The following is a 55,440-nucleotide window of genomic DNA, read 5'->3' as shown; positions in this document are numbered from 1 at the left end:
CCGGCGAGCTCCTTGTGCAGGTTGACGACCCAGTTACGGAGAGCCGCCGCCGCGGCGTTGACGTTGCCGACCTGGGGCACAGGGTCGATCGAGCCCGCGCCGGTGGTGTAGAGGAGGGTACCGGCGCCGTTCTCTCGCATGGCGGGCAGGACGGCGCGCGTGGCGGTCATGGCCCCGTACAGCTGCAAGTCGATCTGATGCTGGACGTCGGCCGGGGTGGTGTCCGCGGGGTTGGTGAGGGTGGTGTCGCTCGCGGTGCCGACAGGGGAGAACTCCAGGACGTCGATGCCGCCGAAGTGACTCGCGGCGTCCTCGATCGCCCGGGTGAGGGCGTCACGGTCGAGGACGTCTGCGGGGAAGGCGGCGGCGTCGACGAACTCGGTGGCGAGCTCGGCGACGAGACGGTCGAGCTTGTCCCGGTCGCGGGAGATGAGGGCGACTTTGAAGCCCTTACGGCCGAAGGTGCGGGCGATGGCGAGACCGAGCTGAGGGCCGGCTCCGACGACGGCGATGGTGCTCATGGTGGGTCCTTCTCTGGGCGGGGAACTTGAAGCCGAACATTCGGATACCCCTTTCCGTTTCAAGATTCGGATAGGGCTTTCCGTTTCGACGCGACCACCGTAACATACAAACGGATAGGGCACTCCGGATGCCCTCGGGCGCCCGGCCCGCACCGCCGGACCCGTACCGTCTCCACGGAAGGAACAGCATGTCGTTCACAGAAGCAGTACGTATGTCCCTCGTCGCCAAGTACGCCACGTTCTCCGGCCGCGCCCGACGCGCCGAGTACTGGTGGTACTCCGTGCTCTACCTGATGGCCACCATCGCCTCCGTCGGGGCCGGCTGGGCCGCCGGCATCCCTCTCCTGAGCGCTCTCGTCCTGCCGTTCGTCGTGCCCATGCTCGCGGTTTCGGTCCGCCGGCTGCACGACACCGGCAGGTCGGGCCGACGGATGTTCATCGCGCTGATCCCGGTCGCCGGGCCGATCCTCTATCTCGCGGGCATGACGGTGAACAGCGATCCGGGCGACAACCGGTACGGCCCCTCCCCCAAGGCTGTTGCCCGCCCCGCCGGGTGAGCGGTCACGAACCACCGTGCGGGCGCAGCACCGTGCCGGACCGCGCCGCCCGCCGGTGGCCGGCGAATGACCTGACAGAGGCCGGCGAGGTGTTCTTCGGCTCCGAGCCTCCAGCGCAGTCCGACCGAGTCGACCGCCAGACAGGAGGCACCCCGGGCACCGGCCGACACCACGAACCGGAAGGCCCCCTGAAGCCCGGCGCCGGGGATACCCCACGTCTCGGCCGAGACCCCGGACGGGAACACGGGGGTCTGCGGACGTGCCCCGTACGTCGTAGTCGCGGGCGAGTCCCACGACGTACAGACGATCTTCAGACCGGCCCGATGACCTCGAAAGCACAGAGCCGGGCAGGCGCTCCGCATCCCTCGTACGGGCCCTCGACCAAGGTCAGGTCCCGCGCATGGGCTCAGCCCAGGAAGCTGAGCCGGACCTGACGGTCCGGGTTGTCCTTGTTGGTGTCCACGAGGCACACCGACTGCCAAGTGCCCAGTTCCAGGCGGCCCGCCAGGACCGGCAGGGTCGCATGGGGTGGGACCAGGGCCGGGAGCACGTGGTCGCGGCCGTGGCCGGGGGTGCCGTGGCGGTGGGTCCAGCGGTCGTCCGCGGGGAGGAGGGTGTGGAGGGCGGCGAGGAGGTCGTCGTCGCTGCCGGCGCCGGTTTCGATGACGGCGATGCCCGCGGTGGCGTGGGGGACGAAGATGTTGAGGAGGCCGTCGCGGTTTCCGGCGGTCTCGCGGAGGAAGGACTCGCAGTCGTGGGTGAGGTCGATGACGCGCTCGCGGGAGCCGGAGGTGATGTGCAGGACGCGGGTGGTGAAGGCATCGGACATGGGGGCATTGTCCTCGTCCTCGCCGTGGGGCGACGTCGGTGAGCGGGGGTGCGCCGGCCAGGAGGGGTGGTCGTCGCGACGAGGATGCGGGCGGACCGGTCCATGAGGCGCGGTCCGTTCCGTGAGGCACGACCACCCCGCAAGAACCGGGAGCGCGGCCGCCCCACAAGCACCAGCCCGCGGCAGGAGCCGCCACCCCGCCGGGGACGCCCGCGGCCCAGCCCCGTCGGGAAAGCCACAGTCCACTTCTCAAGACACCCGTTGACCACCCCTCCCCAACTGGCTACGTTCAGCCCCATGTTGCGTTCAGCCCTGCTCACCACGCGCGGTCACATCGACCTGCTGCGGGTGGCTTCCGCCGCGTGTCGTCGCGGCTGCTGACGCCCTTCTCCCCTCGGTAGGCCCTTCCCCGGGCAGACGTCTGCGCGCGGTCCGACGCGGCGCGGCCGAGGCGTGTTCCCCCCACCGCATCGTGGAGCCCTCGTGAGCATCAGCCATGCCCCGCCCCCACCCGACGCGGCCGAGTCCGACATTCCGGATAGCCGCGGCCTCGACCTCCAGCCCCTCCTCCCCCGCACGGCCCGCCGCGCCCGGGTGCCGCGCTGGCTGCGGCGGACGACCGGCCCCGTACTCCTGCTGGCCCTGTGGCAACTCCTTTCCACGACCGGCGTGTTGACGTCGGACGTGCTCGCCTCCCCCGGCCGGATCGCGGAGGTGGGCAGGGAGTTGATCGCCGACGGTTCCCTCACCTCGGCGATGGGTACGTCGCTCCAGCGCGTCGCGCTGGGGCTGTTGTTCGGCACCCTCATCGGCACCGGACTCGCCCTGTTCTCAGGGCTGTTCAGGGTCGGCGAGGACCTGGTGGACGCCCCGGTACAGATGCTGCGGACGGTGCCGTTCGTCGGTCTGATCCCGCTGTTCATCATCTGGTTCGGGATCGGCGAGACCCCGAAGGTCGCGATCATCACGCTCGGGGTGACGTTCCCGCTGTATCTGAACGTGTACGCCGGGATCCGCGGCGTGGATGCCCAACTCGTCGAGGCGGGCGAGTCGTTGGGGCTGTCCCGGTGGGGTCTGGTCCGGCATGTCGTGCTGCCGGGCGCGCTGCCCGGCGCACTGACGGGGCTGCGTTACTCCCTCGGCATCGCCTGGCTCGCGCTGGTCTTCGCCGAACAGGTCAACGCGGACTCGGGGATCGGGTTCCTGATGGTGCAGGCGCGGGACTTCCTCCGTACGGACGTGATCGTGGTCTGTCTGATCGTGTACGCGTTCCTCGGCCTGTTCGCCGACTTCGTGGTCCGTTCTCTGGAAAGGGTGTTGCTGCAATGGCGACCGACGTTCACCGGCCGGTGACCGGGCAGGCGGTACGGGTCGAGGGGCTGACGCGGTCCTTCGACGGGCGTGCCGTCATCGACGATCTCCAACTCGACATCGGGCCGGGCGAGTTCGTCGCCCTGCTCGGGCGCAGCGGGTGCGGGAAGTCGACGCTGCTGCGGATCCTCGCGGGGCTCGACCGGGAGATCGAGGGGACGGTGCTGGTGCCGCGCCGCAAGGCGGTCGCGTTCCAGGCGCCGCGGCTGATGCCGTGGAAGAGGGTGTGGCGCAACGTCCTGCTCGGACTGCCGGGACATCCGTCAAGGGACGTGGCCGACAAGGCACTTGAGGAGGTCGGGCTCGGTGGCCGGGCCGACGCCTGGCCCAGGACGCTCTCCGGCGGTGAGGCCCAACGCGCCTCGCTGGCAAGGGCGTTGGTGCGCGAGCCCGATCTCCTGCTGCTGGACGAGCCGTTCGGGGCGCTGGACGCGCTGACGCGGATCAACGCCCAGCGGCTGGTGGGCGAGTTGTGGCGGCGGCGCGGGTGTGCGGTGCTGCTGGTGACGCACGACGTCGAGGAGGCCGTCCTGCTCGCGGACCGGGTCCTGGTCATGGACGGCGGGGTCATCGCGTACGAGCGGAAGGTCGGGCTGGAGCGTCCGCGCGAGCTGTCCGACCCGCGGTTCGCGGAGTTGCGTACGGAGCTGCTGGTGCGGCTCGGTGTCGACGCGGCTGCCTGAACTCCCGTAGGAATCCCCCCACTTCGAGCTGAACGGATCCCCATGCGACGCCGTTTTCTTCCTGCTGCCCTCCTCCCCCTCGCCCTTCTCCTCGCCGCCTGTGGTGGCGCCTCCTCCGCGAGCACCGCCACCGACGGCAGTGGCTCTCTGACGCTCAACGTCGGTGACCAGAAAGGGGGTTCGGAAGCGGTGCTGCGGGCGGCGGGCGAACTCAAGGGTCTCGGCTACCGGATCAAGTGGTCCACGTTCACCTCCGGTCCGCCGCTGCTGGAGGCCGTCAACGCGGGGGCCGTCGACGTCGGCGCCGTCGGCAACACGCCGCCGGTCTTCGCGGCGGGCGCGGGCTCGAAGATCACGGTGGTGGCCGCGTCCCACGGCTCCGCCGAGGGCGAGGCGATCCTCGTGCCGAACGGCTCGCCGCTGACCGGGCCGGCCCAGCTGAAGGGCCGTTCGATCGCCGTCGCGCAGGGTTCCTCCGCGCATTACCAGCTCATCGCCTCGCTCCGGGCAGCCGGGCTCGGCCTCTCCGACGTACAGGTCAAATATCTCCAACCGGCCGACGCGCTCGCCGCGTTCACCTCCGGGAAGGTCGACGCGTGGGCGGTCTGGGACCCGTACACCTCACAGATCCTCGAAGCGAGGAAGGGGCGCGCGCTGACCACCGGGCAGGGTCTCGTGAACGGGCTCAGCTTCCAGGTCGCCGCGCCCGCCGCCCTGAAGGACCCGAAGAAGGCCGCCGCGATCGAGGACTACCTCGCACGGCTGCGGCGCGCGCAGGACTGGGTGTACGGCCATCAGACGGAGTGGGCGAAGGTGTGGGCGAAGGACACGGGGCTGCCGTACGGCGTCGCGCTCGCCTCGGTGAGGCGTACGCACTCGACCCGCGTCCCCGTCGCCGTCGACCGGGCGGCGATCGACTCCGAGCAGAAGATCGCCGACACGTTCACGGAACTGAAGCTGATCCCGCGCAAGGTCGACTTCTCGGCCTTCACCGACGCCCGCTTCAACGGCGACCTGCCCGCCTCCACGACCCCGGCGCGCTGAGCCCCACGTACGACCCTCCGGTCAGCTCGCCTTCGGTTTCCGGGCCTGGTTCTTGTTGAACTCCGCCACGTTGCGCTGGTGTTCGGCGTAGTTCGCCGTGAAGCGGGTGTCGCCCGGCTTGACCGTGACGAAGTAGAGCCAGTCGCCGGGGGTGGGGGTGATCGCGGCGCGCATGGCCTCTTCGCCGGGGTTGTCGATGGGGGTCGGGGGGAGGCCCATGCGCTGGTACGAGTTGTAGGGGCTGTCGATCTTCGTGTCGGCGACCGCCGTGTTCAGGGTCGAGCGGTTGAGGGCGTAGTTGATCGTCGAGTCCATCTGGAGGGGCATGCCGCGCTCCAGGCGGTTGAAGACGACGCGGGCCACCTTGCCCATGTCGGCCTTCGCGGCGGCCTCGGCCTGGATGATGCTGGCGATGGTGACGGCCTGGTAGACGTTCATCGCGTTGCGCTGGGCACCGGCGGCCATGGGGGCGCCGTTGAACTTCCTGTTCGCGGTGTCGACCATGTACGTGAGGAGGGACTGGGGGGTCGACTTCTCGGTGAGGGGGTACGTCGCGGGGAAGAGGTAGCCCTCGGGGTTGCCCTCGGCGTCGGCCGGGAGCTTGAGGCCGGTCCTCGGCAGTGTCTTGCGGGTCGTGCCGACCGGCAGGGCAAGCGCCTTGTCGACCGCCTCGTAGACCTGGCCGGAGCGCCAGCCCTCGGGGATGGTCAGGACTTTCGGCTTGGCGGCCTCGGGAGCCGGGCGCTCCACGTTCAGCAGGGGTACCGCCACCGCGGCAGCGGCCACGACGGCCCCGGTGACGACGAGGACGGTTCGGCCGCGGCGCGTCAGACGGATCGCGCTCCGGGGCGGAGTGTTCATCTGCATGCGGGCACGTTAACTCGCACACCGTCAAAAACCGGGCATATCGTCGCTTTGTCGGATGATCAGCCTCCGGAAGCCGGAGTGTCCGGGAGGTCGGGGCTTCGGGAACACCGGGGCTGTGGAACAGCGAGGGGCCGTGGGATGCCGAGCGGCTTCGGGACGCCGAAGGGCCATGGGAGGCCGAGGGGCCGTGGGACGCCAAGTGACTTCGGGACTCCGAGTCGCTTCGGGACCGCCGAGCGGCTTCGCGACACCAGCGGTCCGCGGTACGTCTGGGTCTCGGGGCGCCGGCCCCTTCGGACACCCGGGTCTCAAGACGCCGGACCTCAAGGCGCCGGACCTTTCGGGCACCGGCACCCTCATGGCATCGGAGCCCGCAAAGCACCGGAACCCTCGGAGCGCCGGGATCCCCGCAGCGCCAGGACCCCACCCCGCCGGAGTTCCTACGACGCCGTCACCCGCTCGTCCTTCCTCACCAGCCCCGCATACCTCCCCTCCCGCGCCACCAGCTCCTCGTGCGTCCCCCGCTCCACGACCCGTCCGCCTTCGAGGACGGCGATCTGGTCGGCGTCCCGGATCGTCGACAGCCGGTGCGCGATCGTCAGGGTCGTCCGGTTCGCCGACAGCGCGTCGATCGCGCGCTGCACGGCGTACTCGGTCCGCGTGTCCAGCGCGCTGGTCGCCTCGTCGAGGATCAGGACCGGCGGGTCGCGCAGGATGGTCCGCGCGATGGCGAGGCGCTGCTTCTCGCCGCCGGAGAAGCGGTGACCGCGCTCCCCGACGACCGTGTCGTACCCGTCGGGCAGCGACACGATGTGGTCGTGGATCTGCGCCGCGCGGGCCGCCTCGTACAACTCCTCGTCGCTCGCGTCCGGTTTCGCGAAGCGGAGGTTCTCCGCGACCGTCGCGTGGAAGAGGTACGTCTCCTGGGAGACGACGCCGACCGCGCGCGCGAGGGTGTCGAAGTCGAGGTCGCGGACATCGACCCCGTCGAGGGTGACCCGGCCGCCGGTCACGTCGTACAGGCGCGGTACGAGGTGGCCCAGCGTGGACTTGCCCGCGCCGGTCGGGCCGACGACCGCGAGGCTGTGGCCGGCGGGGACGGTGAGGTCGATGCCGTCGAGGATGGCCCGGCCGGCGCCCTCGCCCCCGTACCGGAACGACACATCCTCGAAGCGGATCTCCCCCTTGACCCGGTCCAGATGGACGGGGTGGTCCCGCTCGGTGATGTCGATCGGCAGGTCCAGGTACTCGAAGATGCGCTGGAAGAGCGCCAGGGAGGTCTGGATCTGGACGCCGGTCGCCAGGAGGCTGACGGCGGGGCGGAAGAGGCCCTGCTGGAGGGAGACGAACGCGACGATCGTGCCCAGCGAGATGGCCGGGCCGCCGACCTGGAGGGCGACACCCGCCGCCCAGTAGATGAACGCCGGCATCGCGGACATGACGATCCCGATGACGGACATCCGCCAGCGGCCCGCCATGTTGGAGCGGACCTCCAGGTCGACGAGGCGCTCGGACTCGTCGGCGAAGGCCCTGGTCAGGGAGTCGGAGCGGCCCATCGTACGGCCGAGGAGGATGCCGCTGACGGACAGCGACTCGGTGACCGTCGCGGACATCGCGGCCATCTGCTTCTGCCGCTCGGTGGTGATCCGCTTGCGCTCCGAGCCGACCCGGCGGCTGATCCAGACGAAGACCGGCAGGAGCAGCAGGGAGACGGCGGTCAGCCGCCAGTCGAGGGCGAGCATCGCGACGATCGTGGCGACGACGCTGGTGAAGTTGGAGACCAGGGAGGTCGCGGTGGAGGTGACGGTCGCCTGCATGCCGCCGATGTCGTTGGCTATGCGGGACTGGACCTCGCCGGTGCGCGTGCGCGTGAAGAACGCGAGGGACATGCGCTGGAGGCGGCCGTAGACGGCGGTGCGCAGGTCGTGCATGACGCGCTGGCCGACCGTCGTCGAGATCAGCGTCTGGAGGACGCCGAGGACGCCGGAGAGGACGGCACTGAGGATCATGCCGAGGGCGAGCAGGCTCAGCAGGCCCGTACGCCCCTGGGGGATCGCGACGTCCAGCGTCTCCTTCAGCAGGAACGGTGTCGCGACGCCGACCAGCGAGGACGCGGCGACCAGGAGGCCCACGAGGGCGAGGCGGGCGCGGTAGGGACGGAACAGCTTCAGGATGCGGCGGACCTGGCGGGGCTGTGGTTGTCCGGGGTCGGCCGATGGGTTCCAGGCGGGTTGTTTCTCTCGGTCGGGGTGCATGGGCTCCTTCGGGAGGCTCTTCGGGATCCTCTCGGATCAGGACTGCGCTCATTGTTACCTATACTCACAATGAATGGCATCCTGTTATTGTTCCCGCATGGCCACACCAGATTCCGACAGCGTGCTCGCCGAGCAGTTGCTGCGGTTCACCCGCCGCGTGCACCGCATCCAGAAGCGGCACATCGAGGAGTGCGGTCTCGGGGTCACCCCGGCCCAGTCCCGGCTGTTGCGCACGCTCGCGCAGTACTCCTCCCCGCCGCGCATGGCCGACCTCGCCGAGCGCCTCGAAGTGGTCCCGCGCGCGGTGACGACCCTGGTGGACGGCCTGGAGGCGAACGGCAAGGTGCGCCGGGTCCCCGATCCGACGAACCGGCGGGTGATCCGCATCGAGCTCACGGAGGACGGCCGTACGGCGCTGAGCCGGCTGCGCGGGGCGCGGCGTACGGCGGCCTCGGAGATTCTCGCGCCGCTGTCGCGGGACGAGCGGGAGGAGCTGGGGGAGCTGCTGGGGACGCTGCTGGGCGGGATGCCGGTGCACGGCTGAGGTGGTCTCCGCGCAACGAGAACAGCGACCGCCGCACCCGAGGGTCCGGGTGCGGCGGTCGTTGTGCGATGTCGGTCAGCTCACTTCGGGTGCGGGCTCCTTCTTGGTGAGCTGGGCCGGCACGGCCGCCTGCCCCTCGCCCTTCCCCTCGTCCGTCTCGTCCTCCGCCGTCACGTCGATCTCCCCGTCCAGCACCTTCCGTGCCCGTTCGAGGTCCAGCGCCCCTTCCCAGCGCGACACCGCGAACACGGCGACGCAGTTGCCGAGGAGGTTCGTGACGACGCGCATCGAGTCCATGATCCGGTCGACGCCGAGCAGCAGGGCGACCGCGCCGGCCGGGATCGCGCCCAGGGAGGACGCGGTCGCGGAGAGCGCGAGGAAGGCGGAGCCAGGAATGCCGGCCATGCCCTTGCTGGTCAGCATCAAAACCAGGACGACGGTGATCTGCTGGCTGAGGCTGAGGTCGACGCCGACGGCCTGCGCGATGAACAGGGTGCCGATGGAGAGGTAGAGGGAGGCGCCGTCGAGGTTGAAGGAGTAGCCGGTGGGCAGGACGAGGCCGACCGCGTCGTCCCGCGCGCCCGCCTTGCGCAGCTTCTGCATGACGCGCGGCATGACCGACTCGGTGGACGCGGTGCCGAGCGCGAGGAGCATCTCCTCGCGGATGTAGCGCAGGAACTTCCACAGGCTGAGGCCGGTCACGATCCGCAGGGCGACGGCGAGCAGCGCGATGAACACGGCGGCTGCGGCGTAGCACAGGGCGATCAGCTTGCCGTAGGTCTCGATCACGCCGAGGCCGTAGTTGCCGATCAGGACGGCCATCGCGCCGAACACGGCGATCGGCGCGAGGCGCATCACGAAGCCGACGATCGCGAAGATGATCTCCTGCGCCTGCTCGATCGCGGGCAGCACCTGCGGGACCTTCGTGTGCCCGAGGTGCAGCAGCGCCGCGCCGACGAGGCAGGCCAGGATCAGCACCTGGAGCAGGGAGTTCTCGGCGAAGGCGCCGACGAACGAGGTCGGCAGCGAGTGGAGCACGAACTCGGTCGTGGACGGCAGCGAGCCGCCGTTCGTCTTCGCGTCGACGGCCGCCGTGTTCAGCGTGGCCGGGTCGACGTTCATCCCCGAGCCCGGCTGGACCAGGTTCGCGGCGAGCAGCCCGACGATCAGGGCGAACGTGCTCGCGACCTCGAACCAGATCAGCGCCTTGAGCCCGATCCGGCCGAACGCCTTGAGGTCACCGGCCTTGGCGATGCCGACGACGACCACACAGAACACCAGCGGCGAGATGATCGTCTTGATCAGCCGGATGAACCCGTCGCCGAGCGGCTGCAGGTCGGAGGCGAAGCCCGGCCACAGCTTGCCGACGGCGATTCCGAGCACGAGCGCGATCGCGACCTGGGTGAACAGCGAGGTACGCAGCGTTCGTGCGGCGCGTCGCGGCAGGGACGGTACGGACTGCGGCACGGGCACTCCTGGGAGGGACGGTGAACTCACAGAAACCGGACAGGACTTCTGCGATACGGAAAGCGTCTTCCGTGTCGATCACTTTGGAGTGCCCGTGGCTCGTAGGGAAGACCTCCGTGTTGCCGATTTGTAAATCACGTCATGAGTGATGCATCACACATCGGAAGGTTTCAGCAGGCGCTACTGTCCTCGGTCAGTACGCCCTGAACCGCTGTCACCGTGCGGTCGTAGCAGCCCCGGGAGCCCGTCAGCCGGTAGCGCTCGCTCGTCGTGGCGACGCCGTGGCGCTGGTCGCGCGGCACTCCGGTCGTGTACGTCGCGTCGCCCGTGTACGTGTCGTCGAGCCGCGACCAGCGCCCGCGCGTGTCGCTGACGGCGGCCCGGTCGGCGAGCGTCATGACCGTACGCAGCCGGTCGTCCGCGCCGATCGTCGTCGCGCCGTCCATCGTGTACGTCCGGTGCGCGCGCGTGGTGTGCCTGCCGACGGTGACCGTCTCGTCGTCCGTCCACACCCCGTCCAGGGCGTCGAGCCTCTCGCCCTCGGTCCAGCGGTGCGTGGAGGTGTGGGCCAGGGCCCGGGTGACCGTGGTGGTGACCCGGCCGTGCGAGGTGTCGGCGTACCCGGCGACCGTGAGGCGGTGCGCGGCCTTCGTGTCGACGCGGTGTTCCGTACCGGGCGCGTGTGTCGAGGAGCCCTCCGGGGCGCCCTCCCGGTGGACGGTCACTTTGCCGGTGACCTGCTTCTTTCCGGCGTCCTGCCAGACCAGGACGTTGACCGGCGCGCTCCAGCCGGTCTGGCCCTCGGGGACGCCGACGACCGAGACCTCGACGCGGTGCGGGCGGCCGTCGTTGAGGACGCCGGCGAACGGGGTCAGGTCGTACTCGATCGGTTTGATGTCGAAGGCGCGGGGGCCCGGGACGACGTACCAGAGGAACGGGTTGGACCAGCCGCCGGTCCACACGGTCGGGAACGGGGTGGCTATCCCGGCGAGCCGGCCGTCCACCCTGATCTGGACCTCGCGGTAGGGGCCGTCGGGGGTCTGGCAGGAGTACGGGGCCGGGGCGGGCACGGAGAGGTACCAGTACTCCTCGCAGCCGCCGCCGGAGCCGGTGGCGTAGACCTCGGCGAGGATGCGTTCGCTGTTGCGGGGGGTGGTGAGGGTGTTGTCGGGAGTGAGGGTGAGGACCTTGTCGGGGGCTGAAGCGCCTTTCTTTCCGGGGGACTTGTAGAACGTCAGCGTCACTTTGACGTCCAGCACGCCCGTGTACGTGTCGTCGACCACGTTCCCGATCAGCATCTCGACGTCCTGCGCGCGGCGCAGCGTGTCCGTGTAGCGCGTGACGTCCTTCTCGACCGACCACTCGATGCCGTCCGGGGACGGCTGCGGGGTCGATGTACGGAAGATCTCGACGCCGCCGATGTGGAGGTAGCCGAGGCGGTCGTACTGGCGGCCCTTGACCTTGCCGTCCATGCGCAGGACGACCTTGCTCCAGGTGTCGCCGCAGGCCGGGGGCGGGGTGTAGGTACCCCGGTAGGGGGTGAAGTCGCGGAACTGGGCCTGGGCGACGGTGACTTCGCAGGACGGGGTGGCGGGTTTCGGGATGGGCGGGGTGGCGGTCAGGGGGTCGTGCCAGTCGGAGCCGAACTCGGGTGGGACCGGGGTCGCGGCCGTCGCCAGGGTCGCCGTCAGCGGGAGGATCGCCGCCGTCAGCGCGGCGAGCATGGACATGATGAGCCGTCTGGTCATGGCCGGTGTTCTAAGGGGAGTCTCCCCCGTCCCGCAACCGTGCGGTTCAGGACGCCAGATCGGCCCGGTCCCCCATCACCACGACCGGGTGCGCGGCCGGGTCCAGGGTCCGCAGCAGGTGCTCCATGCCCGCCTTCGAGAGGCTGACGCAGGCCGAGGTGCCGCTGCCGTGGTCCATGTGGAGCCAGATGCTCCCTCCCTTCCTCTCCCCCTCCGGGCGGGTCGGGTCGCTCGGGGAGGTGCCCTTGATCCGGTTGTAGTCGATGGCGATGACGTAGTCGAAGTCGTGCCGGTACGGCTTCTGCCACCAGCTCGGCGTCTCGAAGGCGCTGGAGCGGGTGTACGGCAGTTTCGTGCCGGGGTTCTTCAGGACGCCGCCCGCGTCGGTGAGCGTGAACACCCCCACGGGGCTGCGGCCGTCGTTCTCGTGGTGATCCGTCGTCCAGCCCTTGCGCGCGTTGTGGGCCGGCCAACTGCTCTCCTTCTGCCAGGTTCTGCCCTGCTTGATGTAGAGAACGACCGTCGCGTCCGGAGAGTTCCCGCCGTTCCCGTACACCACGACGACCTGTCGTGAGGCGGCTGGGATGCGCTTCCGAAAGCCCGGGCCGACGTCCGGAAGGGTGGTCAGGGCTCGGGCGGCGGCGGGTTTCTTCGTCCCGGCGCCCGCGCCGCCGTGCGCCTGTGTGCTCCCGCAGCCGGTCAGGGCGACGAGCAGCGCTCCGGCCGCGGCCAGGGATCGCGTCGCAGTTCCTCGCATGCGTTCCATAGTCGCAATCCCGACGGCCGGGAGGAAAACCGGTTGTGATCGGCGCCCCGGCACGGCGAGGCTGACACGGTTTGCGCCTCTCTTCTGACACGAGCCGCTTGGGACGTCATGCAGATCCAAGACCTTCCGTACCGAGATCCCGGTGTGCCGGACACGCGCTCCGGGCCCCGCTTCCTGTGGTGGCTCGGCCGCAGCCAGGCGGGTGGTCAGCTCAAGTCCCTGGCGTGGGGGCTGCTGCACTTCCCGGCCGTGTCCGCGCAGCCGTTCATCGTCGGGTACGCCGTCCAGGCCGTCGTCGACCGGTCGGGCACCCGGCTCGCGCTGGCCGGCGCGCTGATGCTGGTGTGCGGGATCGCCGTCGCCGTCGGGGACACGTTCCTGCACCGCGCCGCCGTCACCAACTGGATCACCGCCGCGGCCCGCGTCCAGCAGCTCCTGGCGCGCAAGGCGTCGGTGCTCGGGGCGGCGCTCACGCGGCGGGTCGCGGCCGGTGAGGTGGTGGCCGTGTCGACCGGTGACGTGGAGAAGATCGGGTGGTTCGTCGAGGCCGTGTCGCGGTTCACGGCCGCCGCGCTCACCGTCGTCCTCGTCTGCGTCGGGCTGCTCTTCTACCAGCCCGCGCTGGGGGTCGTCGTCGCCGTCGGGCTGCCCGTCGTGGCGGTCGCGGCGCTGCCGCTGCTGCCCCGGGCGACCCGGCGGGCCGACGTCCAGCGCGAGAAGGCGGGGCGGGCGACCGAGCTGGCGTCCGACACGGTCGCCGGGCTGCGGGTGCTGCGCGGGATCGGCGGTGAGGACCTGTTCCTCGACCGGTACCGCGCCGCGTCCCAGGACGTGCGGCACGCGGCCGTCCGCAGCGCCGGGATGTGGGCGCTGATCAGCGCCCTCCAGGGGCTGCTGCCGGGGCTGCTGCTCGTGGGAGTGGTCTGGTACGGGGTGGGTCTCGCACAGGAGGGGCGGGTCTCGGTGGGGGAACTCGTCACCGTGTACAGCTCCGTCGCGATCCTTTCGTACCCCTTGCGGCACTTCGAGGAGATCGCGATGGCGTACTCGTTCTCGCGGCCGTCGGCGGAGCGGGCGGCCCGGGTGCTGTCGTTGGAGCGCGGGGGCGGTTCCGGTACGGAGTCGGCCGCTGCGGGGAGCCTCGCCGGCGGTGACCTGTACGACCCCGGCTCCGGGCTGCTCGCTCCCGCCGGGACGCTCACCGCCGTGGTCTGCGGCGATCCCGACGTGGCCGGGCGGCTCGCCGAGCGGCTCGGCGGGCACAGCGTCGAGGAGGGGCCGTCCGTGGAACTCGGCGGGGTGGCGCTGGACGCGCTGCCGCTGGACGTCGCGCGCGCCGCCGTACTCGTCCAGGACAAGGATCCCGTGCTGCTGTCCGGCTCCCTGCGCGAGCTGCTCGACGTGCCGTCGTCCGGCGCCGTCGAGGCGGACGCCGCGCTCGCCGCCGCGCGCTGCGAGGACGTCCTCGACGCGCTCACCCAGGGCGTGCCGGGCGACCCCATGAACGCGCACATCACCGAACGCGGGCGCTCCCTCTCCGGCGGCCAGCGCCAGCGCCTCGCGCTCGCCCGCTCCCTGGTCACCGACCCGGAGGTACTGGTCCTCGACGAACCGACGTCCGCCGTCGACTCCCACACCGAGGCACGGATCTCGGAGGGCGTCCGGGGCCTGCGCAAGGGGCGTACGACGGTGGTGTTCACCTCGTCGCCGCTGCTGCTGGATGTCGCGGAGCGGGTCGTCCTGGTGGACGGCGGTGCGGTGGCGGCCGTGGGCACGCACCGGGAGCTGCTGCGGGACGAGCCCCGGTACCGGGCCGTGGTGACGCGGGAGGCGGAGGAAGACGAACCCGACGAGGGTGCGCCGGGCGGCGCCGTACCCGCGATCGGCATGCGCGAAACCGGCGTACTCGGCACCGTCAGGCCCGAGTCGGAGAAGATCGAGGAGTCGGCATGATCGGCGTGCAGCCGCCCGGGTACGACCCGGCCGCGCCCACGACGGCGAGCACCCTGCCCGTCGGTGCGCCCGCCACCGTCCGCGCGTACGTCGGCGAACTGGTGCGCCGGCACCGGCGTGCCTTCCTGGTCCTGGTGGTCGTCAACACCGTCGCGACCATCGCCTCGATGGTGGGGCCGTGGCTGCTGGGCGACCTCGTCGAGCGGGTGGCGGACGGGGAGCGGGAGCTGCGGCTCGGGCTGACCGTCACCCTGTTCGCTCTCTCGCTCGGCGTGCAGGCCGTCTTCGTGCACCAGATGCGGCTGCGCGGGGCGATGCTCGGCGAACAGATGCTGGCCGACCTGCGCGAGGACTTCCTCGTCCGGTCGGTGCGGCTGCCTCCGGGTGTGCTGGAGCGGGCCGGGACCGGTGACCTGCTCTCGCGTATCACCACCGACATCGACCGGCTCGCGAACGCCATGCGTGAGGCCGTGCCGCAGCTGATCATCGGCGTGCTGTGGTCGGCGCTGCTGCTCGGCGGCCTCGTCGTGACGGCGCCGCCGCTCGCCGCCGCCGTCCTGCTGGCCGTGCCGCTGCTGGTGGTCGGCTGGCGCTGGTACTTCAAGCGGGCGCCCGCCGGGTACCGCTCGGAGGCCGCCGGGTACGCGGCCGTCGCCGCCGCGCTCGCGGAGACCGTGGACGCCGGCCGGACCGTCGAGGCGCACCGGCTCGGGGAGCGGCGCGTCGCGCTGTCCGAGCTGCGGATCAGACAGTGGACCAGTTGGGAGCGGTACACCCTCTGGCTGCGGTCGGTGCTGTTCCCCGTCATCAACGCCGTACACATCACGGTCCTCGCGTCCGTGCTGCTGCTCGGCGGGGTGTTCGTCCTGCAGGGGTGGATCGGTGTCGGGCAGCTCACCACCGGGGCGCTGCTCGCGCAGATGCTGGTCGATCCGGTCAACCTGATCCTGCGCTGGTACGACGAGCTGCAGGTCGCGCAGGTGTCGCTGGCCCGGCTGGTGGGGGTGCGGGAGATCGAGCCGGACGCCGGGGACGCCGGGCTCGTGCCCGAGGGGCGGGAGCTGGCCGCGGACTCGGTGCGCTTCGGGTACCGGGAGGGGGTCGACGTCCTGCGTGAGGTGTCGCTGTCGGTGGCGCCGGGTACGCGGCTGGCGCTGGTCGGTCCTTCGGGGGCGGGGAAGTCGACGCTGGGGCGGCTGCTCGCCGGGATCTACGCGCCCCGGACCGGGCAGGTCGCCCTCGGTGGCGCCGAGCTGTCGCGGATGACCGCCGAGCAGGTCCGCTCGCACGTCGCCCTCGTCAACCAGGAGCACCACGTCTTCGTCGGCTCCCTGCGCGACAACCTCCTGCTCGCGCGCACCGACGCGCAGGACGCCGAGCTGTGGGCGGCGCTGGGCGCGGTCGACGCGTCCGGGTGGGCGCGGGCCCTGGACGGCGGGCTCGACACCGAGGTCGGCTCCGGCTCTCTCGCCGTCACGCCCGCGCAGGCCCAGCAGATCGCGCTGGCCCGGCTCGTCCTGGCCGACCCCCACACCCTCGTCCTCGACGAGGCGACCTCCCTCCTCGACCCGCGCGCGGCCCGCCATCTGGAACGCTCCCTGGCCCGTGTCCTCGACGGCCGCACGGTCATCGCCATCGCCCACCGGCTGCACACCGCGCACGACGCGGACGTCATCGCGGTCGTGGAGGACGGGCGGATCACCGAGCTGGGCAGTCATGCGGAGCTGGTCGCGGCGGGCGGGGCGTACGCGGCGCTGTGGAGGTCGTGGCACGGGTGAGGCGGGTGGGCGGGGGCCTGCCGGCGATGCCGGGCGAGTGGGCGCGGGAGGTGGACCGGCGGGGCTCGACGTGCAGGTGAGCGAGGCTCGCGCCGGGCAGCCGAACGGTGTCCCGCGGCGTGCGCCTCCGCCCCCGTACCCCCTGCCGTCGCCCCTCGCCCCCGGCGTTGCCGTTGCGCGGGCGCGGGGGCGGGTGGAACGTTGGAGGGCAGTACCCGCGCGCGGTGTGGTCCGCCGCGCGGCGGGTGTCGGTGGACGGGATGTCGTCCCCACCCTCTGGAGGTGTGTGTGACCAGCGGCGACGGATGGGGAGACGACGTCTACCAGCCCGACGGGTCCGAGGTGCAGGACGACGCGGGGCTGCTGGACGCCGAGGACACCCTCGACCAGGACGGCGTCGGCGACCCCCTGGACCGCGGCTGGTCCCCGCCGGAGCGCCCGTGGGGCGTGGAGCACACCGGCGTGACGGCGGCGGAGGCCCGGCGCGGGGAGACCCTGGACGAGCGGCTCGCCGAGGAGGTCCCGGACGTCTCCGCCTACGACGGCGACGGCCTCGGCGACTACGACGGCGGTGACGGCGAACTCCTCGACAACGAGGTCGGCGCCGTCCGCTCCGGCCGTCTCGTCGCTCCCGACGAGGGCGCGCACGAGGACGAGGAGAGCGGCCTGATCGCCACCGACGTCGGCATCGACGGCGCGGCGTCCTCCGCCGAGGAGGCGGCGATGCACATCGTCGACGAGGACGCGCTGTCGGGGTGAAGGCCCCCGATCACCTTTCCCGAAGGAGACCCGATGCAGCAGGACCAGCACCCCGACTACCACGAGGTCGTCTTCCGCGACCGCTCCGCCGGCTACGCCTTCCTGACCCGCTCCACCGCGACGAGCGCGGAGACGATCGAGTGGGACGACGGCGAGACGTACCCGGTGGTGGACGTGGAGATCTCCTCGCAGAGCCACCCCTTCTACACCGGCAAGGCCCGCACCCTCGACACCGAGGGCCGCGTCGCCCGCTTCGAGCGGCGCTACGGCGAGGGCTGAGCCCGGCGTCAGATGAAGTTGAGGGCCGCCGCCCCGCCGACGCCGCCCAGCAGCATGAACACCGGCATGAGCACCTTCAGCTCGACCCAGCTCCCGGCGCGGAACCGCATCGCCTTCGGCGGCCCGATCGGGTACCAGCGCTTGCGGCCGATCGGGATGGGCCACAGGACCGGGCAGCCGGAGACGGTCAGCGCGTCCCCGAGGTCGTGGACCAGCGCGCCCAGCACGATCGGCAGCCCCAGCCACAGGTACTCCTGGCCCGGGTCGGTGAACAGCCAGTCCGCGCCGTTGCCGGGTTTGTCCAGCACCCCGGCGATGATCCACGCGCTGCTCGCCGCCAGCAGCCACACCAGGATGTCGCTGCTGGAGCCTCGGGCGGCCCGCCACAGCAGACCTTCGATCGCCAGCACCATGTGCACGAAGAGGAGCGCGAGCACCGCCCAGCGGCCGCCCATGATCGCCAGCGCCGAGGCGCCCGCGCCGATCATCACCGCCCACAGCCAGGTGTGCGTCAGCGTGCGGTGCCCTCCCGAGCGGCGCGGGTCGCCGGGCTTGCGGGTCGCCTTGTAGACGGCGTACGACAGCTTGTCGACGATCTCGCAGAGCCAGCGCGAGACGGGCCCGAAGGCGCGCGAGATGGTGGCGGCCTTGTGGTCGAGGTCGGGGGCGAGGGCGGCGCCCGCGCAGATCAGCGCGCCGGCCAGGACGACCGGCCAGGGCATCGGCCGGCCCGCCGCGGCGGCGGCCGCTCCGACGCCGAGCCAGGCGGCGGCGCCCGACAGTGAGTGTGCTGGTCCCATCATGGCGCTCGCCCGCCCCGTTCCTCTTGTGCCGCTGTCCAGTTGACCGGGTGCCCTGACACTCCGTCGGCGCCACAGCGTAGCGGTCGTGATCATCGCACCGGCAGCCGATTCCCCTCAGAAGGGTCCGGACAGGCAAGATGGGTGTGTGACCCTCATCGATCTGCTGCCGCCGACCGCCGACCCCGACGCCCTGTACGAGGCTTTCGAGTCCTGGGCGCAGGAGCGCGGTCTCACCCTCTATCCGCACCAGGAGGAGGCGCTGATCGAGGTGGTCTCCGGGGCGAACGTGATCGTGTCGACGCCGACCGGGTCCGGCAAGAGCATGATCGCGGCGGCCGCCCATTTCGCGGCGCTGGCCCGTGACGAGGTCACGTTCTACACGGCCCCCATCAAGGCGCTGGTGTCGGAGAAGTTCTTCGAGCTGTGCAAGATCTTCGGCACGGAGAACGTCGGCATGCTGACCGGCGACGCCTCCGTCAACTCCGACGCCCCGGTGATCTGCTGCACCGCCGAGGTCCTCGCGTCGATCGCGCTGCGCGACGGCAAGGACGCGGACGTCGGCCAGGTCGTCATGGACGAGTTCCACTTCTACGCGGAGGGCGACCGGGGCTGGGCCTGGCAGATCCCGATCCTGGAGCTGCCGCAGGCGCAGTTCGTGCTGATGTCGGCGACGCTGGGCGACGTCTCCTTCTTCGAGAAGGACCTCGCGCGCCGCACCGGCCGGCCGACCTCGGTGGTCCGCTCGGCGACCCGGCCGGTGCCGCTGTCCTACGAGTACCGCTACACGCCGCTCACGGAGACCCTCACCGATCTGCTGGACACCCGTCAGGCGCCGGTCTACATCGTGCACTTCACGCAGGCGCAGGCGGTGGAGCGGGCGCAGGCCCTGATGAGCATCAACATGTGCTCGAAGGAGGAGAAGGAGCAGATCGCCGATCTGATCGGCAACTTCCGCTTCACCACCAAGTTCGGCCGCAACCTCTCGCGGTACGTCCGGCACGGCATCGGGGTGCACCACGCGGGCATGCTGCCCAAGTACCGCCGTCTGGTGGAGAAGCTGGCGCAGGCCGGCCTGCTGAAGGTGATCTGCGGGACGGACACGCTGGGTGTCGGGGTCAACGTCCCGATCCGTACGGTGCTGTTCACGGCCCTCACCAAGTACGACGGGAACCGGGTGCGGACGCTGCGCGCGCGGGAGTTCCACCAGATCGCCGGGCGCGCGGGGCGGGCCGGGTTCGACACGGCGGGGTTCGTCGTCGCGCAGGCGCCGGAGCACGTCATCGAGAACGAGAAGGCGCTCGCGAAGGCCGGTGACGATCCGAAGAAGCGGCGCAAGGTGGTCCGCAAGAAGGCGCCGGAGGGCTTCGTGGCCTGGACGGAGAACACCTTCGACAAGCTGATCGAGTCGGAGCCGGAGCCGCTGGCGTCGCGTTTCCGGGTGACGCACACGATGCTGCTGTCGGTGATCGCCCGTCCCGGCAACGCGTTCGACGCGATGCGCCATCTCCTGGAGGACAACCACGAGCCGCGCCGGCAGCAGTTGCGGCACATCCGCCGGGCGATCGCGATCTACCGCTCGCTGCTGGACGGCGGCATCGTCGAGAAGCTCGACGAGCCGGACGCCACGGGCCGCGTCGTGCGCCTGACGGTCGACCTCCAGCAGGACTTCGCGCTCAACCAGCCGCTGTCCACGTTCGCGCTCGCCGCGTTCGAGCTCCTCGACCCCGAGTCGCCGTCGTACGCGCTCGACATGGTCTCCGTCGTGGAGTCCACGCTCGACGACCCGCGCCAGATCCTCGCCGCCCAGCAGAACAAGGCGCGCGGCGAGGCGGTCGCCCTGATGAAGGCGGACGGCGTCGAGTACGAGGAGCGCATGGAGCGTCTCCAGGACGTCACGTACCCGAAGCCGCTGGAGGAGCTGCTCTTCCACGCGTACGACACGTACCGCAAGAGCCACCCGTGGGTCGGCGACCACCCGCTGTCGCCGAAGTCGGTGATCCGGGACATGTTCGAGCGGGCCATGTCGTTCACCGAGCTGGTGTCGCACTACGAGCTGGCGCGTACCGAGGGCATCGTCCTGCGCTATCTGGCGAGCGCGTACAAGGCCCTCGACCACACCGTCCCCGACGACCTGAAGTCCGAGGACCTCCAGGATCTGATCGAGTGGCTGGGCGAGATGGTCCGGCAGGTCGACTCCAGCCTCCTCGACGAGTGGGAGCAGCTCGCCAACCCGGAGGAGATGACCGCCGAGCAGGCCCAGGAGAGGGCCGACGAGGTCAAGCCGGTCACCCTGAACGCGCGCGCCTTCCGGGTCCTGGTCCGCAATGCGATGTTCCGCCGGGTGGAGCTGGCCGCGCTCGACCACGTCGCCGAACTCGGCGAGCTGGACGGCGAGTCCGGCTGGGACGCGGACGCGTGGGGCGAGGCGATGGACAAGTACTGGGACGAGTACGAGGACCTGAGCACCGGTCCGAACGCGCGCGGGCCGAAGCTGCTCGTCATCCAGGAGGAGCCGGCGAACCGGCTGTGGCGGGTGCGGCAGATCTTCGACGATCCGAACGGCGACCACGACTGGGGCATCAGTGCGGAGGTCGACCTTGAGGCGTCCGACGCCGAGGGCCGCGCGGTCGTCCGGGTCACGTCCGTCGGACAGCTCTGAGCGCAGCCACCAGCACAGGAGAAGCACACTCATGACGAACCCCGCCGAGAGACTCGTCGACCTGCTCGACCTGGAGCAGATCGAGGTCAACATCTTCCGCGGCCGCAGCCCCCAGGAGTCCTTGCAGCGGGTCTTCGGCGGGCAGGTGGCCGGGCAGGCGCTGGTCGCCGCGGGCCGGACCACGGAGGGGGACCGGCCGGTGCACTCGCTGCACGCGTACTTCCTGCGTCCCGGCCGGCCCGGGGTGCCGATCGTGTACCAGGTCGAGCGGGTGCGGGACGGCCGGTCGTTCACGACCCGGCGGGTCACCGCCGTGCAGCAGGGCCGCACGATCTTCAATCTCACCGCCTCCTTTCACAAGCCTGAGCAAGGTCCCTTCGAGCAGCAGCTGCCGCCGGCCCGGGAGGTCCCGGACCCGGAGTCGCTGCCGACCGTCGCGGACGAACTCCGGGAGCATCTCGGGGCGCTGCCCGAGCAGTTGGAGCGGATGGCCCGGCGTCAGCCGTTCGACATCCGGTACGTCGACCGGCTGCGCTGGACCCCGCAGGAGCTGAAGGAGGCCGAGCCGCGCAGCGCGGTGTGGATGCGGGCGGTGGGGCCGCTGGGTGACGATCCGCTGGTCCACACCTGCGCGCTCACCTACGCCAGTGACATGACCCTCCTGGACGCCGTCCGTATCCCTGTCGAGCCCCTGTGGGGGCCGCGGAACTTCGACATGGCCTCCCTGGACCACGCGATGTGGTTCCACCGGCCGTTCCGGGCGGACGAGTGGTTCCTGTACGACCAGGAGTCGCCGATCACCACGGGTGGGCGGGGGCTGGCGCGGGGCCGTATCTACGACCTGCACGGGCGGTTGCTGGTGTCGGTCGTCCAGGAGGGGTTGTTCCGGGCGCTGTAGGGGTGTGCGGGGTGCCGCGCCCGGTCGTTCGGCGGGGGCGGCACCGTCGCGTGGTTCCTCGTGGTCTGTCAGGTGCGCTGGCGTGTCCGGCCCTTGCGGCGCAGCCACTTCGAGAGCCGGCGGCGTGGGTGGGGGATGTGGGGGCGGGGTGGGGGCTCGGTCCGGAGTTTGCGTCCGGACAGGGGTTCAGGTGTGGGGGCGGGTTCGGGAGCAGGCTCGGGTTCGGGGGCCGGTGCGGGTTCGGGAGCGGGCTCGGGTTCAAGGGCTAGTGCGGGTTCGGCCCGGGGCTGTGGTTCGGGGCCGGGTGCCGGGGTGGGGGCCGTGAGGCTCGCGCGGGCTTCCTGGAGTGCCTCGGCGAGGTCCGTGCGCAGCCAGATGATCTCGTCCAGGCAGTTCGCGGTCATGAGGGTCGCGGCGAGCCGGGCGGAGGGGGAGCCGGGGGCTCCGTGGGTCGGGAGGGCGGGCCGGGAGCGGTTGAGGTAGGCCCGCTCGTACGGGTCAGTGACGAGGTCGGTGATGTGGGCGGGGTCGAGGAAGGCGACCACGGCGCCGGCCCGCTGCCAGGGGGTCTCGGCCTGGCGGAGCAGGAAGCCGAGGTGGCGGCCCCGCCAGTTGCGGGCCCTGCGGTCGAGGCCGTCGGCGAGCCGGGCGCGCAGTTTTTCGGGTGTCCGGCCGTGGAGCATGGGCGTGTTGGCCGGGTCGTCGGCGAACTGCCGGAGTTCTTCGGCGAGGTAGAGCCAGACGACGGCCCGGTACCGGTTGAGGTAGAACCGCACCGGTACGACGAGTCCGAGGCGGGCGAGGCGGGAGAAGCGGGCGGGTGAGATCTGCAGGAGCTCCGCCGCCTCGGCGGTGCCGACGGTGCGCACCTCGTCGAGGAAGGACTCCGGGAAGCCCGGCTGGGCGCGCAGCCGTTCGACTTCGGTGTACGGGATCCGGCGGCCGCCGCCTCCCTCGTCCGGCACGCTCCGGATCCGTCCGAGGTGGACGGCGAAGTCGAACTCGCCGCGCTTGATGCCCAGTTCCTTGGCCGCGCGGCCGGGTGTGCAGGTGAGCGGGCGTGGTCGGGCTGTTGTGTGCTGAGACATGGTCGGTCTCCCCCGTGGTCGGTCGGGCTCCGCTCCGTTCGCGGTGTCCTCGGGAAAAACCGTAGCCGTTTTGCCGGATCTGCGGCCAAGCCTGTGGATAACTTCGTATACACCGGGAAATGGGCAGGTCAGCGCTCTGTGAGGGGAGTTCGCTCGGGTTGGCGCACATCCATCGTGAGGTGTTCGCCGACGCGGCTGACGAGGAGGGTCATCTCGTAGGCGACCTGGCCCATGTCGGCCTCGGCGCCGGTCAGGACGCACAGGCAGCTGCCGGTGCCGGCGGCGGTCACGAAGAGCAGGGCGTCGTCGAACTCGACCATGGTCTGGCGGACTTGGCCGGCGCCGAAGTGGCGTCCCGATCCCTTGGCGAGGCTGTGCAGGCCGGAGGAGACGGCGGCGAGGTGTTCGGCGTCCTCGCGGCGCAGTCCGGTGCTGGCGCCGGCCACCAGTCCGTCGGTCGTGAGGACGAGTGCGTGGCGTACGTGTTCGACGCGTTCGGTCAGGTCGTCCAGCAGCCAGTCGAGTCCCTGGTTCTGCCCCATGCTTCGCTCTCCCCGCGTACATCTCCCCGTTGGGTCCCGCCCGTGCGAGGACTTGTCCGCCACCCTTCCGCAGTTTCGGGGGCCCGAGCAAGGAGGATGGCGGCATGGCGAAGAAGATGACCGACGAGGAATGGCGGGCGTTCGTCTCGGACGGCACCCGTACCGCGAAGCTGTCCACGGTCCGGGCCGACGGGAGTCCGCACGTGGCCCCGATCTGGTTCGTGCTGGACGGTGACGACCTGGTGTTCAACACCGGCAAGGAGACCGTGAAGGGCCGCAACCTGGCACGGGACGGCCGGGTCGCGCTGTGCGTGGACGACGACCGCCCGCCTTTTGACTACGTGGTCCTCCAGGGCCGCGCGACGATCTCCGAGGACCTCGCCGAGGTCCGGCACTGGGCGGCCCGGATCGGCGCCCGCTACATGGGCGAGGACCGCGCCGAGGAGTTCGGCGCCCGCAACGGCGTACCGGGCGAACTCCTGGTGCGGGTCTGTGTGGAGAAGGTGCTGGCGCAGAAGGCGGTGGCCGACTAGCGGTTCAGCTCACGGAGTCGAGGAGGCGGGCCGTGTGCATGCGGCCCGCGTACTCGACGAGGCGGATGAGGACCTCCTTGCCGGAGTCGCGGTCGCGGGCGTCGCACAGGACGACGGGGGTGCCCTGGTCGAGGTCGAGGGCGCGGGAGACGTCGGGCGCGGCGTACGCGCGTGCGCCGGTGAAGCAGTTGACGGCGACGACGAACGGGATGTGCCGGTGCTCGAAGTAGTCGACGGCCGGGAAGCAGTCCTCCAGGCGCCGGGTGTCGGCGAGGACGACGGCGCCGAGGGCCCCTTGGGAGAGTTCGTCCCACAGGAACCAGAAGCGGTCCTGGCCGGGTGTGCCGAAGAGGTAGAGGGACAGTCCGGAGCGGATGGTGATCCGGCCGAAGTCCATGGCGACGGTGGTGGTGACCTTCTGGTCGACTCCGTCGGTGTCGTCGACGGCCTGTCCGGCTTCGCTGAGGAGTTCCTCGGTGCGCAGCGGTTTGATCTCGCTGACGGCGCCCACGAGGGTCGTCTTGCCCACGCCGAACCCGCCGGCGACCAGAATCTTCAGCGCCAGCGGGGCCGTCTCGCCGGTGGCGTCGGGGTGCTCGGAGGCCATGGATCACTTCTCTCGGGGATGCCGGCGTGCGGAGGTGTCGTCCGGGGGCAGCAGGATGGCGACCGGGGTCCTTCGGCGGGCGGTTCGACCGCCATCCGTCTTTTGTGACCGTTCTTGTTCTTTTCGAGGTCCTGAGGGGCGCGAGATGCGTACGTATACGCGCGCCCGGTGACAGGTGTTCATCTACAGGGCCCGCAGCCCTTCGATGACCTCCCGCAGGATCCTTTCGTCGGGCAGGTGCGCGGGCGGCACGGGGCGGCTGACGGTGACGCGGCCCGTCTCCAGCAGGTCCCCGAGGAGCACCCGGACCACTCCGACGGGCAGGTCGGTCCCGGCGGACAGTTCCGCGACGGACTGCGTCTCGATGCGGCACAGGTCGATCAGGGCGCGGTGTTCGGGGCCGAGCGCGTGGTCGTCCTCGGCGCCGGACGCGCCCGGGTCGAGGGTGACGAGGGCGATGAGGTCGAAGCGGACTCCGGTGGGCCCCGGCCGGGTGCGTCCGCCGGTCATGGCGTACGGCCGCACCAGGGGTCCGGCGTCGTTGTCGTACCACTGGGCGCTGGTCGGCTGGTCGGTCATCGGGGGTCTCATCCGGCGGCGGGCGGGCGCGCGGTGACGCGGGGCGGGGTGTGGAGGTGTTCGCCGACGCGTTTGACCAGGCGGGCCATCTCGTAGGCGACGAGGCCGATGTCGGCGGTGGCGGCGGTCAGGACGGCGAGGCAGGAGCCGTCCCCGGCGGCGGCGACGAAGAGGAAGCCGTCGTCCATCTCGACCATGGTCTGGCGCACCGTGCCGGCCCCGAAGTGCCGTCCCGCGCCCTTGGCGAGGCTGTGGAAGCCGGAGGAGACGGCGGCGAGGTGTTCGGCGTCCTCACGGCCGAGGTCCGTGGAGGCGCCCACGGCGAGGCCGTCGTTGGACAGCACGACCGCGTGCCGTACCTCGCCGACGCGCATCACCAGGTCGTCCAGCAGCCAGTCGAGTTCCCCCGACCGCTGGGACGGCCTCGTGCCGGGGTCCTGGATCATGCGGGGTCTCCTTCGCTGCCGGTTCGCGGCCCGGCCGCTCGGCCGGGCTGTCTGCCGCCGCCGCGGGCCCAGCCCGCGCGGTAGGCGGCCATGCGGTCGCGGACGACCTCGGGGGTGCGTCCGTCGTCGCGCGGGGTGTGCGGGCGCTGCGGTTCCTCCGCGCGCGGGCCGCGCAGTTGGGGGACGAGGCTCGCCTGCCGCACCCGGCGCGGGAGGTCGTCGTCGGCTTCCGCCGGGGGCTCCTCGGGCTCCGGGGGGCGGTGCAGGCGCAGGGGGGTGACGCCGGGGGGCGGGGGCCCGGAGGCGTGCGCCTGGGCGGGGACGGGTGCCGGGGCGATCAGGGCGGGGCGGTCGGCGGGCGCGGTCACGGCTTCGTGTTCCCGCTCGCCGGGCACGCGCGCGTACGCGGGTTCACCGGCGTGTTCCGGTACGGCGGCCCGCGCCGCTTCCTGGGCGGAACGTTCCGGCTTGCCGGTGTCCAGGAGGGCGGTGGGCAGCAGGACGACGGCTGTGGTGCCGCCGTAGGGGGAGGTGCGCAGGTGGACCTTGATGCCGTGGCGGGCGGCGAGCCTGCTGACGACGAACAGGCCCAGGCGGTCACTGTCGAACAGGTCGAGCGCCTCCGACTGGGTGATGCGCCGGTTGGCGCGCGCGAGGGCCTCGTCGCCCATGCCGAGGCCCCGGTCCTCGACCTCGACGGCGTACCCGTTGCCGACGGGTTCGCCGGTGACCCGTACGCGCGTGTGCGGGGGCGAGAACTGGGCGGCGTTCTCGACGAGTTCGGCGAGGAGGTGGGTGAGGTCGGCGACGGCGGCGCCCGCGACGGACGCGGCGGGGAGCTGGCGCACCTCCACGCGCGCGTAGTCCTCGACCTCGGAGACGGCGGCGCGCACCACGTCGGTGAGCGGGACGGGCATCCGCCAGGCCCGGCCGGGCGCGGCGCCGGAGAGGATGATCAGGCTTTCCGCGTGGCGCCGCATGCGGGTGGTGAGGTGGTCGAGGCGGAAGAGGTCGCTGAGTTCGTTCGGGTCGTCGGAGCGGCGCTCCATGCTGTCCAGGAGGCTCAGCTGACGGTGCACCAGGACCTGGCTGCGGCGTGCGAGGTTGACGAAGACGCCGGAGATGCCGCTGGCGAGTTCGGCGCGCTCCACGGCGGCCCTGAGGGCGGCGCGGTGGACGGTGGTGAGGGCCTCGGCGACCTGCCCGGTCTCGTCCTCGGTGCGGGGTCCTGACGGGGCCTCCGCGCGGACGTCGATCTCCTCGCCCGCGCGCAGCCTGCGCATGGCCTCGGGGAGTTTGCGGCGGGCGATCTCCAGGGCGCCGTTGCGCAGGCTGACGAGTTCGACGACGAGGCCGCGCCCGATGCGTACGGAGATGACGAGCGAGGCGACGACGGCGGCGAGGCCGAGCAGGACGGCGGCGCCGGCCGGGGTGAGCAGCCCGCGTGTGAAGGGGTCGGCGCGGCGGACGACCTCGTGTCCGGCGTCCGTCTCGATGGCGCGCATCCCGCTCTGCACGCGCGCGTGGGCGGCGTTCCAGGCGGCCTCCGGCGCGGCGGCGAGGGCCCGTTCGCCGGGGGCGTTCGCGAGGACGCGGTTCTCGGCGGCGGTCAGGGCGGTGTAGGCGTCGTCCTGGGCCAGTGCGCGCCAGGCGGCGCGTTCGGGGCCGCGCAGGTCGGTGACGGCGGCCTCGGTGAGGGTGCGGCGGGTCTCGGCGGCGCCGCCGAACATACGCATCCGCTCGGTGTCGAGGCGGCCCACCCGGCGCGCGCCCGCGAGGACGGCGTCCTCCTGGGCGAGGGCTTCGGCGGCGCGGGAGAACTCGAGCAGCACGCGCGCGTCGGAGCCGAGTTCGGCGTCCTGGATGCCGGTGAGGGCGCCGCCCACGGCGAACGCGTCGGAGACGGTCCGGGTGTAGCGCGCGTACGCCTGTGACCAGTCGGCCTTCCCGCCGAGGACCGCGCCGCGCAGGGTCCGCAGCTGTTCGGCGCCGGTGACGAACGCGTCGAGGCGCTGGGCGACTCCGGCGGGCAGTTCCTGGGCGTCGGCGACGGTGCTGTCGTCGCCGAGCCGCAGCCGGGCGACCGCGCGGTCCGTGGCCGAGGCGAGCCGGCGCAGGGTGTCGCCCTGTGCGGCGCGGGGCTGGGTCGCGTACCGGACGGCGGCCGCGCGTTCGGCCTGGAGGGCGGCGACGGCGTCGGCGACGGGGGCGCGGACCTGGGAGTCGACGTGCTGGATCTGGCGCAGCCGGGAGACGTCCTGGGCGGTGGTGACGGTGGCGTACGCCCAGAGGGCCAGCAGGGAGACGACGGGGACCATCAGCAGGCAGACGATCTTGGCGCGGACGGTGCGGGGGCGTATTCGCCAGCGTTCCGCGCGCGGGGGCACGCCGTCCGTCGTGGCCTCGGGGCCCTGCCGGTACTCGTCGGCGGGCGGTCCGGCGTGGGCGCGGCGGCCGCGCACCGGGGGCGGCGGCTCGGTGCCGGCCGCGGTGGCCTTCCTGGGGGTACGCATGGACTCCTCGCTGGGCGGTGGGTCGGGGGGCTCGGTCCCGGTCAGGCGCGGTGGCCGACGGGTTCCACGGCCCGCTGGGCGGATGCGGACGCCTCGCGTTCCCGGGTGGTGGGCGACAGGGCGACGAAGGCCGAGGTCAGGAAGAGGTAGGACCCGAGGCCGACGGCGAGGGGGAAGATGAACTGCATCGCCGTGGCCCCGGACAGGGGTGCCCCGGAGGGGTCGACGTGCACGCTCACCGCGAGCATCCCGGTGTAGTGCATGCTGCTGACGGCGGCTCCCATGACGAGGGAGGCGACGGTGACCGCGACGGGCGACTCGATGTTGAGCGCGGCCCACAGGGCGGCGGTGGCCGCGACGACGGCGATGGCCACGGAGACGGCGACGGTCATCGGGTCGTAGTGGACGTCGCCGTGCAGCCGGACGGCGGCCATGCCCAGGTAGTGCATGCTCGCGACGCCGACCCCGGTGGTGAGTCCGCCGGTCAGCAGTGCGCGCGTGCGGTCGCGTCCGTAGCCGACGGCGAACACGCCCGCGCAGACGACGACCATGGCGACGAGCAGGCTGAGGACGGTCAGCGGCACGTCGTAGCGGATGTCGGTGCCGCTGACGGCGAAGCCGAGCATCGCCACGAAGTGCATGGTCCAGATGCCGGTGCCGATGGCGGAGGCGGCGGTGATGAGCCAGTTGCGGCGCGACCGTCCGGTGGCGGCGAGCGCGCGGACGGTGCAGCGCAGCCCGAGGGCGGCGCCGGTGCAGGCCATCACGTACGACAGCACGGGGGTCAGCCATCCGAAGGCTGCGTGGTCCAGGTGTCCCATGGCTCAGGGACGCTAGTCGGGGCAGGGGCACACAAAGGGAGCAGGTTTCGGAAAGTGCCGCAATCTGGCGGAGATGTGCGCACAGCTGATCAGGTGGCGTCCGGACATGCGCGCTGCGGGTGTCTCCGTGTCGGTGCGCCATCATGCGTCCCATGAGCGACGACCGCACACACGTCCAGGAGTTCTTCACGTCCCGCGCGGCGACGTGGGACGCCAGGTTCCCGCACGACGGTCCCGCGTACGCCGCCGCGGTGGCCGCCCTGGGGCTGCGTCCGGGCGACCGGGTGCTGGATGCCGGCTGCGGCACCGGACGGGCCCTGCCGCCCCTCAGGGCCGCCGTGGGGGCCTCGGGAGCGGTCCTGGGGGTCGATGTGACCCCGGCGATGCTCCGGGCCGCCGCGGAGGCCGGACGCGGCCGTGACGGGCTGCTGCTGCTCACCGACGTCTCGGCGCTGCCGTTGCGGGACGCGGCGCTGGACGCGGTGTTCGCGGCGGGCCTGGTCTCACACCTCGGCGATCCCGCCCGCGGCCTGCGGGAGTTGGCGCGCGTCGTGCGTCCCGGCGGCACGCTGGCCCTGTTCCACCCCGTCGGCCGCGCGGCGCTGGCGGCCCGTCAGGGGCGGCGGCTCGCCCCGGACGACCTGCGCGCCGAGCCCAGCCTCCGGCCGCTGCTGGCCGGTTCGGGCTGGCGGATGACGTCGTACGTCGACGAGGACGACCGTTTCCTCGCGCTGGCGACGCGCGGGCGCTGAGACCGTCCCGGCCCCTTCTGCCGGAAAAGTTCCGTCCCTAGGTTGGGCGGCGGGAGTTCGCGCGGTCGGCAGGAGGAGGGTGGTCCGTGTGACAGGCGGGTTCCGCAGGGCCTGGGAGAAACTGACCCGGACGGAGGTCCGGCGCGACAGGGCGCCGAACCTGTTCGAGGCGGCGGCCGTGTACGTCGCGGCGTGCGCCGAGGACGATCAGGAGCGGATCGACGAGGCGGGCGCGTGGGTGTCGCCGGAGGCGCTCTCGTTCGGGGTCCGTGAGCTGGCCTGCCGCGCGGTGGTCGCGCTCGCGCGCGAGCGCGGCGAGTCTCCGCAGACCGTCGCCCGCGCGCTCCTCGGACTGCCCGCCGCCTGAGACGGGCCGATTCGTCCCCCCTCTTCCCCGTCTTCACGAAAACTGCAGCTCCGGGTCCGTCTGGGAGTCGTGACAAGCGCCTCACAGGCGCACTAGGGTGCGCGCCGTTGGACGAACCCGCGGGGAGGCTGGGATGGCCGGGACGGACGAGGACATCGTCGCCGCCGATGATGCGCTCTATGTGCTCACGGCGGTGCTGCTGACACCCGCTCAGTTCCCGAGCGCGCTGGGCGACGACTACCCGGAGGCGTGCGCGGCGCTCGGACTCCCGCCGCTCGCGGACGGGTACGGGCTGGTGTTCGGCCAGGACGGCGTGGGCGCGCGGTGGACCGTGGTCGTCGACGACGTGTCGCTGGTGGCGGTCGCGATCGCCTCCTGGGACTGCGGGATGGAGTACGACCTGTCGCCGGACGACCGGACGGTCGTCGCCGGTCTGCCCGGCTGGCCCCTCGCGGTGGCCGTCTCGGCGCCCGGCGTGCCCGCGCCGCACGACCCCGCCCCGAACGCCGCCGACGGGCCCGCGCTGGTCCCGCCGGACACGAGCGTGTGGGGGTCGGCGCAGCGGCGGCTGGGGGCCGACGAGATAGCCCTCCAGTGGGCGACGTGGCGCGAGCAGATCGACGACGCGAAGTTCGAGCCCCGGCGCGAGCCGGACGCCGCCGAGCGGCCCAGCGACGTCCGGCGGGTTCTCGCGGAGGCCCGCGCATACGTCGAGACGCCGCCTCCGCTGGGCCGGGTGCGGTCGTCCTTCGCGCCGGGCGAGGCGCGCACACTGCGCGCCGACGGGCCCGGCTGGTCGCTGGTGGCCCGCACCGACGACATCGCGTTCGTGCTCCTCGACGACAAGCCCGGTGAGGTGCTGCCCGTCGGGCGCGGGCCGGAGCTTCCGGGGCTGCTGGAGGCGCTGGACCGGATGGCGGTCAGGCCGAGCTGAGCCGGGCGCGCTCCCGCGCGGGCGGGTGGGCGCCCGGCCCCGCGCTCAGCGGCCGAGTTCCTTGCGGCTGATGCGGCGCAGCCTGCGCCGCTGGGACGGATCCAGCGTGAGGTACGCGGCCGCCGGGACTCCTATCACGATCAACAGCGCCGCCCACCAGGGCAGCCAGATCAGCAGGAGGATCCCGGCCGCCACCCCTCCTGCGGCGATCTTCGCGTTCTTCGACATGTGCGTCGCCTCCTTCGCGGCCACTGCCGCTCTCTGGTGTGAGAACGGCTCCACGCGGCCCGTGGTTCCGGCCGCGGACCCTGAGACGTCCCTGAGACCGGACCCCGACACGCCCCTGAGGGACCGTTGCCGTCGGCCCCTTCCCATGCTGTACCCTCGGCGGCCCCGGTCTAGCTAGTCAAATTTGAGGAGCAGGGTCATCTCCACGCAGAGGGTTCCCGCCGAAGCACCGCCCGACGTCCCCGGACCGTCCCGCTGCCACGCCGTGTTCGTGCCCGGCGACCCGGCCCGCGCCGGCCGCGTCGCCCTCTGGCACCCCGACGCCACCACACTGCCCGCGATCGGCTCCGCCGGACGTCTGCGCGTCGTCCGGCGCGCGGGTGCGGGCGTGGAGGTCGCCGAGGTGCCGGCCGCCCTCGTGCCCGTGCGGGAGGCGCTGCCGCTGCTCACGCGGGCGCGGGTCGCGCCGGACGCGCATCCGTCGGCCGCCTTCTGGGGCGCCGCCGCGCTCCTGGCCCTGCAGTGCGTGGCGCGCGGGCTGCTGCTGCCCGGTCTGTCCCCCGGCGACCACGACGCGTGGCGGGTCGGACCGCTCGGCGAGGACGACGTCGAGCGGATCCGGCGGCTCGCCGACGCGATGCCGCCCGAGGCGCACGCCGTACCCGTGGACGACGGTCCCGAACCCCGGCTGCCCGTCCCGGAGCGGCTGTTGCGGGCCTTCCTGGACGCGGTCGCCGACGCCCTGCCGCGCTCCCCTGCCGCGCCGCTCGTGACGGGCGGCCCCGCCTATGCGTCACCGCTCCCCCGGCGTCTGCCGCAGGCGCGCGCGTGGGCCGCCGACGTCGCGGCGGGGCACGACGCCGGGGTGCGGATCTCGCTGCGCGTCGAGGTGTCGGGGCTCGACGGGCCCGAGGAGGCGCCGAGGTTCCGCGTGGTGCCGCAGGTGCGGTCCGTCGCCGAGCCCGGGGTGGTCGCGGACGCGGCGGAGGTGTGGGCCGGGACGGACGCGGACGCGCCCGTGCACCGGTCCCCGGTTCTGGGCCCCGGCGCGCGCATGGACGTCCTGCTGGCGCTGCGCCGCGCGGCGCGTGCCTGGCCCGTGCTGACGCCCCTGTTGTCGGCCGCCGTCCCGGACGCCGTGGACCTCCTGGACGACGACGTCGAGGACCTTCTCGGGAACGGCGCGCGGGCGCTGTCCGCCGCCGGGGTCGAGGTGCACTGGCCGAGGGAGCTGTCCCGGACGCTCACCACGCGCGCGGTGGTGGGCCCGCCGGACGGGCAGGCCGGGGCGCCGTCCTTCCTGTCGGCCGACGCGCTGGTGGGCGTCGGCTGGTGGTTCGCGCTCGGCGGGCAGCAGCTGACCCGCGAGGAGCTGGACCGGCTCGCCGAGGCGAACCGTCCGCTCGTGCGGCTGCGCGGGCAGTGGGTCCTGGTCGACCCTCAGGAGGTCCGGCTCGCGCGCTCCCGGCAGGACCGCAAACTCGACCCCATGGAGGCCCTGGGCGCCGCTCTGACGGGCTCGGCGGAGCTCGACGGCCGCCTCGTCGAGGTGCACTCCACACGCTGGCTGGAGGGCCTGCGGGAGCGTCTGGCGCCGTCCGGCGGGCAGGAGCCGCTGGAGGCGCCCGCCACGCTCGCCGCGACCCTGCGGGACTACCAGCGGCGCGGCCTCGACTGGCTGGCCCGGATGACGTCGCTGGGCCTCGGCTGCTGTCTGGCCGACGACATGGGCCTCGGCAAGACCGTCACCCTGATCGCGCTGCATCTGCACCGCCAGACCGACCCGGCGTCGGCGGGACCCACCCTCGTGGTCTGCCCGACGTCGCTGATGGGCAACTGGCAGCGGGAGATCGAACGGTTCGCGCCCGGCGCGCGCGTACGCCGCTTCCACGGCCCGCGCCGGGACCTGGAGTCCCTCACGGACGGCGAGTTCGTCCTCACCACGTACGGCACGCTGCGACTGGACGCGGCCCGGCTCGCCGAGGTGCCCTGGGGGCTGCTGGTCGCCGACGAGGCACAGCACGTGAAGAACCCGTACGCGGCGACCGCCCGCGCGCTGCGCACCGTCGGAGCACGCGCGCGGGTGGCGCTCACCGGCACCCCGGTGGAGAACAACCTCTCCGAGCTGTGGGCGATCCTCGACTGGACGACGCCCGGTCTGCTGGGCCGGCTCACCGCGTTCCGCGCGCGGTACGCGCGGGCCGTCGAGGGCGGCGCGGACCCGGCCGCCGCCGAACGGCTCGCCCGGCTCGTGAGCCCGTTCCTGCTGCGCCGCCGCAAGTCCGACCCGGGCATCGCCCCGGAGCTGCCGCCCAAGACGGAGAGCGACCGCCCGGTGTCGCTCACACCGGAACAGGCGGGCCTGTACGAGGCGTTGGTGCGCGAGACGCTCGCGGAGATCGCGGGCGCGGACGCCATGGCGCGGCGCGGTCTCGTCGTGAAGCTGCTGACCGGCCTCAAGCAGATCTGCAACCACCCCGCCCAGTACCTCAAGGAGGCGCGGCCGCGGATCGCCGGGCGGTCCGGGAAGCTGGAGCTGCTCGACGACCTGCTCGACGGCGCCCTCGCCGAAGGGGCCGGCGTCCTGGTGTTCACGCAGTACGTGGCGATGGCCCGGATCGTCGAGAGGCACCTGCGCGCGCGGGGCGTGTCCACGCAGTTCCTGCACGGCGGGACGCCGGTCGCGCAGCGCGAGGCGATGGTCGGCCGGTTCCAGGACGGGGAGGTGCCGGTGTTCCTGCTGTCGCTGAAGGCGGCCGGGACGGGACTCAACCTCACCCGGGCCGAGCACGTCATCCACTACGACCGCTGGTGGAACCCCGCCGTCGAGGCGCAGGCCACCGACCGCGCGTACCGGATCGGGCAGACCCGGCCGGTGCAGGTGCACCGGCTGATCGCCGAGGGGACGGTCGAGGACCGTATCGCGCGGATGCTGGAGCGCAAGCGGGAGCTGGCCGACGCGGTGCTCGGCTCCGGCGAGAGGGCGTTCACGGAGCTGACGGACGCGGAACTGGCCGAACTGGTGGAGCTGCGAGGGGGGACGCGATGAGCGGGCACGACGGGTACGGGGAGTCGACGTACGAGGTGGCGGCGCCCGCGCGCGGGCAGGCGTTCGCCCGCACCTGGTGGGGGCGGGGGTGGGTCGCGGCGCTGGAGGACGGGGTGCTGGACGGTGCCCAGATCCGTGCCGGGCGCCGCCTCGCGCGCGGGGGCGCGGTCGGTGCCGTGTCGGTGCGTCCGGGCCGCGCGACAGCGGTCGTCCGGGACCGGGACGGTACGGCGCACCGCGCGGACGTGCTGCTGCCCGAGCTGTCCGCGGCGCAGTGGGACCGGCTGCTGGCGCTCGCCGTCGAGCGGGCGGGGTACGTGGCCGCACTGCTCGACCGCGAGATGCCGCCGCACCTGGTGGAGGACGCGGCGACCGCGGGCGTCGACCTCCTGCCGGGGCTGGGCGAGCTGGAGGCGTCCTGCGACTGCGGCGCCTGGGACCACTGCGGGCACACGACGGCCCTGTGCTACCTGGTGGCCCGCCTGCTGGACGAGGACCCCTTCGTCCTCCTGCTGCTGCGCGGGCGCCCCGAACGGCCCCTCCTCGACGATCTCCAGGCCCGCACCGCAGCCCCCGTGCCCACGCGCCCGGAGGGTGTGGACGCCGCCGACGCGTACGCGTCCGTCCCCGCCTCGCTGCCCGCCCCGCCGGACCTTCCCGACGGCCCCGGTGCACCGCCCTCCCTGGACGCCGAGACCGCGCCGCCGGAGGGCGTCGTCCCGGCCGCCCTGGAGTTCCTGGCCGCGCAGACGGCCCGTGAGGCGCACCGGCTCCTGCGGGACGCCCTGTACCGGACGCCCCAGGACGCCGAGCTGACGCTCTCTCAGGACGTGGTCCGCCTCGCCGCCGCGGACCCGTCCGACCCCGGCGTACGCGCGCGGCTCGTCGAAGGGCGCGCGGACCTCGGCCTCGCCGTACGCGCGTGGCGCGAGGGCGGTGTGGCCGCGCTGTCCGTCCTCGACGAGGAGTGGACCCCCGACGGCGACACGTCGGCCCGCGCGCGGGCGGCGCTGGAGGCGGCCTGGGACGCGGACGAACGTCCCGCTCTGCGGGCGCGCGCCAACCGCTGGACCGTCGTCGGGGATCCCGCGCAGATACGCCTGGACCGCGACGGCCGCTGGTGGCCCTACCGCCGGCAGAACGGCCGGTGGACGCCCGCGGGAGGCCCGGCCCTGGATCCGGCGACCGCACTGGCGGCGGCCGTCCGGAGCGAGGAGGAGGGCCCGGGGTGAGTCACGGCAGCAGGGAGGCCAGGTCGCTGGGGATCAGACCGCTGGGGATCAGGTCGCTCGGGATCGCGGTCGGCAGGGCCGTGGGCAGCCGCGTCGGCAGGAGGCTGGCGAGTCCGCTCGGCAGCTCGCGGGCGGAGGAGGAGGCGGAGGTGGCGGAGGTCGAGGGCTTGTCGCCCTCCCCGTCGTCGCCTCCCGAGGCCGTCAGGACGACGATCACGACGACCGCCACGCCCACCAGCGCGGCCAGGGCCGCGAACAGGGACGTACGGCGCTTGCGGGGCCCCGGAGGGCGTCGGCCGTCGTCGTACGGCGGAGGTGCGCCGAAGCCGCCGCCGGAGGGCGGATGCGGAGGTACGGGCGGAGTGGCCATGGTGTCCACCATGGGCCCGTCCCGGCCCGGGTGGCGTCCCCCGCGCGGGAGTTGGTACCGGGTCAGGTCAGGGAGGACATGATTCCGGCGTATTCGACCCACCGGCTACGCGCGCGGGAGCCTGTCGCCCACGCGCGCGTGCCCGTTCGGCCGGGACGGTGACCCGTCTCGGCCGCCCTGGACGCCAACCGGCACGCGCGCGTGGAGTCTCGGTCAGCCGCGGGCACCCAGGAGGTGGTCCATGGCGAGCTGGTCGAGGCGCTCGAAGGCCATCCCGCGCGCGGCGGCGGACTCGACGTCGAAGTCCTCGAAGGCGGCGCGGTCGGCGAGCAGCGCGCCCAGGCCGTCGGCGGCGGTCGGCTGGGCCAGCTCGTCGAGACGGGCCGCACGCAGCGCCTCCTGGACCTGCGGGTCGGCGCGGAAGGCGAGCGCACGCTCCTTGAGGATCAGGTAGTTGCGCATGCAGCCGGCCGCCGACGCCCAGACACCGTCGAAGTCCTCGGTGCGCGGGGGCTTGAAGTCGAAGTGCTTCGGGCCCGCGTACCCGGCGCTCTCCAGCAGGTCGACCAGCCAGAACGCGGAGCGCAGGTCGCCCGCGCCGAAGCGCAGGTCCTGGTCGTACTTGATGCCGCTCTGGCCGTTGAGGTCGATGTGGAACAGCTTGCCCGCCCACAGCGCCTGCGCGATGCCGTGCGGGAAGTTGAGGCCGGCCATCTGCTCGTGGCCCACCTCGGGGTTCACGCCGTACAGCTCGGGCCGCTCCAGGCGCTCGATGAACGCGAGCGCGTGGCCGACGGTCGGCAGGAGGATGTCGCCGCGCGGCTCGTTCGGCTTGGGCTCGATCGCGAACTTCAGGTCGTAGCCCTGCCCGGTGACGTACTCGCCGAGGAGGTCGAACGCCTCCTTCATGCGGTCGAGGGCGTCGCGCACGTCCTTGGCGGCGCCGGACTCGGCGCCCTCGCGGCCGCCCCAGGCGACGTACGTCTCGGCGCCCAGCTCGACGGCCAGGTCGATGTTGCGGATCGTCTTGCGCAGCGCGTAACGGCGCACGTCGCGGTCGTTCGCGGTGAACGCGCCGTCCTTGAAGACGGGGTGGGTGAAGAGGTTGGTGGTGGCCATCGGCACCTTCATGCCGGTCGCGTCGAGGGCCTCACGGAAGCGCTTGATGTGGCCCTCGCGCTCGCTGTCCGAGGACCCGAAGGGGATCAGGTCGTCGTCGTGGAAGGTGACGCCGTGGGCGCCCAGTTCCGACAGGCGCTGCACGGTCTCGACCGGATCGAGGGCCCCGCGCGTGGCGTCGCCGAAGGGGTCCCGTCCCTGCCAGCCGACGGTCCACAGGCCGAAGGTGAACCTGTCCTCAGGGGTGGGCTGGTAGCTCATACCGCGGCTCCTTGGTGCGTACGACTATTTCGTCATGGCCGTTTACAAATTAGTATGCGGACGCATCTGAGGGAAGACCGATCTCGCCGAGCCGTGAAAATTGAGGGAGAGCCCGATGTCAGCAGCCGAAGGTCCGCTCGTCGTCGGCGTGGACTCGTCCACCCAGTCGACCAAGGCGCTCGTCGTCGACGTGGCGACCGGCGAGGTCGTCGCGAGCGGCCAGGCCCCGCACACGGTCTCCGCGGGCGCCGGGCGGGAGAGCGACCCGCGCCAGTGGTGGGAGGCGCTCAGCGAGGCGCTCAGGCAGTGCGGCGACCCCGCGCGCGAGGCCGCGGCGGTGTCGATCGGCGGGCAGCAGCACGGCCTGGTGACGCTGGACGCCGACGGCGAGCCTGTCCGCCCCGCCCTGCTGTGGAACGACGTCCGCTCGGCCCCGCAGGCACGCCGGCTGACCGAGGAACTGGGCGGCGCGAAGTTCTGGGCGGAGCGCACCGGCTCCGTCCCGGCGGCCTCCTTCACGGTCACCAAGTGGGCGTGGCTCGCGGAGAACGAGCCGCAGTCCCTGCGCGCCGTCAAAGCCGTACGGCTGCCGCACGACTACCTCACCGGCCGGCTGACCGGCGAGGGCACCACGGACCGCGGGGACGCCTCAGGGACCGGCTGGTGGGCCTCGGGCACGGAGGGCTACGACGAGGAGATCCTCGCGCACGTCGGCCTCGACCCGGCGCTCCTCCCGCGCGTGGTGCGCCCCGGCGAGGTCGCGGGCACCGTCCGGGACGGTCACGGCCTGCCGTTCGCCAAGGGCACCCTGGTCGCGGCCGGCACCGGCGACAACGCGGCCGCGGCGCTGGGCCTCGGGCTGCGCCCCGGGGCGCCCGTCCTCAGTCTCGGCACCTCCGGGACGGTCTACGCGGTGTCGAAACAGCGCCCCACCGACCCGACCGGGACGGTGGCCGGTTTCGCCGCCGCGCACGGCGACTGGCTCCCCCTCGCGTGCACCCTCAACTGCACCCTCGCCGTCGACAAGGTCGCCGCCCTGCTGAACCTCGACCGCGAGGCGGTGGAGCCCGCCGCGGGCGTCACCCTCCTGCCCTACCTGGACGGCGAGCGCACCCCCAACCTCCCGAACGCCTCCGGCGTCCTGCACGGCCTGCGCCACGACACGACCCCAGGACAGCTCCTCCAGGCCGCCTACGACGGCGCCGTGCACGCCCTGCTGGGCGCCCTGGACCTCGTCCTCGACGCGGACGCGGACCGTTCCGCGCCGCTGCTGCTGATCGGTGGCGGCGCGCGGGGGCGTGCCTGGCAGGAGACCGTACGGCGTCTGTCCGGGCGTCCCGTCCAGGTCCCCGAGGCCAAGGAACTCGTCGCCCTCGGCGCCGCCGCGCAGGCCGCCGGCCTGCTCACCGGGGAGGACCCGGCGGCGGTCGCGCGCCGCTGGGACACCGCGCGCGGGCCGGTCCTGGACGCGGTGACGCGGGACGATGCGGCGCTGGAGCGGATCTCGGGGGTGCTGGCGGACGCCGGGGGGCTGTTGGGCGGCTGAGCCGGTCGGGGTCCTGTCAGAACGCCGTCCCGCGCGTGGGAATGTCGTAGCAGTGGACTTTTGATCCATTGCCCGCGAGTTCCCCGCAGCCCGCCCCGACCAGAACCGGAGGACACCCCCGCATGACCGCCCCCCTGCACGACCCCCGCCCCACCGCCTCCGGCCGGGTGTCCTCCGACACCCAGCAGGGCATGCGGCAGCGCAACCTCGCGCGGGTCATGCACGCCGTCAGCGCGGAGGGACCCCTCTCGCGCGCGGCGGTGGCCTCGCGGATCGGGCTGACGCGGACGGCCGTGTCGACGCTGGTGGACGAGCTCATACGCGCGGGCCTGCTGGAGGAACTGGGGCCCGAGCGGCCGGGGCGGGTGGGCCGGCCGGGGTCCGCGCTCGCGGTCTCCCGGCGCGGCCCCGCCGGGATCGGCGCGGAGATCGGCGTCGACCATCTCGCCGTCTGCGCGGTCGACCTGCGCGGCGAGGTACGCGCGCGGGCCGAACGGCAGGGCACGAACCGGGGCCGCTCCCCCGCACCCGTCGTCGCGGAACTCGACGGCCTGGTCCGGGAGGTCGTCGCCGAGGCCCGGGAGCAGGGACTGTGGGCGGCGGGACTCGCCGTCGCCGTGCCGGGGCTCGTCGCGCGCGACGGGCGTACGGTCGTGCGCGCGCCGAACCTCGACTGGCACGGCGTCGACCTCGGCGAACTCCTGCCGGACCGGCCCGTGTTCACCGCGGACAACGAGGCCAACCTCGGCGCGCTCGCCGAACTCTGGCTCGGTGAGGACACGCCCCGGGACTTCCTGCACGTCTCGGCCGAGATCGGGATCGGCGCGGCGGTCGTCGTGGACGGCGGGCTGCTGCGCGGGACCCGGGGCTTCGCGGGCGAGCTGGGGCATGTGCCGGTCCACCCCGACGGCCCGGAGTGCGTGTGCGGCGGGCGTGGGTGCCTGGAGCAGTACGCCGGGGAGGAGGCCGTCCTGCGGGCGGCGGGCCTCGCGCCCGGTGGCGACCGGGTCGGGCTGCTCGCGGGGCGGGCGGCGGACGGTGACGAGGCGGTGCGGCGGGCCCTGCGGGAGGCGGGGACGGCGTTCGGGATCGCCCTCACCGGGGCGGTCAACCTGCTCGACCCCGAGGGGGTCGTCCTCGGCGGGGCGCTGGCCGGGCTCGCGCCGTGGCTGCTGCCGTCGCTGGAAGCGGAACTGGCCCGGCGGACGGCTGGGCCGGTGTGTCCGGTGTCCGTGTCGCGGCTGGGGTCGGAGGGGCCGTTGTTGGGGGCGGCGCATTCCGTGGTGCGGGGGGTGCTGGACGATCCGGTGGGGGTCGGTGTCGGGGCGGGGTGAGGTGAGGGTGGACCGGGGGGTGAGGCTGGGGAGAGTGAAGCCGGGCTGTGCCGGTTAACGTGCGGTGGGGAGTTGAGTCGGGGGCGGCCCGAGGGGCGAGCCAAAAGCCGCAGGCCAGGGGCCGGCTGGTGAGCCGGGGCGAGCCAAGAGCCGGACGCCGGAGGCCGAGTCAGAAGCCGAGAGTCCAGAGCCAGGTCCAGGGCCGGAGGCCAGGGCCGGAAGCCGGGACCGGAAGCCAGGGCCGAGCCGAGGGTCGAGGGCCGAGCCAAGAACCGACTGAGGCCGAGCGGAGCGGGTGCCAGGCCGCCCGATCCAGCGTGATTGTCGGACTTAACGGCGAGCCGAAACGATCCTCCCTGTGGACAACTCCCGCCCCCACCCCCGCGATTACCCCGTTCGAGTGAGCGAGTTATCCACAGCCCCAGCTCTGTCCACAGATTCCCGAAGTGCCCCCTTGCGGACTTCCCGCTCCCCGTACGGTGTGATCACGCACCGCAACGGCGGAGCGTCGAACTCCCCACCGCCAGAAGGGCCTTGAATGAACCGAGCCAGTCCCCTCCCCGGCCGGCGTCACCTTCTCAAAGGAGCCGTGCTCGCGGCCGCGTCCTCCGTGGTGCTGCCCGAGCCGAGGGCCGGGGCGCAGACCCAGGCGGCCGACTATCCGGCGGCGTTGTGGGCCCCCGCGGACGCCGCCAACTACACCGCCTCCGACCGCCCTTCGCGGCAGCATCCCGTCGATCTCGTCGTCATCCACGTCACGCAGACGTCCTTCGACAAGGCCCTGACGGTCTTCCAGAACCCCAAGAAGCACGTGTCCGCGCACTACGTGGTCCGCTCCTCCGACGGTCGGGTCGCCCAGTGCGTACGGGAAGCGGACATCGCCTGGCACGCGGGGAACTGGGAGTACAACACCCGCAGCGTCGGCATCGAGCACGAGGGCTGGGTGGACCGGCCCGCCTACTTCACGGACGCGATGTACGAGCGGTCGGCGCGGCTCACGGCGACGGTCTGCGACCGGTACGGGATCCCCAGGGACCGGGCGCACATCATCGGCCACTACGAGGTGCCGGGCACCGACCACACGGACCCGGGCCGGAACTGGGACTGGGCGCGGTACATGAGACTCGTCGCCCAGGTCTGACCGGATCCGCGAGGACCGGATTCCGGCGAGTGCCGCCGCGACGGTTGTCGGCGCCCGGCCCCGGAGTGACGATGGCCGAAGTCCGCCGCCCGAGCCCGTCCACGCCGCACACCCCCACCCGGCGCGGAACGCGCAACACCACCCGCCCCGCCCGTGGGGCGCCGTCCGCATACACCGCTCCCCTTCGACCGGACTCGCTCAGCCACCACCTCCGCTCCTGCCGACCATCAGCCCGCACCACCACCGGTACCAACCCCCTGCCACCGCAGCACCCCAGCCCCCCATACCGCACAACCCACTTTCCAGGAGGCCGAGTTGACCGATCCCTGGGTGGCCCTGGAACCGGGGGCCGACCCCGCCGAGCGAGTCCGCACGCTGCGGCGGGCGCACGAGACGTTCACCGCGGCCGGGACGGTCGCCCAGCCGGTGCGCCGGGTGGTCGCGGACTCGTGGCGGCGCTCCGCGCGAGCCGGCGTGGGACCGGACCGCACGGCGGACGTGGAGCTGACGGACGCCGCGCTCGGCGCCTACCGCGCGGAACACCCGCTCGCGCAAGTGATGCCACTGCTGCGGGAGTTGATGGCACCATTCGCGGCGGACGGCGCGCATCTGCTCGCGGTGTGCGACGCGCACGGCCGGCTGCTGTGGGTGGAGGGACACGCGGCGACCCGGCGGCGCGCGGGGCGGATGAACTTCGTGCCCGGCGCGCGCTGGGCGGAGAGCGCGGTGGGAACGAACGCGCCGGGGACGGCGGTCGCGGTGGACCGGCCGGTGCAGGTGTTCGCGGCGGAGCACTTCACACGCCAGGCCCAGCCGTGGACCTGCGCGGCGGCCCCGGTGCACGATCCGCGCACCGGGAGGGTGCTGGGCGCGGTCGACGTGACGGGCGGGGACGCGCTGGCGCATCCGCACAGCCTGGGGTTCGTGCAGGCGGTGGCGCGGGCGGCGGAGGGACAGTTGGCACTGCTCGCGCGGGAGCGGCCGACGGTGGAGGCGCCGGAGCTGGCCGCGCTGGGGCGGGACGAGGCGCGGTTGACGGTGGGCGGCAGGCGGGTGCGGCTGAGCCGGCGGCACAGCGAGATCGTGGTGCTGCTGTCCCGCCACCCGGAGGGCCTGACCGGGGACGAGCTGCTGTGCGCGCTGTACGAGGACGAGTCGGTGCCGCCGGTGACGCTGCGCGCCGAACTGGCCCGGCTGCGCGGGGTGCTGGGCCCGGAGCTGCTGGCCTCGCGGCCGTACCGGCTGACCGTGCCGGTGGAGTCGGACGTGGCGGTCGTCGAGCGCAGGCTCGGCGCCGGGGCGGTGACGGGGGCGCTCTCGGCGTACGGGGGCCCGCTGTTGCCGGCTTCGCGGGCGCCCGCGGTGATGCGGCTCAGGCGTCAGCTCGCGGACGAGCTGCGGGCGGCGCTGATCGCGGGCCAGGACCCGGATCTGCTGTCCGGCTGGGCGCACGCGCCGTGGGGCGAGGACGACTTGGAGGTGTGGCGGGCGCTGGCGGCGGTGCGCCCGACGGCACCGGTGCGGGCGCGACTGGCGGCGCTGGAGGCGGAGTTGACGGCGGCGGGAGGGTGGGGGACGTGAGGGCGACGGGCAGGGCCAGGGCCGTAGGGATGGCGGTGGTCGGCACCCGCCTGGCGCACACGCCGGCACGCGGCGCCGGCCCAGGACACACACCGGCACGCGGCGCCGGCCCCGTTCACACAGCAGCGAGGGGCGCCGGCGCCGTACCCGCAGCCGTGCAACGTGGGTGCAACGTCCGGGTGCGTACGGTCGGCCGGAGCTGTCCAACGGCGGGCAGCGCCGGTGAAGGAGGCATGGGATGACTCGTTACGCCGCGCCCGGGTCGGAGGGGGCGCTCGTCTCCTACCAGGGGCGTTACGACCACTTCATCGGCGGGGAGTATGTGCCGCCGGTGCGGGGGCAGTACTTCGAGAACCCGAGTCCGGTGAACGGGCAGCCGTTCACCGAGGTCGCGCGGGGTACGGCGGAGGACGTGGAGAAGGCGCTGGACGCGGCGCACGCGGCGGCGCCCGCGTGGGGGCGGCGGTCGGCGACGGAGCGTTCGGACGTCCTGCTGAGGATCGCCGACCGGATGGAGGCGAACCTGGAGGCGCTGGCGGTCGCGGAGAGCTGGGAGAACGGCAAGCCGGTGCGCGAGACGCTGGCGGCGGACATCCCGCTGGCGATCGACCACTTCCGGTACTTCGCGGGGGCGGTGCGGGCGCAGGAGGGGTCGCTCAGCGAGGTCGACGAGGACACCGTGGCGTACCACTTCCACGAGCCGCTCGGCGTGGTCGCGCAGATCATCCCGTGGAACTTCCCGATCCTGATGGCGACGTGGAAGCTCGCGCCGGCGCTGGCGGCGGGCAACACGGTCGTGATCAAGCCGGCCGAGCAGACGCCCGTGTCGATCCACTACTGGATGTCGCTGATAGCGGACCTGCTGCCGCCGGGTGTCGTGAACATCGTCAACGGCTTCGGCCTGGAGGCGGGCAAGCCGCTCGCGTCGAGCCCGCGGGTGGCGAAGGTCGCGTTCACCGGGGAGACCGCGACCGGGCGGCTGATCATGCAGTACGCGGCTGAGAACCTGAAGCCGGTGACGCTGGAGCTGGGCGGGAAGTCGCCGAACATCTTCTTCGACGACGTCTGGGACAAGGACGACGATCTGCGCGACAAGGCCCTCGAAGGGTTCACGATGTTCGCGCTGAACCAGGGCGAGGTGTGCACGTGCCCCTCCCGGGGGCTGATCCAGCGCGGCAACTACCCCGACTTCCTCGCCGCGGCCGTCGCCCGCACAGAGCTGATCAAACCGGGGCACCCGCTCGACACGGAGACGATGATCGGCGCGCAGGCGTCCAGCGAGCAGCTCACGAAGATCCTCTCGTACATCGAGATCGGCCAGAAGGAGGGCGCGAAGATCCTCACGGGCGGTGAACGCGCCGAGTACGACGGTGAGTTGAAGGGCGGTTACTACGTCCGCCCGACCATCTTCGAGGGCGACAACCGGATGCGGGTCTTCCAGGAGGAGATCTTCGGGCCGGTCGTCTCCGTCGCCGGGTTCGACGACTTCGACGACGCCATCAAGATCGCCAACGACACGGCGTACGGGCTCGGCGCGGGCGTCTGGACCCGCGACGTCAACACGGCGTACCGCGCGGGCCGCGCGATCCAGGCGGGCCGGGTGTGGACCAACTGCTACCACGCGTACCCGGCGCACGCGGCGTTCGGCGGGTACAAGCAGTCGGGGATCGGGCGGGAGACGCACAAGATGATGCTGGAGCACTACCAGCAGACGAAGAACCTCCTCGTGTCGTACTCGCCGAAGAAGCTGGGTTACTTCTAGGGGTGCCGTGACCGCGGTGCGGCCGGGATCTCGACGCGCCGGGCGGCGAGGTCCCGGCCGCCGGTGTCCGGGCGGACGTTGAGGACCTGCGACCCGCAGACGGACTACTGCCCGTCCGGGCCGGAGTGGGACATGACCGTGGCCAGGCCGACCCGGGAGCGTACCCCTGCCTTGCGGAAGATGCGGGTGAGGTGGGCCTCGACGGTCTTCGGGGAGATGACGAGGGTGCGGGCTATGTCGTTGTTGGACAGGCCGAGAGCCACCATGCGGGCGATGTCCCGCTCGCGCGCGGACATGTCGGGCAGCGGAGTCTCGGGGGCCAGGCGTGGCCGGCGGGCGCCGAGCCGGCGCTGGACGTCCACGGCTTCCCGGTAGACGTGGCGTGCGCCCGACGCCTCGGCGAGGGACTTGGCCCGGTTGGCGTTCTCCAGGGCCTGTTCCTGGGCGTGGGGATCGCGTGACGCGAGGGCTGTGGCGAGCAGGAGTCTGGCCCGGCACTCCTCCAGGGCGAGCCCGCCGGCCCGGAACCCGCGGACCGCTTCCCGCAGCGGGCCGACGGGGTCCGGTGCGCTGTGGGCGCGGGCGAGGGCGGCGTGTCCGCGCTGGCCGGGGAGGTTGAGCAGGTCGGCGTCGAAGGCCGCGCGCCGGGCCCACTCGGCGGCCCGGTCGTGGTCGTCCAGCGCTGCCGCCGCCCGGGCCGCGAGGCCGTACCAGATGGGCAGGATGGACCGGGCGGTGCCGGGGTGTTTGTCGTGTTCGGTGGCCGACCTGATCAGCTCCAGGCTCTCGGCGGGCCGGTCCTGGTCGAGCCGGATGTCGGCGAGCACCCCGGCGGTGACCGCCCAGAGCCTGCCGCCCGCGCCGACCTCCTGGACGGCCCGCTCCGCGATCGGCGCGGCGATGTCGGGGCCGTCGAGCCGCGCGGTGGCCCACGCGCGCAGGGCCAGAGCGAAACCGAGGAGGGCGGGCCGGCCCATCCGGCGGGCGTCCTCCTCCGCGGACTCGGCCGACGCGAGGGCGTCGGTGAGGCGGCCGACGCTGACGCTGGCGTAGGCGTGCGCGAGCCGCAGGTACGGCAGGGTGAACAGGTGCCCCGAGACCTGGGCGAGCCGGATGCCGCGGGCCGTGTGACGCAGCGCGTCATGGTGGCGTTCGGCGAGTGCCTCGGCCCAGCCGAGCTGGGAGACGGTGTCGAGGTGCGGGGTGAGTTCGGCGTCGGCCAGGGCGTCCACCAGGGCGGAGGCTTCCCGGGCCCGGCGCAGCAGGGCGGGGACGTCGCCGGCGAAGGCGCTGCAATGGGTGAGGCGGACGGTCGCGGCCATGCGCAGATGCCGGTCCTGTTCGCGCGTCGCGTGCCGCAGGACGTCTTCCGCCAGGGCTCGTGAGCGGGGGAAGGCGCGGCGCAGGAGGCTCACGGTGGCGAGTTCCAGGCGGAGTGGAATGCTCAACCGGGCGGGGCTGTCGGGGTCAAGGGCATCGGCATGACCGAGGGCATCGGCATGACCGGGAAAGCCGGCGGAGCCACGAGCCTCGGCGGAACCACGCGCGCCAGCGGAGCCACGAGCGTCGGCAGAGCCACCGGCCCCGGCGGAGCCACCAGCCTCGGCAGAGCCACCGGCCCCGGCGGAGCGGAAGGCATCGTCAGGACCCAGGGTCTCCCCCGTGCCGTCCGACGTCCCCGCGATCAACGCGAGTTCGGCCGTCAGCAGCGATTCCGCCCGGCCGTAGTTGCCGAGGTGCCGTTCGGTCATCGCGTGCAGCGCCACGAGTTCCGTGTCCGCCCTCGTACGAGGCGCGTCGGCGGGCCGGGGGATCCGTCTGAGCAGGTCCCGGCACTCCCGTAGCTGTCCGATGGCCCCGAGCGCCCGCGCCAGGGACGTCATCAACTGTACGCGCAGCCCCTCGGTGTCCTCGCGGAGCAGGCTGAGCGCCGTACGCAGCCATGCCGCGGCGGCGGCCGGAGCCGTCTCGCGTACCTGCTCGGCGGCCTCGGCGAGCAGGCGGACCGCGTCCCGGTCGCCCGGTTCGGCGGACCGGGCGACGTGCGGGGCGCGCTGGGCGGGTTCGGTGCCCCACTCGCGCAGGATCCGGTCGGCGCGGGCGTGTGCGGACCGGCGCCAGCCGTGGGGTGCCTGCTGGTAGACGACGGCCCGCACCACCGGGTGGCGCAGGCGGCAGGTCCGCGCGCGGGTGTGGTCGGCCCGGACCAGGTCCACGCCGATGAGGCGGTCGAGTGCGCGCAGGGTGCTCTCCGGGTCCCGGTCGGCCACCTCGGCGAGATGGGTCGGGTCGAACTCCTCGCCGAGGACGGCGGCGGCCCGCAGGACGGTCTCCTCGACGGCGTCCAGCGACGCGAGTTCACCGGCCAGCGCGGAGGCCGCGGTGAGGGCCGCCTCGTCCGGCAGCGCCCAGGGGACGGTCCCGCCGGGCGGCACGAGCGGCTCCGGGGACCGCGCGAGGACGCGGAGGTAGAGCGGGTTCCCGCCGGCGGCCTCGTACAGGAACCGCTGCCGTTCGGCGCCGAGGAGTCCGCCGGTGGTGGCGCGCGGCAGCGGCCCGAGCCGGATCCGCTCCACGCGGTACGTGTCGTCCGGGTCGGCGAGGCTCGCCGCCAGTGTCACCGGGCACTGCCGGGGGCGCAGGGCGCAGGCGAGGATCAGCGGCGGGTGGGGGTGGCGCAGGAGGTGCGCCAGCGTCGCGAGGGACGCGTCGTCGGCCCACTGGAGGTCGTCGAGGCAGAGGGCGAGGCGCCCGTACGCGTCGGCCGTCGACCTGAGGAGGCCGGTGATACATCGGAGGAGCAGGGCCTCGTCCGTACACAGGGCGTCCGGCGCCTCGAAGTGGCGCAGCAGCACGTCCCGATCCGCGTGGCGCAGCAGCACGTCCCGATCCGCGTGGCGCAGCGGCACGTCCCGGTCCGCGTCGGCCCGCGGCAGGCCGAGCGCCTTGAGGACCGGTTTGCGGAAGGCGGCGAAGGGCCGGCGCCGGTCCGCCGGGGACGCCCTTCCCGACAGCACGGTCAGTCCCGCCTGTTCGGCGAGGCCGCTCCACTCCGCCAGCAGCCGGGTCTTGCCGATGCCCGGGTCGCCGGTGATCTCCAGCAGCCAGGGTCCCCGGTGCTGTCGTCCGGTGACGGCCCGCCGCAGTCGTCCCAGCTCCCGTTCCCGGCCGACGAGTTCCGGGCCGACAAGTTCCCCGCCGACGAGTTCCCCGCCGACGAGTTCCCGGCCCACGAGGGGATCGTCGGTCGCGGACGGCCGTGCGTGGCCCAACGGCGCGTTCAATGTGCCCCCTTCACGCTTCACGACAGTGGTCAACCGCGACACCCAGCCTCATCGAACTCGGGTACGAATACATCGGGGGAATCCCGTAACGGCCGTACGTAATCACCGGGGCCGTACACGGAGTTGCTACGGTCGCAGGCGAACGGCATCAACGGCATCGGGGAGGAAGAGGAGCACGTGACGGACCGTATCGAGGTGGACGCAGTCGACAAGGTCCTCATCCGGCGGCTCCAGCAGGACGGCCGCGCCTCGTACACCGAACTCGGCAAGGAGGTCGGGCTGTCCGCGCCGGCCGTACGGGCCCGGGTGCAGCGGCTGACGGAGCGCGGGGTGCTCCAGTTCGCCGGTGTCACGGACCCGCTGAAGCTCGGGCTGCCCGTGATGGCGCTGCTCGGCATCAAGGTCGAGGGCGAGGTCGGGGCGATCGTCGACGCGCTGGAGGGCATCGACAGCGTGATCTACCTCGTGTCCACGGCGGGCGCCTACGACCTGTTCGCGGAGGTCGTGTGCCGCAGCATGGCGGAGCTGTCCACGGTCATCAACGACGGCATCCGGACCGTGCCGGGGGTGCGCACCGTGGAGTCGTTCCCCTATTTCGGCATCCACGTGCACCGCTTCACCTGGGACCTCCCCTGACGAAAGCGTCACTGCGCGTGCCGCGCGAATGTCGGAATCGATATTCAAGCACCGCGATTGCTTCACAATCAGAAGTCGATCACCCGGTTTTACTTCTGTATGGTTGCCGTGACCGTCCCGGTGAGAGAGAGAACGGCACCCATGACCGCAGAGCCCGTACCGGCCCCCGTCGGGCGGGAGGCGGAACTCTCCGCGCTCGCGCGGAGCGTGGCCGCGCTCCGGGACGGCCGGGGTTCGGTCGTGGAGATCGCCGGGGAGCCGGGCATCGGCAAGACCCGCCTGGCGACGGAACTCGTCGCGCTGGCCGCGCGGCGGGGGCTCCCGGTGGTCCGCGCCCACGGCGTGCGCGGGAACACCACCCCGTACCAGATCCTGCGGGACGCCTGGGAGGCGCGGCGGGCCGACGGCGGCCCGGACGCGCCGTTCGAGGCGGTCCGCGCGTGGGCGGCGGGCTGTGTCCTGGTGCTGGACGACGTCCACTGGTGCGACCCGGACTCGGCGGCGGTGCTGGTGCGGCTGGCGCGTTCCGCGGTGCCCGGCCCCTTCCTGCTCGCCCTGGCCCACCGCCCCGGGCAGACGGCGCCCGAGGTGCTGGAGGCCCTGGAGGACGGCGTACGGGCCGGCACCGTCACCCGGGTCGAACCGGGCCCGCTCACCCCGCGGGACGTGGCCGCCCTGATCGCGCCCGGGGCCGAACGGCCGGAGTACGCGGCCCAGTTGTGCACGGCGGCCGAGGGCAACCCGCGCTATCTACGGCTGCTCGCCGCGGCGGACTGGCGTGCCGAGCACTGGCCCGACCGCCCCGGCACCGACACCGCGGGGCTGCTGCGCGAGGCGAAGCCGCTGATCGCCGAACTCGACGCGCTGACGCCGCAGGCGGACGTCACGGCGTCGGCGGCGGCCGTGCTCGGCAGCCCCTTCCGCCCGCAGGACGTCGCCCGGGTCTCCGGCCTCGGCCTGGACGCCACCCTGGACGCGCTCGCCGACCTGGAGCGGGCGCAGTTGGTGCGCTCGGCCGACTGGAAGGGCGGCCTCGCCTTCCGGCATCCCGTCATCGGCCACGTCGCGCACGAGAGGGCCGGCGTGTCGTTCCGGCTGCGGGCCCACCGCCACGCCCTGGACCTGGTCACCGGCGGCGGCCGGGCCCGGGAACGCGCCCGGCACGCCGAACACCTGCTGGGCGCGGACGCCGCCCTCGCCGCGCGGGTCCTGGCCGCGAGCGCGGCGGAGATCGCCGTACGGGAGCCGCGCACCGCCGCGCGCTGGCTCCGCTCGGCCCTCGACGCGCTGCCCGACGGGCACGGGGACGCCCGGACCGCGATGGAACTCGCCTGCTGCCGCGCGCTGATCGCCTCGGGGCAGCTGCGCGAGGCCCGTACCCGCGCGCACGAGCTGCTGGGGCACCGGCACACGGCGCTCGGTGAGCGGCAGTCGCTCCAGGCCCACGCCGTCTGCGCGAACGCCGAGCGGCAGCTCGGCCGGTACGCGGAGGCGGCGGCCATCGCCGGGGCCGCCCTCGCGCTGCTGCCCAGGCCGCTGCCCGCGCCGCTGCCGGCCGAGGCCGTGGAGCTGGTCATCGAGTACGGGCTGGTCCATGTCCTCAGCGGAGGTCACGACCAGGCGCGGGATCTGCTCCGGGAGGCCGTGCGGACGCCGGGCGAGGCGGACGACGCCGACCGCACCGCGCTGCGCGTCCTCAACGCCCTGTGCGCGACCCATGCGGGAGACCTGGACGAGGCCGGCGCGGAGGTCGCCCGCTGTGCCCGGCTCGTGGACGCGCTGCCGGACCCGCTCGCGGGCCGTACGCCGGAGCTGCTCGCCCTGCTCGGGAGCGCCGAGCTGTACCTGGAGCGGTTCGCGGACGCCGCCCGGCATCTGAGCCGGGGGCTGGTGCCCGTCGACGCGGGCCCTCAGCGGCCGATCCTGCTGCACCGGCTCCTGGGGCTGGCGATGGCCGAGCAGTGGACGGGCCGCCTGGACGCCTCCGAGCGGCACGCCCGGGAGGTGGAGGAGCTGGCCCGCGCCCTCGGCGTGCAGCCCGCGGTCACCCTCGCGCAGGCGATCCGCGCGACGGCCCTCGTCTGGTCCCGTGGCCGGGCGTACGCCGGTGAGGCCGTCGCGCTCGTCCAGGAGGCCGCCGGTGCCGCCCCGGCCGGTCACGGCTGGTGGACCGCGTCGGCGACCGCTCTGCTGGGGCAGGCACGGCTGCTCGCCGGCGACCCGGCCGGGTGCCGGCGGACCCTGCTGGACGGCGTGGGCGGCGAGCGGCCGCCCGGTGTCCGGCCGTTCTCCCGGCCCCATCTGCTCACCCTGCTGGCCACGGCCGCCCTGGAGTGCGGGGACCGCGTCGAGGCGCACCGGCTGGTCCGCGCCGCCGAGGAGGAGGCGGGCCGGCTCGGGCTGCCCGTCCAGGATGCCTACGTACGCTGCGCGCGGGCCCGGCTCCACCAGGCCGAGGGGGAGCACGACGCGGCGGCCGGGCTCTTCGAACGCGCCGCCGATGCCTTCCGGGCCGCCGACATGCCCGTGCAGTACGCCTGGACGCTGGCGACCGGCGCCCGTGCCTTCCACGAGGCCCAGGGTCCGGCCGTGGCCCTCGGCCACCTCGACGCGGCGGAGGCGGTCGCCCGCGCCCACGGGGCCCTGCTGGTGCGGGAGCGCGTGTCCGAAGCGCGCGCCGAGCTGTCGGGGGACGCCCTGGGCGCCCACCCCCTCGGCCTGCTCAGCGAGCGCGAACGGGAGATCGCCGGTCTCGCGGCGACGACGCTGCGCACACGGGAGATCGCCGAGCGGCTGTTCCTGAGCCCGCGCACGGTGGAGACCCACTTGTCGCGCATCTACCGCAAGCTCGGGGTGTCGTCCCGGCTCGGGCTGTCGGACCTTCTGCGGCGCAGCGGGTAGGGCGGGGCCGTCACCTGGTGGCCCACGGGCTCCACTGTCCGGCGAGGTCCGCGTAGCCGGCGGCGTTCGTGAGGAGTTCCTCGTGCGTGCCCAGGTCGGCCCGGTCGCCGTCGAGGAGGAGAACCTGCCGGGCTCGCCGCGCGGAGGCGATGCGGTGGGCGATGACGATCAGGGTGCCCGGTCTGGCGGCGAAGGCGTTCTCGGCGCGGGCCTCGGCCACCGGGTCCAGATGGCACGTGGCCTCGTCGAGGATCACGATCCGGGCCGGCGACACGAAGGCCCGTGCGAGGACCAGCAGTTGCCGCTCCCCGGCGGACAACTGGGTCCCCGGGTCGACGAGTTCGGTGTCCAGCCCTCCGATCCGCCCGATCACGGCATCGGCCCCCACCTCCTCGGCCGCGCCGAGGAGTTCGGCGTCGGTCGCGCCCGGCGCCAGGTACCGCAGGTTGTCGCGCACGGTGCCGTGGAAGACGTACGCCTCCTGCGGGACCAGCGCGATACTCCGCGCCCTGAGGATCGGGTCGAGCCGGGTGACGTCCCGCGCCCCGAGCCGTACCGTGCCCGAGGTGGGGGTGTCGAGGCCCGCGAGCAGGCCCGCCAGGGTGGACTTGCCGATGCCGCTGGCGCCGACGATCGCCAGGTGCCCGCCCTCCGGCGCCTCCAGGGAGAGGTCGCGCAGGACGGGCTCGGCGTGCGGGCCGTAGCCGAAGGTGAGCCGCTCGACGGCCAGCCCGAAGCCGTCGGGCCCGGCGGCGGACCCCGTACCGGCCGGCGCCCGCGGCACAGCGCCCCCGGCCTCCGCGAGCCGCGTCAGGGTGCTGCCCAGCTGCGTCCAGTGGCCCCCGACGGACCCGGTGACGGCGGTGAGCGCGGCGATCAGCGAACCCGTCACATAGGTGATCGCGCCGACCAGTTCTCCGGGGCTGATCCGCCCCGTCGACACCAGCCAGGGCCCGGTCAGCAGCAGCGCCAGCAACGGCAGGTGGCCGCCGAGGAAGACGAGCAGCACCCGCACCGCCCCGAACCGGGCCGCCGACACCCCGGCCCGGACGTAGGCGTCCGTCGCCGCCTCGACCTGCCCGACGGTGTGCTCCCGTGCGCCGAGGGCGAAGAGGTCGCGGGCGGCGCCCAGGGCCTCCCCGGTGCGGACGACGACCTGTTCCTCGGCGAGGATCAGCGCGCGGCGCCGGCGCATCGTGGCGCGCAGCGTCAGCGGGAACACCAGCAGGGTGCCGAGCAGGGGCGGCAGGACGACGGCCGCCGCGACCGGGTCGAGGAGGAGCAGTCCGGTGACGGCCGCGACGAGGGTGAGCGCGAGCGGGCGGGCGGTGCGCAGCAGGGTGGCGACGAGGTTGCGCACCAGCTCCACCTGCCGGGTCAGCCGGGCCACGGCGGCGGAGTCGGCGTGGCCCTGCCGGGCGGCCCGGTCCAGGGTGGCGCCGACGAGGGTGCGGACGAGGTGGTCGCGCAGGGGTTCGACGACGGCGGCGAAGTGGGGGAACATCGCGCGTTCCGCCCCGGCCCGTGCCCCGTACAGGACGGCGAGCAGGGCCAGCCAGGCCAGGCCCGTGGAGGGGCGGTCCGCGAGGAAGCCCCGGTCGATGGCGGCGGCCGTCACCCAGCCGGAGGCGAGCGCGGGGGACGCCTCGACCAGGGACCAGGCGGCGAGCCGGGTCAGGGGGCGCCTGCTGCCGTGCAGGCCCGCGCGCAGGAGGCGCAGCCCCTCGGGGCTGACCACACCGTGTCCCGTGTCCGGTCGTTCATCCGGTCGTTCAGACATCGGCTTTCTCCTGTCCGTCGGATGCCGGGGTGTCAGCCTGGGCGAAGACCGCGCGGTACCGGTCGTCGAGCCACAGCTCGGTGTGCGGGGCGAGGGCCCGGATCCGGCCGCCGTCCAGCCAGGCCACGAGGTCGCAGCGGGAGGCGGTCGCGGCGCGGTGGGCCACGACGAGGCGGGTGCGGCCCTGGAGGCGGGTCGTGATCGCGTCGGTGACCTCGGCCTCGGTGACGGTGTCGAGTCCGGAGGTCGCGTCGTCGAGGACGTACACGCGCGCGGGGCGGGCCAGGGCACGGGCCAGGCCGATGCGCTGGCGTTCGCCGCCGGACAGGGGGGCGTCCGCGAGGGGGGTGTCGTAGCCCTGGGGCATGCGGCGGACGAACGTGTCGGCGTGGGCCGCCTGTGCGGCTTCGACGACGTCGGCGCGGTCCAGGTCCGGTCTGCCGCAGATGATGGCCTCGTGGACGGTGGCGCCGGTGAGGGCCGGGCGGTCGAAGGCGTACGTGACCTGGCGGGCCAGGTCGGCCAGAAGAAGGTCGGCGACGGGGACGCCGTCGAGGAGGACATGGCCGCTGTCGGGGTCGGAGAGCCGGCCGACGAGTCCGGCGAGCAGGCTCTTGCCCGTACCGGAGCGGCCCACGAGCGCGACCGAGCGGCCGGCGGGCAGGCGCAGGTCCAGGCGGTCGAGTACGGGGGTGCCGTCGCGGGTGACGGTCACCTCGCGCAGCTCCACCTCGCCCGGTCCGGGCGCGGGAGCGGGCCGGGTGCCGTCGGCGGGGGCGGGGCGGGCGAGGATCTCGGCGAGGCGGGCGGTGCCGGCGCGGACCTGGGCGATCTCCAGCAGGACGTCGATCTGGGAGAGCGCGCCGGAGGCGAGGCCCAGGTATCCGGTGACCGCGAGCAGGTCGGCGGGGTTCGTCCGCCCGGCGGCGACGCCGAGGCCGGCGACGGCCGTCACGAGGACCTGCGTCAGCGGGATCAGCAGCTTCAACTGCCATACGGTGCCCCGCTGGAGGTCCCACAGCGCGTGCCCGGCGCGGGCGAGCTCGGGCAGCGGGGCGAGGACCCTGCCGGTCTCGGCGTCCACGGTCCCGGCGGCCCTGATGGTGCGGGCGCCCGCGAGGGCGGAGAGGAGGCGGGCGGCGATGGTGGACTGGGCCTGGAGGTAGCCGGCCTGCGCGGTGGTCGCGCCGCCGATGAACCGGCGGGACACGAGGACGACGGCCGGTATCGCGAGGGTGAAGACCAGCCCTGCCCAGACGTCGATCCGCCACAGCAGGCCGAGCGCGGCCACGGAACTGGCCAGGGAGATCACCGAGCCCGCGACGGTCACCGTGAGGCCCGCCGTGCCCGGCGCGGCCTGGACCAGCCGGGCCGTGGCGTCGCCGGGCGGCAGCGTCGAGCGGTGGCCGAACGCCAGCAGGTGTCCCACGGTGCGCGTCTGGAGCCAGGCGCCCGCGCGTCCGACGGCCGACGCGCCGAGCGGTGCCGTGGTGACGTCCAGCAGACCGGCCGTCAGCACCGCCGCGCCGAGCAGGGTCACGGGGCGTGCGGCGTCGCCGCCGTCCAGCGCGGCCTTGACGGCCGCCGCGAGCAGGGTGGGGGTGGCCAGGCCCAGCAGCGCCCTGGTGACCATGAGGGCCACCAGGGCGGCCAGCGGGCCCCGGACCCGGGCCGCCGTGCTCAGCAGGAGTGCACGGCTCGCGTCCGGGGCCATGTCGGTCTCTCCTTCGTTCGGGGGGTCCCGCGGGCTACCAGGTGGTGCCGCAGGTGCGGGTGAAGACGTCGTCGAGGGTGATGCCGCAGTTGACCGGCTGCGGGTGCGTCTCCTCGTCGGCCAGCAGTTGCAGGGCGTCGAGGTCGGTGTCGGTCATGTCCGGGGCTCTCCTTCTACTCGACCGAGAACCAGCAGGTGATCTTGCAGGTGCTGCCGCAGGGTTCCGGTTCCAGGACGTCGCCCTCGTACAGGCGGCTCTCCTCGGCGCGCAGGAGCTGGAGCGCGTCCGTCTCGATGTCCATGGGTTCGCGGCCTCCTTTTCTTCTCGTCTTCTCGGGTGGGTGGTGCGGTCAGATGACCTTGCTGAGCTCGCAGGATATTTCGCAGGTAAACGGGCAGGTGACGCCGCATTTGTCCGGGTTCAGGCCGCCGTCGACGTACAGACTGCTCTCCTCGGCAAGGAGGAGCTGGAGCGCGTCCGTCTCGATGTCCATGGGTTCGCGGCCTCCTTTTCTTCTCGTCTTCTCGGGTGGGTGGTG

At 73.2% G+C, this 55,440-nt stretch carries 48 protein-coding genes (1 of these 48 only partly in view); 24 read left to right on the top strand and 24 right to left on the bottom strand.

Features of this window, described 5'->3' with window-relative positions; translation table 11 throughout:
* Window positions 1–521 carry the 5' portion of an SDR family oxidoreductase gene (locus ACLZOT_RS47365; RefSeq protein ID WP_416975502.1) on the bottom strand. Its footprint begins 157 nt before the window's first position, so 521 of the gene's 678 nt are visible here — the first part of the coding sequence; it begins with the start codon at window positions 519–521; the stop codon falls past the left edge of the window.
* A gap of 188 nt (window positions 522–709) precedes the next feature.
* On the opposite strand from ACLZOT_RS47365, the gene ACLZOT_RS47360 reads away from it, so the two are divergent.
* Entirely contained in the window at window positions 710–1,078 is a 369-nt protein-coding gene (locus tag ACLZOT_RS47360) for a DUF805 domain-containing protein (protein ID WP_416975501.1), read from the top strand.
* Window positions 1,079–1,484: 406 nt separating this feature from the next.
* Here the strand turns inward: ACLZOT_RS47360 and ACLZOT_RS47355 are convergent, their stop codons facing one another.
* Window positions 1,485–1,907: a secondary thiamine-phosphate synthase enzyme YjbQ gene (locus ACLZOT_RS47355; protein WP_416975500.1), complete on the bottom strand. Its 423-nt coding sequence runs from the start codon at window positions 1,905–1,907 to the stop codon at window positions 1,485–1,487.
* A gap of 483 nt (window positions 1,908–2,390) precedes the next feature.
* On the opposite strand from ACLZOT_RS47355, the gene ACLZOT_RS47350 reads away from it, so the two are divergent.
* From ACLZOT_RS47350 to ACLZOT_RS47340, 3 genes are read left to right on the top strand one after another with little or no spacing between them, the layout of a single operon-like run.
* A complete protein-coding gene (locus ACLZOT_RS47350) occupies window positions 2,391–3,260 on the top strand; it encodes an ABC transporter permease (protein ID WP_416975499.1) in 870 nt (289 codons plus the stop codon).
* Complete coding sequence (locus ACLZOT_RS47345) at window positions 3,233–3,961, top strand: ABC transporter ATP-binding protein (RefSeq protein WP_416975498.1); 729 nt, start codon at window positions 3,233–3,235, stop codon at window positions 3,959–3,961. Before ACLZOT_RS47350 ends, ACLZOT_RS47345 begins: the two co-directional genes overlap by 28 nt.
* A 42-nt stretch (window positions 3,962–4,003) precedes the next feature.
* Complete coding sequence (locus ACLZOT_RS47340; protein WP_416975497.1) at window positions 4,004–5,005, top strand: ABC transporter substrate-binding protein; 1,002 nt, start codon at window positions 4,004–4,006, stop codon at window positions 5,003–5,005.
* Window positions 5,006–5,026: 21 nt separating this feature from the next.
* Here the strand turns inward: ACLZOT_RS47340 and mltG are convergent, their stop codons facing one another.
* Entirely contained in the window at window positions 5,027–5,872 is an 846-nt protein-coding gene (gene mltG, locus ACLZOT_RS47335) for an endolytic transglycosylase MltG (RefSeq protein ID WP_416975496.1), read from the bottom strand.
* 440 nt (window positions 5,873–6,312) lie between these two features.
* Window positions 6,313–8,127, bottom strand: a complete 1,815-nt coding sequence (locus tag ACLZOT_RS47330) for an ABC transporter ATP-binding protein (RefSeq protein WP_416975495.1) — start codon at window positions 8,125–8,127, stop codon at window positions 6,313–6,315.
* Window positions 8,128–8,224: 97 nt separating this feature from the next.
* Between ACLZOT_RS47330 and ACLZOT_RS47325 the strand changes: the two genes are divergently transcribed.
* Entirely contained in the window at window positions 8,225–8,671 is a 447-nt protein-coding gene (locus ACLZOT_RS47325) for a MarR family winged helix-turn-helix transcriptional regulator (protein WP_416975494.1), read from the top strand.
* A 75-nt stretch (window positions 8,672–8,746) separates the two neighbouring features.
* On the opposite strand, the gene ACLZOT_RS47320 is transcribed toward ACLZOT_RS47325, so the two are convergent.
* From ACLZOT_RS47320 to ACLZOT_RS47310, 3 genes are all read right to left on the bottom strand, one after another.
* Complete coding sequence (locus tag ACLZOT_RS47320; protein WP_416975493.1) at window positions 8,747–10,138, bottom strand: cation:dicarboxylate symporter family transporter; 1,392 nt, start codon at window positions 10,136–10,138, stop codon at window positions 8,747–8,749.
* A gap of 170 nt (window positions 10,139–10,308) precedes the next feature.
* On the bottom strand, window positions 10,309–11,886 hold the full coding sequence (locus ACLZOT_RS47315; RefSeq protein WP_416975492.1) for a peptide-N4-asparagine amidase: 1,578 nt from the start codon (window positions 11,884–11,886) through the stop codon (window positions 10,309–10,311).
* A 46-nt stretch (window positions 11,887–11,932) separates the two neighbouring features.
* Window positions 11,933–12,643, bottom strand: a complete 711-nt coding sequence (locus ACLZOT_RS47310) for a L,D-transpeptidase family protein (RefSeq protein ID WP_416975491.1) — start codon at window positions 12,641–12,643, stop codon at window positions 11,933–11,935.
* A 117-nt stretch (window positions 12,644–12,760) separates the two neighbouring features.
* Between ACLZOT_RS47310 and ACLZOT_RS47305 the strand changes: the two genes are divergently transcribed.
* From ACLZOT_RS47305 to ACLZOT_RS47290, 4 genes are all read left to right on the top strand, one after another.
* A complete protein-coding gene (locus tag ACLZOT_RS47305) occupies window positions 12,761–14,605 on the top strand; it encodes an ABC transporter transmembrane domain-containing protein (RefSeq protein ID WP_416975490.1) in 1,845 nt (614 codons plus the stop codon).
* Window positions 14,602–16,383 (top strand): ABC transporter ATP-binding protein, encoded by a 1,782-nt coding sequence (locus ACLZOT_RS47300; protein ID WP_416975489.1) that lies wholly within the window; start codon window positions 14,602–14,604, stop codon window positions 16,381–16,383. The genes ACLZOT_RS47305 and ACLZOT_RS47300 overlap by 4 nt, the downstream gene beginning before the upstream one ends.
* Before the next feature lie 288 nt (window positions 16,384–16,671).
* Window positions 16,672–17,142, top strand: coding sequence for a DUF5709 domain-containing protein (locus ACLZOT_RS47295; protein WP_416975488.1), 471 nt, complete (start codon window positions 16,672–16,674; stop codon window positions 17,140–17,142).
* A gap of 33 nt (window positions 17,143–17,175) precedes the next feature.
* The gene (locus ACLZOT_RS47290; RefSeq protein WP_416975487.1) at window positions 17,176–17,421 is read left to right on the top strand and encodes a type B 50S ribosomal protein L31; all 246 of its coding nucleotides are present in this window, start codon (window positions 17,176–17,178) and stop codon (window positions 17,419–17,421) included.
* An 8-nt stretch (window positions 17,422–17,429) separates the two neighbouring features.
* On the opposite strand, the gene ACLZOT_RS47285 is transcribed toward ACLZOT_RS47290, so the two are convergent.
* Window positions 17,430–18,224, bottom strand: coding sequence for a metal-dependent hydrolase (locus ACLZOT_RS47285; protein ID WP_416975486.1), 795 nt, complete (start codon window positions 18,222–18,224; stop codon window positions 17,430–17,432).
* Between the two features lie 145 nt (window positions 18,225–18,369).
* Here ACLZOT_RS47285 and ACLZOT_RS47280 point away from each other — a divergent pair, with 145 nt between their 5' ends.
* Window positions 18,370–20,883 (top strand): DEAD/DEAH box helicase, encoded by a 2,514-nt coding sequence (locus ACLZOT_RS47280; protein ID WP_416975485.1) that lies wholly within the window; start codon window positions 18,370–18,372, stop codon window positions 20,881–20,883.
* 31 nt (window positions 20,884–20,914) lie between these two features.
* Complete coding sequence (locus ACLZOT_RS47275) at window positions 20,915–21,781, top strand: acyl-CoA thioesterase (protein ID WP_416975484.1); 867 nt, start codon at window positions 20,915–20,917, stop codon at window positions 21,779–21,781.
* Between the two features lie 68 nt (window positions 21,782–21,849).
* On the opposite strand, the gene ACLZOT_RS47270 is transcribed toward ACLZOT_RS47275, so the two are convergent.
* Together ACLZOT_RS47270 and ACLZOT_RS47265 are read right to left on the bottom strand one after the other, a co-directional pair.
* The gene (locus tag ACLZOT_RS47270; protein WP_416975483.1) at window positions 21,850–22,869 is read right to left on the bottom strand and encodes a DUF6397 family protein; all 1,020 of its coding nucleotides are present in this window, start codon (window positions 22,867–22,869) and stop codon (window positions 21,850–21,852) included.
* A 128-nt stretch (window positions 22,870–22,997) separates the two neighbouring features.
* Entirely contained in the window at window positions 22,998–23,411 is a 414-nt protein-coding gene (locus ACLZOT_RS47265; protein WP_416975482.1) for a roadblock/LC7 domain-containing protein, read from the bottom strand.
* Window positions 23,412–23,515: 104 nt separating this feature from the next.
* Here ACLZOT_RS47265 and ACLZOT_RS47260 point away from each other — a divergent pair, with 104 nt between their 5' ends.
* Window positions 23,516–23,944, top strand: coding sequence for a PPOX class F420-dependent oxidoreductase (locus tag ACLZOT_RS47260; RefSeq protein ID WP_416975481.1), 429 nt, complete (start codon window positions 23,516–23,518; stop codon window positions 23,942–23,944).
* Window positions 23,945–23,948: 4 nt separating this feature from the next.
* Here ACLZOT_RS47260 and ACLZOT_RS47255 read toward each other — a convergent pair whose 3' ends face one another.
* The 5 genes from ACLZOT_RS47255 to ACLZOT_RS47235 form a co-directional block, all read right to left on the bottom strand.
* Window positions 23,949–24,551, bottom strand: coding sequence for a GTP-binding protein (locus ACLZOT_RS47255; protein WP_010355426.1), 603 nt, complete (start codon window positions 24,549–24,551; stop codon window positions 23,949–23,951).
* Window positions 24,552–24,734: 183 nt separating this feature from the next.
* Window positions 24,735–25,130, bottom strand: a complete 396-nt coding sequence (locus ACLZOT_RS47250; RefSeq protein WP_416975480.1) for a DUF742 domain-containing protein — start codon at window positions 25,128–25,130, stop codon at window positions 24,735–24,737.
* 8 nt (window positions 25,131–25,138) lie between these two features.
* Complete coding sequence (locus ACLZOT_RS47245; protein WP_416975479.1) at window positions 25,139–25,576, bottom strand: roadblock/LC7 domain-containing protein; 438 nt, start codon at window positions 25,574–25,576, stop codon at window positions 25,139–25,141.
* Window positions 25,573–28,089 (bottom strand): nitrate- and nitrite sensing domain-containing protein, encoded by a 2,517-nt coding sequence (locus ACLZOT_RS47240; protein ID WP_416975478.1) that lies wholly within the window; start codon window positions 28,087–28,089, stop codon window positions 25,573–25,575. Before ACLZOT_RS47240 ends, ACLZOT_RS47245 begins: the two co-directional genes overlap by 4 nt.
* A 41-nt stretch (window positions 28,090–28,130) precedes the next feature.
* Window positions 28,131–28,910, bottom strand: a complete 780-nt coding sequence (locus ACLZOT_RS47235; protein ID WP_416975477.1) for an MHYT domain-containing protein — start codon at window positions 28,908–28,910, stop codon at window positions 28,131–28,133.
* Window positions 28,911–29,062: 152 nt separating this feature from the next.
* Between ACLZOT_RS47235 and ACLZOT_RS47230 the strand changes: the two genes are divergently transcribed.
* The 3 genes from ACLZOT_RS47230 to ACLZOT_RS47220 all read left to right on the top strand — a co-directional run bounded on the left by ACLZOT_RS47230 (window position 29,063) and on the right by ACLZOT_RS47220 (window position 30,963).
* On the top strand, window positions 29,063–29,662 hold the full coding sequence (locus tag ACLZOT_RS47230) for a class I SAM-dependent methyltransferase (RefSeq protein WP_416975476.1): 600 nt from the start codon (window positions 29,063–29,065) through the stop codon (window positions 29,660–29,662).
* Window positions 29,663–29,750: 88 nt separating this feature from the next.
* Window positions 29,751–30,029, top strand: a complete 279-nt coding sequence (locus ACLZOT_RS47225; RefSeq protein WP_416975475.1) for a hypothetical protein — start codon at window positions 29,751–29,753, stop codon at window positions 30,027–30,029.
* A gap of 133 nt (window positions 30,030–30,162) precedes the next feature.
* On the top strand, window positions 30,163–30,963 hold the full coding sequence (locus tag ACLZOT_RS47220; protein ID WP_416975474.1) for a hypothetical protein: 801 nt from the start codon (window positions 30,163–30,165) through the stop codon (window positions 30,961–30,963).
* Between the two features lie 45 nt (window positions 30,964–31,008).
* On the opposite strand, the gene ACLZOT_RS47215 is transcribed toward ACLZOT_RS47220, so the two are convergent.
* On the bottom strand, window positions 31,009–31,191 hold the full coding sequence (locus tag ACLZOT_RS47215; RefSeq protein ID WP_416975473.1) for a hypothetical protein: 183 nt from the start codon (window positions 31,189–31,191) through the stop codon (window positions 31,009–31,011).
* A gap of 265 nt (window positions 31,192–31,456) precedes the next feature.
* On the opposite strand from ACLZOT_RS47215, the gene ACLZOT_RS47210 reads away from it, so the two are divergent.
* Both ACLZOT_RS47210 and ACLZOT_RS47205 read left to right on the top strand, forming a co-directional pair.
* On the top strand, window positions 31,457–34,240 hold the full coding sequence (locus ACLZOT_RS47210; protein ID WP_416975508.1) for a DEAD/DEAH box helicase: 2,784 nt from the start codon (window positions 31,457–31,459) through the stop codon (window positions 34,238–34,240).
* Window positions 34,237–35,472 (top strand): SWF or SNF family helicase, encoded by a 1,236-nt coding sequence (locus ACLZOT_RS47205; protein ID WP_416975472.1) that lies wholly within the window; start codon window positions 34,237–34,239, stop codon window positions 35,470–35,472. Before ACLZOT_RS47210 ends, ACLZOT_RS47205 begins: the two co-directional genes overlap by 4 nt.
* Window position 35,473: 1 nt before the next feature.
* Here the strand turns inward: ACLZOT_RS47205 and ACLZOT_RS47200 are convergent, their stop codons facing one another.
* Complete coding sequence (locus ACLZOT_RS47200) at window positions 35,474–35,842, bottom strand: hypothetical protein (protein ID WP_416975471.1); 369 nt, start codon at window positions 35,840–35,842, stop codon at window positions 35,474–35,476.
* 213 nt (window positions 35,843–36,055) lie between these two features.
* Window positions 36,056–37,222 (bottom strand): xylose isomerase, encoded by a 1,167-nt coding sequence (gene xylA / locus ACLZOT_RS47195; RefSeq protein WP_416975470.1) that lies wholly within the window; start codon window positions 37,220–37,222, stop codon window positions 36,056–36,058.
* Window positions 37,223–37,337: 115 nt separating this feature from the next.
* On the opposite strand from xylA, the gene xylB reads away from it, so the two are divergent.
* The 5 genes from xylB to ACLZOT_RS47170 all read left to right on the top strand — a co-directional run bounded on the left by xylB (window position 37,338) and on the right by ACLZOT_RS47170 (window position 44,586).
* Window positions 37,338–38,768, top strand: coding sequence for a xylulokinase (gene xylB, locus ACLZOT_RS47190; RefSeq protein WP_416975469.1), 1,431 nt, complete (start codon window positions 37,338–37,340; stop codon window positions 38,766–38,768).
* A gap of 122 nt (window positions 38,769–38,890) precedes the next feature.
* Window positions 38,891–40,102, top strand: coding sequence for an ROK family protein (locus tag ACLZOT_RS47185; protein WP_416975468.1), 1,212 nt, complete (start codon window positions 38,891–38,893; stop codon window positions 40,100–40,102).
* 538 nt (window positions 40,103–40,640) lie between these two features.
* On the top strand, window positions 40,641–41,243 hold the full coding sequence (locus ACLZOT_RS47180) for an N-acetylmuramoyl-L-alanine amidase (RefSeq protein ID WP_416975467.1): 603 nt from the start codon (window positions 40,641–40,643) through the stop codon (window positions 41,241–41,243).
* A gap of 315 nt (window positions 41,244–41,558) precedes the next feature.
* Entirely contained in the window at window positions 41,559–42,824 is a 1,266-nt protein-coding gene (locus tag ACLZOT_RS47175; protein ID WP_416975466.1) for a GAF domain-containing protein, read from the top strand.
* Window positions 42,825–43,062: 238 nt separating this feature from the next.
* The gene (locus ACLZOT_RS47170) at window positions 43,063–44,586 is read left to right on the top strand and encodes an aldehyde dehydrogenase family protein (RefSeq protein ID WP_409113262.1); all 1,524 of its coding nucleotides are present in this window, start codon (window positions 43,063–43,065) and stop codon (window positions 44,584–44,586) included.
* A gap of 104 nt (window positions 44,587–44,690) precedes the next feature.
* Here the strand turns inward: ACLZOT_RS47170 and ACLZOT_RS47165 are convergent, their stop codons facing one another.
* On the bottom strand, window positions 44,691–47,870 hold the full coding sequence (locus tag ACLZOT_RS47165; RefSeq protein ID WP_416975465.1) for a helix-turn-helix transcriptional regulator: 3,180 nt from the start codon (window positions 47,868–47,870) through the stop codon (window positions 44,691–44,693).
* A gap of 177 nt (window positions 47,871–48,047) precedes the next feature.
* On the opposite strand from ACLZOT_RS47165, the gene ACLZOT_RS47160 reads away from it, so the two are divergent.
* Window positions 48,048–48,506 carry an Lrp/AsnC family transcriptional regulator gene (locus ACLZOT_RS47160; protein WP_416975464.1) on the top strand — a complete coding sequence of 153 codons (459 nt, stop codon included), beginning with the start codon at window positions 48,048–48,050 and terminating at the stop codon, window positions 48,504–48,506.
* Between the two features lie 141 nt (window positions 48,507–48,647).
* Window positions 48,648–51,407: a LuxR C-terminal-related transcriptional regulator gene (locus ACLZOT_RS47155; RefSeq protein ID WP_416975463.1), complete on the top strand. Its 2,760-nt coding sequence runs from the start codon at window positions 48,648–48,650 to the stop codon at window positions 51,405–51,407.
* Window positions 51,408–51,417: 10 nt separating this feature from the next.
* Here the strand turns inward: ACLZOT_RS47155 and ACLZOT_RS47150 are convergent, their stop codons facing one another.
* From ACLZOT_RS47150 to ACLZOT_RS47130, 5 genes are all read right to left on the bottom strand, one after another.
* Window positions 51,418–53,187, bottom strand: coding sequence for an ABC transporter ATP-binding protein (locus ACLZOT_RS47150; RefSeq protein ID WP_416975462.1), 1,770 nt, complete (start codon window positions 53,185–53,187; stop codon window positions 51,418–51,420).
* On the bottom strand, window positions 53,180–54,901 hold the full coding sequence (locus ACLZOT_RS47145; RefSeq protein ID WP_416975461.1) for an ABC transporter ATP-binding protein: 1,722 nt from the start codon (window positions 54,899–54,901) through the stop codon (window positions 53,180–53,182). The genes ACLZOT_RS47150 and ACLZOT_RS47145 overlap by 8 nt, the downstream gene beginning before the upstream one ends.
* Before the next feature lie 34 nt (window positions 54,902–54,935).
* Window positions 54,936–55,058, bottom strand: a complete 123-nt coding sequence (locus tag ACLZOT_RS47140) for a hypothetical protein (protein WP_416975460.1) — start codon at window positions 55,056–55,058, stop codon at window positions 54,936–54,938.
* A 16-nt stretch (window positions 55,059–55,074) separates the two neighbouring features.
* Window positions 55,075–55,203: a hypothetical protein gene (locus ACLZOT_RS47135; protein ID WP_416975459.1), complete on the bottom strand. Its 129-nt coding sequence runs from the start codon at window positions 55,201–55,203 to the stop codon at window positions 55,075–55,077.
* A 48-nt stretch (window positions 55,204–55,251) separates the two neighbouring features.
* On the bottom strand, window positions 55,252–55,440 hold a 189-nt coding region (locus ACLZOT_RS47130), incomplete at its 5' end, for a hypothetical protein (RefSeq protein ID WP_416975458.1).

The sequence above is a fragment of the Streptomyces sp. 4F14 genome, assembly GCF_048159485.1.
Lineage (GTDB): Bacteria > Actinomycetota > Actinomycetes > Streptomycetales > Streptomycetaceae > Streptomyces.
Note: the sequence above shows the minus strand (reverse complement) of the source record. Positions and strands in the feature narration are given on the sequence as shown.

What these genes read in the sequence shown, in the direction of transcription:
- ACLZOT_RS47360 (WP_416975501.1), top strand. Translation starts at nt 710, where the DNA reads ATGTCGTTCACAGAAGCAGTACGTATGTCCCTCGTCGCCAAGTACGCC.
- ACLZOT_RS47355 (WP_416975500.1), bottom strand. Translation starts at nt 1,907, where the DNA reads ATGTCCGATGCCTTCACCACCCGCGTCCTGCACATCACCTCCGGCTCC.
- ACLZOT_RS47345 (WP_416975498.1), top strand. Translation starts at nt 3,233, where the DNA reads ATGGCGACCGACGTTCACCGGCCGGTGACCGGGCAGGCGGTACGGGTC.
- ACLZOT_RS47340 (WP_416975497.1), top strand. Translation starts at nt 4,004, where the DNA reads ATGCGACGCCGTTTTCTTCCTGCTGCCCTCCTCCCCCTCGCCCTTCTC.
- mltG (WP_416975496.1), bottom strand. Translation starts at nt 5,872, where the DNA reads ATGCAGATGAACACTCCGCCCCGGAGCGCGATCCGTCTGACGCGCCGC.
- ACLZOT_RS47330 (WP_416975495.1), bottom strand. Translation starts at nt 8,127, where the DNA reads ATGCACCCCGACCGAGAGAAACAACCCGCCTGGAACCCATCGGCCGAC.
- ACLZOT_RS47325 (WP_416975494.1), top strand. Translation starts at nt 8,225, where the DNA reads ATGGCCACACCAGATTCCGACAGCGTGCTCGCCGAGCAGTTGCTGCGG.
- ACLZOT_RS47315 (WP_416975492.1), bottom strand. Translation starts at nt 11,886, where the DNA reads ATGACCAGACGGCTCATCATGTCCATGCTCGCCGCGCTGACGGCGGCG.
- ACLZOT_RS47310 (WP_416975491.1), bottom strand. Translation starts at nt 12,643, where the DNA reads ATGCGAGGAACTGCGACGCGATCCCTGGCCGCGGCCGGAGCGCTGCTC.
- ACLZOT_RS47305 (WP_416975490.1), top strand. Translation starts at nt 12,761, where the DNA reads ATGCAGATCCAAGACCTTCCGTACCGAGATCCCGGTGTGCCGGACACG.
- ACLZOT_RS47300 (WP_416975489.1), top strand. Translation starts at nt 14,602, where the DNA reads ATGATCGGCGTGCAGCCGCCCGGGTACGACCCGGCCGCGCCCACGACG.
- ACLZOT_RS47290 (WP_416975487.1), top strand. Translation starts at nt 17,176, where the DNA reads ATGCAGCAGGACCAGCACCCCGACTACCACGAGGTCGTCTTCCGCGAC.
- ACLZOT_RS47285 (WP_416975486.1), bottom strand. Translation starts at nt 18,224, where the DNA reads ATGATGGGACCAGCACACTCACTGTCGGGCGCCGCCGCCTGGCTCGGC.
- ACLZOT_RS47275 (WP_416975484.1), top strand. Translation starts at nt 20,915, where the DNA reads ATGACGAACCCCGCCGAGAGACTCGTCGACCTGCTCGACCTGGAGCAG.
- ACLZOT_RS47270 (WP_416975483.1), bottom strand. Translation starts at nt 22,869, where the DNA reads ATGTCTCAGCACACAACAGCCCGACCACGCCCGCTCACCTGCACACCC.
- ACLZOT_RS47265 (WP_416975482.1), bottom strand. Translation starts at nt 23,411, where the DNA reads ATGGGGCAGAACCAGGGACTCGACTGGCTGCTGGACGACCTGACCGAA.
- ACLZOT_RS47260 (WP_416975481.1), top strand. Translation starts at nt 23,516, where the DNA reads ATGGCGAAGAAGATGACCGACGAGGAATGGCGGGCGTTCGTCTCGGAC.
- ACLZOT_RS47255 (WP_010355426.1), bottom strand. Translation starts at nt 24,551, where the DNA reads ATGGCCTCCGAGCACCCCGACGCCACCGGCGAGACGGCCCCGCTGGCG.
- ACLZOT_RS47250 (WP_416975480.1), bottom strand. Translation starts at nt 25,130, where the DNA reads ATGACCGACCAGCCGACCAGCGCCCAGTGGTACGACAACGACGCCGGA.
- ACLZOT_RS47245 (WP_416975479.1), bottom strand. Translation starts at nt 25,576, where the DNA reads ATGATCCAGGACCCCGGCACGAGGCCGTCCCAGCGGTCGGGGGAACTC.
- ACLZOT_RS47240 (WP_416975478.1), bottom strand. Translation starts at nt 28,089, where the DNA reads ATGCGTACCCCCAGGAAGGCCACCGCGGCCGGCACCGAGCCGCCGCCC.
- ACLZOT_RS47235 (WP_416975477.1), bottom strand. Translation starts at nt 28,910, where the DNA reads ATGGGACACCTGGACCACGCAGCCTTCGGATGGCTGACCCCCGTGCTG.
- ACLZOT_RS47230 (WP_416975476.1), top strand. Translation starts at nt 29,063, where the DNA reads ATGAGCGACGACCGCACACACGTCCAGGAGTTCTTCACGTCCCGCGCG.
- ACLZOT_RS47220 (WP_416975474.1), top strand. Translation starts at nt 30,163, where the DNA reads ATGGCCGGGACGGACGAGGACATCGTCGCCGCCGATGATGCGCTCTAT.
- ACLZOT_RS47215 (WP_416975473.1), bottom strand. Translation starts at nt 31,191, where the DNA reads ATGTCGAAGAACGCGAAGATCGCCGCAGGAGGGGTGGCGGCCGGGATC.
- ACLZOT_RS47205 (WP_416975472.1), top strand. Translation starts at nt 34,237, where the DNA reads ATGAGCGGGCACGACGGGTACGGGGAGTCGACGTACGAGGTGGCGGCG.
- ACLZOT_RS47200 (WP_416975471.1), bottom strand. Translation starts at nt 35,842, where the DNA reads ATGGCCACTCCGCCCGTACCTCCGCATCCGCCCTCCGGCGGCGGCTTC.
- xylA (WP_416975470.1), bottom strand. Translation starts at nt 37,222, where the DNA reads ATGAGCTACCAGCCCACCCCTGAGGACAGGTTCACCTTCGGCCTGTGG.
- xylB (WP_416975469.1), top strand. Translation starts at nt 37,338, where the DNA reads ATGTCAGCAGCCGAAGGTCCGCTCGTCGTCGGCGTGGACTCGTCCACC.
- ACLZOT_RS47185 (WP_416975468.1), top strand. Translation starts at nt 38,891, where the DNA reads ATGACCGCCCCCCTGCACGACCCCCGCCCCACCGCCTCCGGCCGGGTG.
- ACLZOT_RS47180 (WP_416975467.1), top strand. Translation starts at nt 40,641, where the DNA reads ATGAACCGAGCCAGTCCCCTCCCCGGCCGGCGTCACCTTCTCAAAGGA.
- ACLZOT_RS47170 (WP_409113262.1), top strand. Translation starts at nt 43,063, where the DNA reads ATGACTCGTTACGCCGCGCCCGGGTCGGAGGGGGCGCTCGTCTCCTAC.
- ACLZOT_RS47155 (WP_416975463.1), top strand. Translation starts at nt 48,648, where the DNA reads ATGACCGCAGAGCCCGTACCGGCCCCCGTCGGGCGGGAGGCGGAACTC.
- ACLZOT_RS47150 (WP_416975462.1), bottom strand. Translation starts at nt 53,187, where the DNA reads ATGTCTGAACGACCGGATGAACGACCGGACACGGGACACGGTGTGGTC.
- ACLZOT_RS47145 (WP_416975461.1), bottom strand. Translation starts at nt 54,901, where the DNA reads ATGGCCCCGGACGCGAGCCGTGCACTCCTGCTGAGCACGGCGGCCCGG.
- ACLZOT_RS47140 (WP_416975460.1), bottom strand. Translation starts at nt 55,058, where the DNA reads ATGACCGACACCGACCTCGACGCCCTGCAACTGCTGGCCGACGAGGAG.
- ACLZOT_RS47135 (WP_416975459.1), bottom strand. Translation starts at nt 55,203, where the DNA reads ATGGACATCGAGACGGACGCGCTCCAGCTCCTGCGCGCCGAGGAGAGC.